The following is a 45,481-nucleotide window of genomic DNA, read 5'->3' as shown; positions in this document are numbered from 1 at the left end:
GGTGGCCCGCCCCCTGGCGCGCGGGTTTTTTGGGGGGGGGGGGGGGGGGTGGGGGGGGGGGGGGGGGGGGGGGGGTGGGGGGGGGGGGGGGGGGGCCCCCCCCCGGGGCCCCTCGCCCCCCCCCCGGCAGGGCGGCGGCCGGTGCGCGGGGGCGCCGCTCTCCGCGCACCGGCCACCGCGTTCCGCGCGGGGACGCCGCTTTTCCGGGCACCACAACAGCACCTCTTCAAGCGTCCGAACCATGCGCCCGACGGGACAACTCCCGTCGGGCGCTATGTCGTTGAACAGGTGAACCGGGCAGCCCCCGAGGGGATGGAAACCACTCCAAGTTGGGTAAAAACGCTGTGAGTCCAGCGCACTTCATGATTCCCTCGCTGTCGGACAACAGCCCTCGTACCTCATGTGGACCCGAGCAGGCGGTCCCCGAATCTCCTCCGGCCCCACCCCCCGGGTGACCCCGGTCCACCATTCCAAACGCCTGTCTGCGGAGCCCACTCATGCTCACGACTATCAAGACTGCCTACACCGACACGCGCGCCGCCGATCTCGCCTGGGCGCTGGGGCGCGAGCCGCTGCCGGCCCTGGCCGTGCTCGATCTCCAACTCGACGGCGCGGCTCTCCAGTTGAGGCTTCTCGGGGCCTCCCATCAAGTGCTCCTGGAGGAGGGGGAGGGCTTCTGTTCCGAGACGGTCGCCTGCATGCCGGGCAGCAGTACGCCGCTCCCCCTCGGGGTGGCGAAGAGGCTCGGCGAATGGGAGTACGAATTCGCCGCGCGCGTCGAGACGCTCACCCGGGGCCAGTTCGCGGGACGGGCCCAGGAACTGCTCGCCCTGGTCGCCGACCACCCCAACAGCCTGGCGGGAACGTTTCCGGGCAGCCCGCACGCCTTCACCGCGATGCTGGCCCAGAGATACGAGGGGCAGGTGAGATGGCGCACCTGGCACGCGTACCCCCAGGAGGGGCAGTTGGTGGTGACGCGATCACGGGTCGGCGTACGTATGCCTGCCGCGCTCTAGTTGCACCCGTGTGGGTGACGGGTAGTGCGTCCTCTGTGACGTAGCGTTCGCATGGTGATCGATTCGCCTGTGTCGCTGTCGGCCCCGGAGGCTCCCGCGGCCCTGCCCGTGCGGCCGCGGACGGGCCGGTTCCTGGTGCTCGGCGTGGTGTTCGTCTGCGCCGCGTGCGGACTCGTGTACGAGCTGGAACTGGTCGCCCTCGCCTCGTACTTGATCGGGGACTCGGTCACCCAGGCGTCCGTCGTGCTCTCCGTGATGGTCTTCGCGATGGGCCTCGGTTCGCTGCTCGCCAAGCGGCTGCGGTGCCGCGCGGCCGTGGGCTTCGGCCTGCTGGAGGCCGCGCTGGCGCTGGTCGGCGGCGGCTCGGCGCTGGTGCTCTACGCGACGTTCGCCTGGGTCGGCGGGGCGCGGTACGCGCTGGTCGGCTTCTCGCTGACCATCGGCGTGCTCATCGGTGCCGAGATCCCGCTGCTCATGACGCTGATCCAGCGGGTGTCCCGGCGGGGTGAACGCCGGGACACCAGCGGCGACGTGGCGGACCTCTTCGCCGCGGACTACGTCGGGGCGCTGGTCGGCGGGCTCGCCTTCCCGTTCCTCCTGCTGCCGCTGCTCGGCCAGTTGACGGGCGCGCTGCTCACCGGCGCGGTCAACGCGGTGGCGGGCGGCGCGCTGGTGCTGTGGCTCTTCCGGCGTGAACTGACCCGGCGCGAGCGCTGGCTGCTGGTGGTGGCGAACGCGGTGGTGCTGGCGCTGCTCGCCACCGCCACCGCCCTCGTCGGCGACTTCGAGCGCGCGGCGCGGCGGGCGGTGTACGGCGAGCGGGTGCGGGTCGCCGTACAGACGCAGCTTCAGGAGATCGTCGTCACCGGCGCTCCCGGCGGGCCGCTCGACCTCTTCCTCGACGGCCGGCTGCGGGTGAGCGGCCGCGACGAGCACCGGTACCACGAGGCGCTGGTGCACCCCGCGATGCGCGGCCCCCACGCCCGCGTGGCGATCCTCGGCGGCGGCGACGGCCTGGCGGCCCGCGAGGTGCTGCGCTACCCGGGGGTGGAGTCGGTCACGGTGGTCGAACTGGACCCGGCCGTCGTCGAGCTGGCCCGTACGGACCCCGCCCTGGCGGCGCTCAACGGCGGGGCGCACCGCGACCCCCGGGTGCGCGTCGACACCGCCGACGCGTTCACCTGGCTGCGCGAGCAGGGGCGGGCCGGGCGGCCGTACGACGTGGTGATCTCGGACCTGCCCGATCCCGGCATCACCCCGAGCACCAAGCTGTACTCGCAGGAGTTCTACGGGCTGGCCTCGCGCGTCCTCGCGGGCGGCGGGCGCATGGTCGTCCACGCCGGGCCGCTGGCCACGCGGCCGATGACCTACTGGACGGTCGAGGCGACGCTGCGTGCGGCGGGCCTGCGGACGCGTCCGTACCGTGCCACCGGCCGCCTCTCCGGGTTCACGGCGGGACCCGACCGGGCTTCGGGCGCGTCCCGGGCGCCGCACGACTGGGGCTTCGTACTGGCCGCCCGGGGCACGCTCCCCGGGCTCGGGCTTGCGGCCGACGCCCCCCGGCTGCGGTCGCTCTCGCCGGCGGTCCTGCGGGCGGCGCAGCGGTCGGCGGAGGGGACGCGGCTGGCGGGGGTGCGCCCGTCGACGCTGGTGCATCCGCGCTACACGCACTGAGCCGGGGGCTGCCGGCGCTCCGGGGCCGGGACGGCCGCCCCGCGCCTCCGCACGGCCGCCCGGCACGTCGCTCCGGCGGACGTCACCGGGGGCCCCGGCCGGATCACCTGTGCCGATTCCTCGCAGACACGGGTGCATGACGGTCGCGCGTGAGTAGGCTCGGTTCCCATGGAGCATGAGGTGTTCGTTCCGGTTCCGGCAGAGGCCCTCCGACAGGTGCTCGGGGACCCCGCCCGGGTCGCGCGCTGCGTCCCCGGGCTCCAGCAGGACGCCGACGAGGCGTCCGGGCCCCTCGCCGGGCGGCTGAAGGTCCGCATCGACGGTCACACCATCACCTACCGGGGCTCCCTCCGCGTCACCGGACGGCCCGACGGCACCTTCGCCGTGGCGGGCGAGGGCACGGAGGCGCGCGGCTCGGGCGGCGTGGAGCTGGCCCTGACGGTGCGCCTGACGGAGACGGACGACGGTACGACGGTGACGTACACGGGAAAGGCGACCGGCGACGGCCGCATCGCGGACCTCGACGCCGGGGCGACGCTGTCCGCGGCCCACCGGCTGCTGGACCGCTTCACCGGCCGCTGCGCGGACGCGGCGGCCGAGGGCGGCGGGGCAGCGGCCGAAGAGGCCGCGACGGCGGACGACTCCCGGCAGTCGGTCTTCGACACGGAGGTGCCGCCGCCGTCGCTCGACCCCCTGGCCGAGGTGCCGGAGATCCCGGACGACCTGGCCGACGTACCCGAGATGCCGTCGCCGGCGGAGCCGCCGGCCGAGGCGGCCCACGCACGACGCACGATGATCGGGCGCAGCGCCGAGGAGGTCGACCACGCGCCGCCGCGCGGGCGTTACGCCCCCGTGCCGGCGCCGCAGTCGTCGTCGACGACCGACACGCTCCGCTGGATCGCCCCGGCGGCTGCGCTCGCGCTGGCGTCGGCGGTGGTGGTGGGCCGGGTGCTGCGCCGCAGGCGCTGAGTCCCGGCGCCGCTCGGCCCGTTACGGGCGCCCCGCCGGGCGGCGGACCCGTAGGGTCGGCATGTGAGCACCCAAGAGACACGTCTGGCGGCGGGCGACGCCGAGCTGACCATCGCCCAGGACAACGGCTGCCGCATCACCGGCCTGCGCATCGCCGGGACCGAACTGCTGCGCCAGGGGGAGCGGTACGGCTGCTTCCCGATGGTGCCGTGGTGCGGCCGGCTGAACCACGGCAGGTTCCTCAACGGCGCGACGGCGCATCAGCTGCCGCTCAACTCGCCGCCCCACGCCATCCACGGCACGGGCCGCGACGCCGCCTGGCACACCGCGCGGCTGGAGAAGAGCGAGGCCGCGTTCACGTACGACCTCGCCGACCCGTGGCCGTACCCGGGCCGGGTCACGCAGGCGTTCGGGCTGGCCGAGAACTCCCTCACTCTGACGATGGGGATCGAGACGTACGGCGACTCCTTCCCCGCGCAGGCCGGCTGGCACCCCTGGTTCCTCCGCAACCTCGGTGGCGCGGACGCCGGGGACGTCGTGATCGACTTCGCCCCGGCCTGGCAGGAGGAGCGCGGCGACGACCACCTCCCCACCGGCCGGCGCGTCCCTCTCCGCCCCGGGCCGTGGGACGACTGCTTCGGCATGCCGGACGGCGTGGACGTCACGCTCACCTGGCCCGGGCAGCTCGAACTGAAGGTGACCAGCCGCGCCGAGTGGGTCGTGGTGTACGACGAGCAGGCCGAAGCGGTGTGCGTGGAGCCGCAGTCGGGGCCGCCGAACGGTCTCAACACGATGCCCCGGTTCGTGACACCCATCGAGCCGCTGGAGATCGAGACCATCTGGACCTGGCGGCGGCTTTAAGCTCATGGCATGACTGACGTACGTGGTGAGCTGCTCCAGCAGATCAAGGACAAGGCCGTGGTGCACGGCAAGGTGACCCTGTCTTCGGGGATCGAGGCCGACTGGTACATCGACCTGCGCCGGATCACGCTGGACGGCGAGGCCGCGCCGATGGTCGGCCAGGTGATGCTCGACGCCACCACCGACCTGGACTACGACTGCGTGGGCGGCCTCACGCTGGGCGCCGACCCGGTGGCCACCTCGATGCTGCACGCCTCCGCCGCGCGCGGCCGGCGGCTCGACGCCTTCGTCGTACGCAAGGCCGGCAAGGCGCACGGCATGCAGCGCCGCATCGAGGGCACGGACGTCAAGGGCCGCCGCTGCCTGGTCGTCGAGGACGTCTCGACCACCGGCGGCTCGCCGCTGACCGCCGTCGAGGCGGTCCGTGAGGCCGGCGGTGAGGTCGTCGGCGTCGCCGTGATCGTGGAGCGGGGTGCCGCGCCCAAGATCGCTGAAGCGGGCCTCCCGTACATCAACGCGTACTCGCTGGAGGAGCTCGGCCTCGCCTAGTCCGAGCGGCCACCTGGCCTGACCTGTGCTTTTCGTCGAGGGCGGACTGTTTCACGTGAAACAGTCCGCCCTTCGCGCAGGTACGGGCCGTGCGCCCTGTGGAGTCGCGGCGAGGATCTGGAAAGATGGGGGCGACGATGACGTCGCCCCCAGGTCAGGGCCCAGCACCACTCACCCGCACGTCATAAGGAGCGGACAGATGCCCATCGCAACCCCCGAGGTCTACAACGAGATGCTCGACCGGGCGAAGGCAGGCAAGTTCGCCTACCCGGCCATCAACGTGACCTCGACCCAGACCTTGCACGCGGCGCTGCGCGGTTTCGCGGAGGCCGAGAGCGACGGCATCATCCAGATCTCCACCGGAGGCGCCGAGTTCCTCGGTGGCCAGTACGCGAAGGACATGGTGACCGGCGCGGTCGCGCTGGCCGAGTTCGCGCACATCGTCGCCGAGAAGTACCCGGTGACCGTCGCGCTGCACACGGACCACTGCCCCAAGGACAAGCTGGACACGTACGTACGTCCGCTGATCGACGTGTCCGCCGAGCGCGTCGCCAAGGGCCAGAACCCGCTGTTCCAGTCCCACATGTGGGACGGCTCGGCCGAGACCCTCGCCGACAACCTGGCCATCGGCCAGGAGCTGCTCGCGAAGGCCGCCGCCGCGAAGATCATCCTTGAGGTCGAGATCACCCCGACCGGCGGCGAGGAGGACGGCGTCTCGCACGAGATCAACGACGAGCTCTACACGACCGTCGACGACGCGCTGCGCACCGCCGAGGCCCTCGGCCTGGGCGAGAAGGGCCGCTACCTGCTGGCCGCCTCGTTCGGCAACGTGCACGGCGTCTACAAGCCGGGCAACGTCGTGCTCCGCCCCGAGCTGCTCAAGGACCTCCAGGCGGGCGTCGCCGAGAAGTACGGCAAGGCGTCGCCGTTCGACTTCGTCTTCCACGGCGGTTCCGGCTCCACGGCCGAGGAGATCGCCACCGCGCTGGAGAACGGCGTCGTGAAGATGAACCTCGACACCGACACCCAGTACGCCTTCACCCGTCCGATCGCGGACCACATGTTCCGCAACTACGACGGCGTCCTGAAGGTCGACGGCGAGGTCGGCTCGAAGAAGACGTACGACCCGCGCACCTGGGGCAAGCTGGCCGAGGCGTCGATGGCCAAGCGCGTCACCGAGGCGTGCGGGAACCTGCGCTCCACCGGCACCAAGATCAAGTAACACCTGAGCACGGGAGGGGCCCGGCACCGAGTCCGCAGGGACCCGGTGCCGGGCCCTTCGCGTGGTGCCTCGGGCCCGGCGCCCGGCCACGAAGGGGCAGGCCCGGCAGTTCGACTGGCCCGCCGGGACGTGAGCCGGGAGGATGCCCCCATGGACCTTCGGCTGTCCTCGGCCCGCGGCCGGTGGGTCGTGCTCACCACCGTGCTCGGGTCCGCCATGGCGATGCTGGACTCCACCGTCGTCAACGTCGCCCTGCCGCGCATCGGGGAGGACCTGGACGCCGACCTCGCGGCCCTCCAGTGGACCGTCAACGCCTACATGCTCACGCTCGCCGGATTCATCCTGCTCGGCGGCGCGCTCGGCGACCGGTACGGGCGGCGGAAGGTCTTCGTGATCGGCGTGGTGTGGTTCGCGGTGGCCTCGCTGCTGTGCGGCCTCGCCCCGAACACCGGGATCCTGATCGCCGCGCGGGCCCTCCAGGGCGTCGGCGGGGCCCTCCTCACCCCCGGCTCCCTCGCGCTGATCCAAGCGTCCTTCCACCCCGACGACCGGGCGCGGGCCGTGGGGGTGTGGTCCGGGCTCGGCGGGGCCGGCGCGGCCGTCGGGCCCTTCCTGGGCGGCTGGCTGGTGGACGGGCCGGGCTGGCGGTGGGTGTTCCTGCTGAACGTGCCGCTGGCCGCGCTCTGCGTCCCGGTCGCGCTCCGGCACGTACCGGAGTCGCGGGATCCGCGGGCGCACGGCCGCTTCGACGTACTCGGCGCGGGGCTCGCCGCGCTGTCCCTCGGGCTCGTGACGTACGCGCTGATCGCGGCGCCGGACCAGGGGCCGTCGGCGGTGGTGCTCGGCTCCGCGGTCGCCGGGGTCGTTCTCGCGGCGGTGTTCCTGTACGTCGAGAAGCGGCGGCCCGAACCGATGATGCCGCTGACGCTGTTCAAGTCCCGGCAGTTCGCCGCGGTCAACGCCGTGACGCTGTGCGTCTACGCGGCCTTCAGCGGCTTCTTCTTCCTCACCGCCCTCCAGTTGCAGGTCGTGGTGGGTTACTCCGCGCTCCAGGCCGGTACGGCGCTGCTGCCCACCACGGTGCTCATGCTCTTCCTGTCCGCGAAGTCGGGCGAAGTGGGCCGGCGCATCGGCCCGCGCGTCCCGCTCACGGTCGGGCCCCTGCTGTGCGCGGGCGGGACGCTGCTCATGCTGCGGGTGGGGGAGGGGGCGTCGTACGCGGCGGACGTGCTGCCCGCGATGCTGGTGATGGGCGCGGGCATGGTGACCCTGGTCGCGCCGCTCACGGCGACGGTCCTGGCGTCCGTGGACACCGGGCGGGCGGGGATGGCCAGCGGCATCAACAACGCCGCCGCGCGCGCGGCCGGCCTGGTCGCGGTGGCGGCGCTGCCGCTGCTGGCGGGGATGGGCCCGGAGGCGTACCGGTCGGCGGCGGAGTTCGGTGCGACGTTCCGCCGGGCGCTGCCGATGTGCGCGGGCGTGCTGGTGCTCGGCGCGGCGATCGCCTGGACGACGGTGCGCTCGCCCCGCCCCGGCGCCTGCGCCCCGCAGTCGCGCCTCAACTGTCCGCTGTCCGCGCCACCGCTGGAGGAGCCGGCGGAGGGCCGCGAAGAGCGGTACGGAAAGGCCCGCGGGGAGGCGTGACGCGCCGGCCCGGGCCCCGCCCGGCCCGGGGAGAGGGCAGACTTGGGGCATGGCCATCCACAAAGACCTGCTCGGGGGACCGCCCCCGACCCACCTGCCCGACGACCCGGAGCCGCGCGAGCTGCTCGGACACGGCACCGCGCCGACCGACGTCGCCGCGAAGTACCCCTCCTCCTCCCTCGCCTGGGCCCAGCTCGCCGACGAGGCGTTCGAGAACGGCCGGGTGATCGAGTCGTACGCGTACGCCCGCACCGGCTACCACCGCGGCCTGGACGCCCTGCGCCGCGCCGGCTGGAAGGGCCACGGCCCCGTGCCGTGGGAGCACGAGCCGAACCGCGGCTTCCTGCGCGCGCTGCACGCGCTCGCCCGCGCCGCGCAGTCGATCGGCGAGCAGGAGGAGTACGAGCGCTGCTCGTCCTTCCTGCGGGACTCCTCCCCCGCGGCGGCCGACACCCTCGGCTGAGTCGGCGCAGGTCACAGTGTCAGGAGGCCCGTGCCGGCGGCACGGGCCTCCCGCGTTCCGCGACGACCTCTTATGATGCCGGGAAGGGACCGGGGCTCCGTAGCCACAAGGAAGGGGCGGACCGCTACCTGCAAGCACGTGTCGAGGAGACAGCGATGTCGCAACACCCCGATGCCCCCGGTGCAGGTTCGGACACCCCGAACCTCGACTTCGCGGGCACCACTCCCTACGAGGACTACGTCCAGGCGGACGTCCTCACCCACCTCCAGCACACCCTCTCGGACGATCCGGGAGAGATGGTCTTCCTGGTGACGACCCAGGTCATGGAGCTGTGGTTCACCGTCGTCGTCCATGAGTGGGAGACCGCCGCGAAGGCGCTCCGCGAGGACGACCTGACGGTCGCGACGGACGCCCTCAAGCGCTCCCTGCGCGAACTGGAGGCGCTCAACGCCTCCTGGCGGCCGCTCGCCCACCTCACCCCCGCCCAGTTCAACTCGTACCGCAGCGCGCTCGGCGAGGGCTCCGGCTTCCAGTCCGCGATGTACCGGCGGATGGAGTTCCTGCTCGGCGACAAGTCCGCCTCGATGCTCGTCCCGCACCGCGGCGCCCCGCGCGTGTACGCCGAGCTGGAGAAGGCGCTGCACGAGCCCAGCCTGTACGACGAGACGCTCCGGCTGCTGGCCCGGCGCGGCCTGCCGGTGCCCGCCTCCGTGCTGGACCGCGACCTGTCGCAGAAGTACGAGCCCTCCGCCGAGGTCGAGGCGGTCTGGACCGAGCTCTACCAGGGCGACCAGAACGGTGAACTGGTGCGCCTCGGCGAGCTGCTGACCGACGTGGGCGAGCTGGTGTGGCGCTGGCGCAACGACCACCTCGTCGCCACCCGGCGCGCCATGGGCTCCAAGGTCGGCACCGGCGGCTCCGCCGGCGTGGCCTGGCTGGAGAAGCGCGCCACCAAGAACGTCTTCCCCGAGCTGTGGACGGCGCGCAGCCATGTCTGAGGTCCTGAACGATCTTCAGCGCCGCGCCGCCGCGCTCGACGCCGCCGACGCGCTCGCCAAGCACCGCGACCTGTTCGCGCTCGACGACGACGGCACCGTGTACCTGGACGGCAACTCGCTCGGCGCCCTGCCCCGCCACGTGCCGGAGCGGGTGGCCGACGTCGTCACCCGCCAGTGGGGCGAGCTGCGCATCCGCTCCTGGGACGAGAGCGGCTGGTGGACCGCGCCGGAGCGGATCGGCGACCGGATCGCGCCGCTCGTGGGCGCGGCCCCCGGCCAGGTCGTGGTGGGCGACTCGACCAGTGTCAACGTGTTCAAGGCGGTCGTGGGGGCGGCCCGGCTGTCGCCGGAGTCCAGGGACGAGATACTCGTCGACGCCTCGACCTTCCCGACGGACGGTTACATCGCCGAGTCCGCCGCGCGCATGACGGGCCGCCGGATCGTCCCCGTGGCCCCCGGCGACCTGCGCGCCGCCCTCGGCCCGCGCACCGCCGTGGCGCTCGTCAACCACGTCGACTACCGCACCGGCCGCCGGCACGACCTGCCCGGCCTCACCGCGGCCGCCCACGAGGCGGGGGCGCTGACGGTCTGGGACCTGTGCCACAGCGCGGGCGCGCTGCCGGTCGGGCTCGACGCGCACGGCGTCGACTTCGCCGTCGGCTGCACGTACAAGTACCTGAACGGCGGACCCGGCGCGCCCGCCTACCTGTACGTCGCCGAGCGCCACCAGGAGGCCTTCGACTCCCCGCTGCCCGGCTGGAACTCGCACAGCGACCCCTTCGGCATGACCCCCGGCTACGCACCGGCCGGGGGCGCGGCGCGGGGCAGGGTCGGCACCCCCGACATCCTGTCGATGCTGGCCCTCGAAGCCGCCCTCGACGTGTGGGACGGGGTCCGCGTCGAAGACGTACGCGAGAAGTCGCTCGCCCTGACGGACTTCTTCCTGGAGTGCGTGGAGACGTACGTCGCCCCCGGACGGGTCACCTCGGTGACCCCGGCCGCGCACGACGAACGCGGCAGCCAGGTCTCGCTGCGCTGCGAGGCGGGCGCGGACGCCGACGCGGTCATGCGGGAGCTGATCGCACGCGGTGTGGTGGGCGATTTCCGCCGCCCCGACGTGCTGCGTTTCGGCTTCACCCCGCTCTACGTCGGCTTCGCGGACGCGGAGCGGGCGGCACGCGTGCTGGGCGACGTCCTGGCCGGGAGCTGAGCACGGCCCGAGCGGGAACCGGGCGGGTCCGGGCCCCGGGGCACGGACCCGTGCCGCCGGGCCGGACCCGGCGGTCCGGCCGGCTCCCGGGCTGGTAGCGTCCCGGCATCTAGATCAATTGGCGGTACGTACCGAAGGGTTGGTCCCCGCATGCCGGACCCCTCAGCCGAACGGGACGCTGTCGAGGCGGAGTCGGTCTTCTCTCACCCGGCCGTCGCCCCGGACGCCACCGCGGCGTACGGCGAACACCCCGACCAGGTGGTCGACTTCTTCGCGCCGCGCGACGGCCGGGACCGGGCCCCGCTGGTCGTCGTGCTGCACGGCGGCGCCTGGCGGGCCCCGTACGACCGCCGGCACGTCTCGCCCTTCGCGGACTTCCTGGCCCGCCGCGGCTTCGCCGTCGCCAGCGTCGAATACCGGCGCGGCGGGGAACTTCCCCAGCAGCGCGGCACGGATCCGGTGGCGGGGCGCTGGCCGGAGACGTTCGACGACGTCGCCGCGGCGATGGACCTGCTCCCCGGCCTCGCCAGGGAGGCGCTGCCCGCCGCGGACACGCGGCGCGTCGTCCTCACGGGCCACTCGGCCGGCGGCCACCTCGCGCTGTGGGCCGCCGCCCGGCACGTACTGACGCCGGACACGCCGTGGCACCTGCCGGCGGCGCCGGCGCTGCGCGGCGTCGTCGCGCTGGCGCCGATCGCGGACTTCACGGCCGCCGACGAGCTGGGCGTGTGCGGGGGCGCGACCGCCCAGCTGCTCGGCGGCAAGGAGCACTTCGACGAGCGCAGGCCGTACGCCGACCCGGCCGCGCTGCTGCCGACCGGTATCGCCACCGTGCTGGTGCAGGGCCGCACCGACATCGTCGTGCCGCAGGCGGTCGCCGAGTCCTACACCGACGCGGCGGCGAAGGCCGGGGAACCGGTCTGGCTGACGCTCCTGGAGGACGTCGGCCACTTCCCCCTGATCGACCCGGCGGCGGACGCGTGCGCGGTGGTCGCGCAGGAGATCGAACAGCTCGCGTACTGAGCGGGTCCGGGTACGGCGGCGGGAGCACGGGCGCCGACGCGCGTCCGAGCCCGCGCGGCGCGGCCTTCGGGGCGGCGGCCCGTAGTACCTGGGACGGACGCGGCAGGATCCCCATCGCGGCTGACGACCGCGACCGCCGCCTCGCCTACCGTTTCGTACGTGACCGAGAAGACCCGCAGTCCCGAGTTCCGTCTTGCCGTGGGCGCGCTGAGCGGCCTGCGCCAGGATCTGTTCCACGACGCCTTCGCCTACCGGCCGCTGCCGCCGATGCGCACGGACGGGGCGCTGACCCGGCGGCTGCCGGGACGGCTGCGCAGGTACGCCGCGTGGACCCCGCACGCCGTGGTGGTGGGGACGGCGATGTTCGTGCTGCTGCTCTCCGCCGTCGTCGCCGACAGCGGAGGGGGCAGCCTCAGCGCGCTCCTCGCGGGCTTCATACCCGCAGCCGCCCTGGTGATGACGCTGGTCAGGCCGGCCGGGGCCTGGTGGGTGTCGCTGTTGTCGACGCCGGTCGTCGGCGTCCTGGGCCACTACTGGGACGGCTGGCCGTGGACGCCTTCCTCCTTCGTGGCGCACCTCGCCGTAATGGTCGTCGTCGCCGCCAGGACCCGGCCGCGCACCGCTGCCTGGATGTGGGCCTGCACGGCCGTGTACGCGCTCTTCGCCGAGGGCTTCCTGGGCGTGGGTTACAGCTCCGACAGCCCGCAGATGCTGGTGTTCTCCGCGTTCGCGCTGCTCACGACCGCGCTGGTGAGCGTCCGGCGCGAGGCGCAGCGCGAGGTCACCGTCCAGAAGACCGTCACCGCCGTGGAGCGGGACCGGCGGACCCTGCTGGAGGAGCGGACGACCATCGCCCGCGAGCTGCACGACGTCGTCGCACACCACATGTCGGTGGTCGCCATCCAGGCGGAGGCCGCCCCGTACCGGGTCGAGAACCCGCCGCCCGAGCTGGAGCAGGCGTTCGTCACCATCCGCGAGAACGCGGTGGCCGCGCTCACCGAGCTGCGCCGCGTGCTGGGCGTCGTACGGGCCGAGGACTACGCGGCGCCGGACGCCCCGCAGCCGACGCTGGCCGACCTCGACGGGCTGTTCACCAACGTTCGGGACGCGGGCCTGACGGTGGACCCGACGGTGACGGGATCGGTGCGCGAACTGCCGCAGGGCGTGGAGCTCTCGGCCTACCGGATCATCCAGGAGGCGCTGAGCAACACGCTGCGCCACGCGCCGGGCTCCACTGCCAAGGTGGAGGTCGCGTACGTGCTGGGCGGCCTGGGCCTGCGGATCGTGAACACCGCGCCGCAGGGCCTGGTCAAGCCGTCGCCCGGGGCCGGGCACGGGATCACGGGGATGCGGGAGCGGGTCTCGATGCTGAACGGCGAGATGACGGCGGAGGCGACCGAGGACGGCGGCTACGAGGTGGCGGCGTTCATCCCGGTCCCTGCGGCCGCGCCCGCCGTCGCGCCGGAGACGGCGTCATGACCATTCGGGTACTGATCGTCGACGACCAGATCATGGTCCGCGAGGGCTTCACGGTCCTCCTCAACGCGATGCCCGAGATCGAGGTCGTGGGCGAGGCGGTGAACGGCCGCGAGGCGATCGCGCAGGTCGCCGCCCTGCGCCCGGACGTGGTCCTGATGGACATCCGCATGCCCGAGCTGAACGGCATCGACGCCACCCGCGAGATCGTGGCCGCCGACGCGGACGCGAAGGTCCTGGTCCTGACGACGTTCGATCTGGACGAGTACGTCTACCAGGCGCTGCGGGCCGGCGCGTCGGGCTTCCTGCTCAAGGACGCGTCGGCGCGGCAGCTCGCCGACGGCGTCCGGGTGGTGGCGTCCGGCGAGGCGCTGCTCGCCCCGACCGTCACCAAGCGCCTGATCTCGGAGTTCTCGAAGCTGTCCGAGGCCCCGCGCCCGCCCGCGCTCGCCCAGATCGGCGACCTGACGGAGCGCGAGACGGAGGTGCTGGTCCTCATCGCCCAGGGCCTGTCGAACGCGGAGATCGCCTCACACCTGGTGGTGGCCGAGTCCACGATCAAGACGCACGTCAGCCGGGTCCTGGTGAAACTGGGCCTGCGCGACCGCACGCAGGCGGCGGTGTTCGCGTACGAGGCGCGGCTGGTGACGCCGGGGTAGGTGATCACCCACATGGGTGATCGGGTGTGGTTACCGACCGAACCGGCTTTGGCCTGGCCACACTGGTGTCCGCACAGAAGGGGGTGCACCATGACGGTTATGGCTGAGCGCACGGTTCAGATGTCGGTCGAGGAGTTCGAAAAGATCGCCGCACTCGTAGAGAGAGAGTCCGATTCCGTCAGGTTCGAGTTCATCGACGGACGGATCGGGGTCAAGGGGATGACGGACGGCGACCACAGCGAGATCATCCGGTGGCTGCAGAAGCGCTGCATGCAGGTCCGTGCGGATCTGTGGCTTTACGCCGGTGGTGAGCTCGGCTTGCGGGTGGATACCTACCGCAAAGGCCGGGCCAAGCCGGACGGCGTCCTCGCCCCGGACGAGGCTTTCGCCGGGCAGGGCGACTGGGCCGACCCGGAGGGAGTCCTGATGACGGTCGAAGTCACCTCCTACGACTCGGACACCGACCGGCGCGACCGCAAAGAGAAGCCGGCCGCCTACGCCGCCACTGGTATTCCCTGCTATCTGTTGATCGACCGCGATGACGGCACCGTCACTGTGCACAGCGATCCCGCAGCGGACGGCTACCGCACTGCCACCACGGTGAGGTTCGGTGCGTCCCTCGCCCTCCCCGATCCCGTCGGTATCGTGCTCGATACGGAGGAGCTCAAGAAGTACGTCCGCTAGCGTCTCCTCATGGCAGAGACGTTCGATCCCTGGTCGCCCTCCTTCGTCGCCGACCCGTACCCGGCCTGTGCCGAGCTGCGCGCCGGGGGCCGTGCGCACTGGTACGAGCCCACCCGGCAGTGGCTGATCCCGCACCACGCCGACGTCTCCGCGCTGCTGCGCGACCGCCGGCTCGGCCGTACGTACCTGCACCGCTTCACGCACGAGGAGTTCGGCCGTACGCCGCCGCCCCCCGGCCACGAGCCGTTCCACGTCCTGAACGACCACGGCATGCTGGACCTGGAGGCCTCGGACCACACCCGCATCCGCCGCCTCGTCTCGAAGGCGTTCACGCCGCGTACCGTCGAGCGGCTGGCGCCGACCGTGCGGCGGCTGGCGGCGGAGCTGGTCGGGGCGTTCGTGGCGGAGGGCGGCGGCGACCTGCTGACCGCCGTCGCCGAGCCGCTGCCGGTCGCGGTCATCGCGGAGATGCTCGGCATCCCGGAGTCGGACCGGGCACTGCTGCGGCCCTGGTCGGCGGACATCTGCGGGATGTACGAACTGAACCCGCCGGAGGAGACCGCCCGGCGCGCGGTCCGGGCGTCCGTCGAGTTCTCCGCGTACCTGCGGGAGTTGATCGCCGTACGCCGCGCGGACCCGGGCCAGGACCTGGTCTCGGCGCTGATCGCCGCCCACGACGAGGGCGGCGACCGGCTCAGCGAGCAGGAGATGATTTCGACGTGCGTGCTGCTGCTGAACGCGGGCCACGAGGCGACGGTGAACACCACGGCCAACGGCTGGTGGACGCTGCTGCGCCACCCGGAGCAGCTCGCTGCGCTGCGCGCCGACCACGGCCTGCTGCCCACCGCCGTCGAGGAGTTGCTGCGGTACGACACCCCGCTCCAGCTCTTCGAGCGCTGGGTGCTCGACGACATCGAGGTCGGCGGGACGGTGATTCCGCGCGGCGCGGAGGTGGCACTGCTTTTCGGTTCGGCGAACCGGGATCCGGCGGCCTTCGACCGGCCCGAGGTGTTCGACCCGGCCCGGACCGACAACCCGCATGTGTCGCTGGGGGCCGGCATCCACTACTGCCTGGGCGCCCCGCTCGCCCGGCTCGAACTGGCGGCGTCCTTCGGTGAGTTGCTGTGCCGGGCGCCGGACATGCGGCTGGCCGGGGAGCCGCGGTGGAAGCCCGGGTTCGTCATCCGGGGGCTGCGGGAGCTGCACGTCGAGGTGTGACGGGCGGGCGTACCGGGGCTAGAGGAGCTCGACGGCGCCGACCAGGGGCACGGGCGCGACGGCCAGTGCGAGGGCCGCCATGCCGAGCCCCGGCCGGATGTCCCGCTTCGCGCGGAACCCCAGGAACGCCGTCAGCGGCGGCAGCACGCAGAAGACGAGGAAGCTCCAGTGCCATCCCTCCTCACTGGTGAGGAAGAACAGCAGCGCCAGGTACGCGGGCACGGTCACGAGGGCGCCGAGGCGGACCTTCGACAGGAACGTGTCGAGGTGGTCGATGTTGTCGTACGGGAACACGCGGGCCGTCCTTCCTAGACCGCTTGGTGGTCGTACCCACTGGTGCTGACCTCGGGGAAGCCGTCCGCCGCCGAGAAGCCGTTCACCGCCGTGGACAGGGTCAGGGCGATGGCGCTCAGGGCGGAGGCCATGGCGTCGAACGCCTTCGACGCCTCGGCCCACATGGCCATGATCCGCAGCGCCTGCGCCGCCGCGAGGGCGAACATCGCGGCGGAGGCCACCTGCCCGCCGACCGGGATGAGGTTGGCGGCCTGTGCGGCGGCCAGGTTCACCAGCCAGATGACCAGGGCGTCACAGAACATGACCATGAAGGACTTCAGGAACTCGCCGAACTGGAAGGCCATCTGCGCGGCCTGCTTGTAGCAGGTCCGCAGGGAGTCGAAGGTCTCCTTGATCTCGGCGAGCTTCCCGGCGAACTCGTCGAAGTAGACCCGGGCGGCGTCCGAGGCGTTGCCGGACCAGCTGAGGCCGACGTTCCCGTTGCCCTTCTTCAGGTTGGCCGTCACCGCGTCGCAGAACCCGGCGAGCCCTTCCCAGACGTCCGCGCAGTCGTTGTACTTGTTCCAGTCCCCGAAGATCCAGTTGTTCACCTCGCCGAAGGGGTCGAAGCCGAAGAGCAGCTTCGACGCCTCCACGGCCATGGCCGACGGGCTGCCCAGGTCGAGGGTGGAGCCCAGCACCTTCTGGACCGGGCTCATCATGTACTCGTCGGCATGCCCCTGGCCGTACTTCACCAGCGGGTTGTCGCTGTCACCCGGCTTCTTCAACTGGCCGGCGGCGTTGGCCGCGTCGGAGAAGTCCTGGGCGTCGCCGCTCTGCGGCAGCCCCGCCCCCTTGGACCCCGGCATGGTGGCGTCCAGCTTGGCGGCCTGGTCGTGGTCCGTCTCGCGGTAGTACGCGGCCGACTTGGCCAGCTCCTGCCGCGAGGATTCGAGAACCCTCTGCACCTTCTGCAACGCGCCCTTGGCACTCGCCACGTACGCGTTGTGATCACCGGCGACCAGGTCCCAGAGCTGGCCGCCCGCCATGGTGTCGATCTGCGCGTTGGCCGTGAACGCGACGGCCTGATTGCCGCCGTCGGCCGCCCGCCCCACGAGCTTCGAAAAGCCGTCGATCGCGCCCGGCTCCACCCGAAAGCCCACGTCTGCTCCTGCTCTGGAAGTCGATTGCCCCGAAAGGTGCCCGTGGGGCCCGGAAGGCGAGGGGGGAGGCCGGAGCGCTCTCGCACATCCGGCGGCCCGCTCAGTACAGCGACCAGCCCCGGCCGTCGTGGCGGGACTTGGCGCCCGTGTCGCTCTGCGGCGTACGGCGCTCCTCGTCGATCCGCCGCTGCTCCTCGGCCATGCTCCGCTCGCCCTCGGCGGCGAGGGCCTCGCGTTCGGCGGACGAGAGCGCCGCCCACTTCTCGGCCATGGGAGCCGCCTGCGCGACGAGCTGGTCGGAGTACGCGGACACGTTCAGCGCGTCCCGCAGACCCGCGCGTCCCGAAAGGACCTCCTGGGCCATCTCCTTGAGGGCGTCACCGCCCCGGCCCGACGCGAGCTCCTCCAGGGACTTGCGCAGCACTCTCGCCTGCGCGGGGTCCTGCCCGCTCATTGCGAGGAATTCGGACTCGTCGACTCGCCTGGTCGACTCCGGGCCCTCGGCCACGTGCCCTCCCGGTGCGTGGATCGCGGTCTGCCATGTGCCGGTACGACGCTACCGACTTTCCGGCGGCGCTCCCGGTGCCGGGCCGTCACAGAAGTGTCACAGGGCCCCGGGCGGCACCGGCGTGAGCACCGTAGCGAACCGGCGGGCGAGCCGGTGCGCCGCCCCCGGGGCGGGACCTGGCGTCAGGCCGGCACGGTCAGCGACCAGGCGCCCGGCCGCACCGTCCACGTCCGGGTGCGCACGGGTCCGGCCACCAGCGCGTCCGCCCGGTAGCGGAAGTCCGGCCCGGACACCGTCACCGCCAGGGCGTCCACCCGCACGTGCTCACCGCCCCGGTGCCGGATCACCACCTCGGCGCGCCCGGCGCGCGAGCACACCGAGACGTCCTCCACCGGCCGGTCGAGGTCGTTCAGCAGCACCCCGTCCGCCTCGACGCGCAGCCGGTACGTACGGACGGGCTGCGGGGGCGCCGCCTGCGGCGCGGGCCGCACCAGCGTGCGCACCAGCGAGCGGCAGGTGCCCCAGACGGACGCGGCGGCGGCCGCCTTCGACGGCGCCGCCGGGATCCGCAGGTCGCCGAGGACCACGCCGTCGCTGTCGTCGACCAGCAGGTCCAGCCGCCGCACCGCGCCCTCCAGGACCGCGCGGGCCGCCGCCACCGCCCCCGTCGGCACCCCGAGCGCCTGCGCGATGTCCACGGACGCGCCCACCGGGATCAGCGCGAGGGCCCCGGCGCCGAGCTCCCTCTCCCGGTGCAGCAGGGCCACCGCGCGCAGCAGCGCCCGGTCGTCGCCGACCACCACGGGGCGGCGGCTGCCCCGGCGGGACAGGGCCCGCGCGAACTCCTCCGGCCCCTCGGGCAGGCAGATTCTGACGTTGGCGCCGGCGCACAGGACGTCCTTGGCGATACGCACGGACTCGCCGTCCGTACGCCGGGCGACCGGGTCGATGACCACCAGCAGCGGGTGCGCGGTGTTCGCGGCGGGCTCTGGAGCCGACACCTCGGTCCTTCCTCGGGTAGCATCTTTGTGCAAGAGCCCCTTGCGCTATTGCGCCAGGGGCTTCGTCTATTCCGGGGCAACCGGTCCGACGGCTCAGTATCAGGTGTACGCCGTACGTACGCCCCCTGACCTTGGACATGCCCCGCCCGGAAGGGGTGTACGCCTGTGCCCGCACTTGTGCTGCTCGGTGCTCAGTGGGGTGACGAAGGCAAGGGAAAGGCCACCGACCTGCTCGGTGGATCCGTGGACTATGTAGTGCGCTATCAGGGCGGCAACAACGCCGGCCACACGGTTGTCGTCGGCGACCAGAAGTATGCGCTGCATCTCCTCCCTTCCGGAATCCTCTCGCCTGAGTGCACGCCGGTCATCGGAAACGGCGTCGTCATCGACCCGTCGGTCCTGCTCTCCGAGCTGAGCGGTCTGAACGAGCGAGGCGTCGACACGTCCAAGCTCCTGATCAGCGGCAACGCGCACGTCATCACGACGTACAACGTCACGGTCGACAAGGTGACGGAACGCTTCCTCGGCAAGCGCAAGATCGGCACCACGGGCCGCGGTATCGGCCCGACGTACGCGGACAAGATCAACCGCACCGGCATCCGCGTGCAGGACCTCTACGACGAGTCGATCCTGACCCAAAAGGTCGAGGCGGCTCTGGAGATCAAGAACCAGCTCCTCACGAAGCTGTACAACCGCCGCGCGATCGAGGCCGGGCAGATCGTCGAAGAGCTGCTGACGCACGGCGAGAACATCAAGCAGTACGTCGCCGACACGACGCTGATCCTGAACAACGCGCTCGACGAGGACAAGGTCGTCCTCTTCGAGGGCGGCCAGGGCACGCTGCTCGACGTCGACCACGGCACGTACCCCTTCGTCACGTCGTCGAACCCGACCGCGGGCGGCGCCTGCACGGGTACCGGCGTCGGTCCCACGAAGATCAGCCGGGTCATCGGCATCCTCAAGGCGTACACGACGCGCGTCGGCGCGGGTCCGTTCCCGACGGAGCTGTTCGACGAGGACGGCGAGGCGCTGCGCCGCATCGGCGGCGAGCGCGGTGTCACCACCGGCCGCGACCGGCGCTGCGGCTGGTTCGACGCGCCGATCGCGCGGTACGCGACGCGGGTCAACGGTCTCACGGACTTCTTCCTCACGAAGCTGGACGTGCTGACCGGCTGGGAGCAGATCCCGGTGTGCGTGGCGTACGAGATCGACGGCAGGCGCGTCGAGGAGCTCCCGTACAACCAGACCGACTTCCACCACGCGAAGCCGATCTACGAGAACCTCCCCGGCTGGTCCGAGGACATCACCAAGGCGAAGACCTTCGACGATCTCCCGAAGAACGCGAAGGCCTACGTGAAGGCGCTCGAGGAGATGTCGGGCGCGCCGATCTCCGCGATCGGCGTCGGTCCGGGCCGCACCGAGACGATCGAGATCAACTCGTTCATCTAGCGGTATCCGCTCGACGACGGAGGGCCGTGGCACCGCGCCACGGCCCTTCGTGCGCTCCCGGCGCCGTCAGGGCGCCCGGTCGTAGGTCAGGGACTCGCCGTTGGCGGGGTTCGTCCGGCGCAGGCGGCCGTCGGACAGCAGCGTGATCTCGGTGGCCGCGCCGGGCGAGCAGGAGCTCAGCGGCTCGCCGGTGGTGACCGTGGACGGGCCGATGCGCAGGGGTCCGCCGGAGCCCGACGGGGCGGCGGCCAGCTCCGCCCGGAAGACGCAGTGGTACGTGCCGCCGCCCGCCAGGGGGCCGTCCGCGGTGAGGGACAGTACGGTGTCGCCGGCCTTTCCCTGCCGGATGGTCAGGCGGCGGGTGCTGTGGCCGGCCCCGCTGTCCAGGCCGCCGGTCCAGGTCCCCAGGTAGGCGGCGGGAATCCGGCCGCCTTCAGGGGTGGCGGGGGGCTTGGGGTCGTCCTGGCCCGGTGTCCGGGAGTCGCCCTGGACGGTCGGTGTGCTGTCCGTCGTGCGGGACGTCCGGTGGTCCTTCCCGTCGCCCGCGTTCAGGTACGCGTACACCGAGCCTCCGGCCGCCAGCGCCACGACCAGCGCGACCGCGACCAGCGCGGCGGTCGAACCGCCGCTGCGGGGCGGCGGGTCCGCCGGTGCCCGGTAGGCGTACTGCGGCGCCGGGTAGCCGTAGCCGCCGGGCGGGGTGTGGCCGCCGGGCGGGGTGTGAGGGGCGGGCTGGGCGTACGGGGTGTGGTGGGCCGGCCGGGTGTGCTGGGCGTACGGGGCGGGGTGGGCACCCGGAGCGGGCGGCGGGGCCGGCGGCTGGACCGGCTGGTGCGTGACGACCGTCGGTGTGGCGTGCGGGGCGGGGCCCGGCGTCCCGGCGCCGGGAGCGGGCCCGGGGGCCGGTCCCGGCCGGGCGTCCGCCGGTGCGCCGCCCCCGCCGCGGTCCGGCTCCGCCGGGTCCTCGGTGTCCAGCAGCTCGATCGCGTGGCGGCCGAGCCGGGCCACCAGGGCGGCGGGCAGCCAGGGGTCTCCGCCGTCTCCGCCGCGGGTCCGCTCCAGCACGTCGTCGAGTGAGGGGCGCGCGGCCGGGTCCTTGCGCAGGCACGCGCCGATCAGGTCCTGGAGGCCCTCAGGGATGCCCTCCAGGGTCGGCGGCTCGGTCGCTATGCGGTACATCAGGGCGTGCACCCCGCTGTCGGCCGTGCCGAAGGGGAGGCGGCCCGTCGCCGCGTACGCCAGGACGGAACCCAGGCAGAAGACGTCGCAGGCGGGCGTGATCCGCTCGCCGCGCACCTGCTCGGGGGCCATGAAGCCGGGGGAGCCGACCAGGGCGCCGGTGCGGGTCAGCGCCGCCGCGTCCGTGAGGGTTTCCAGGGCGCGCGCGATGCCGAAGTCGATGACGCGGGGGCCGTCGATGGTGACCAGCACGTTGGACGGCTTCAGGTCGCGGTGGATCAGCCCGGCCGCGTGGATGTCGCGCAGCGCCTGGGCCAGACCGGTCCCCAGGATGTGGACGGAGCGCTCCGGGAGCGGGCCGTCCCCGGAGACGACGGTGTGCAGGTCCGGGCCGGCCACGTACCCGGTGGCCACCCAGGGGACGGCCGCTTCCGTGTCGGCGTCCAGCACCGGCGCGGTCCACCGGCCGCCGACCCGTCTCGCGGCCGCCACCTCCTGGCGGAACCGGGCGCGGAACTCCTCCTGCTCGGCCAGCTCCTGGCGCACCAGCTTGACCGCGACCGTGCGGCCGCGGTCCGAGCGCGCCAGGTACACCTGCCCCATGCCACCCGCGCCGAGGCGCCCCAACAGCCGGTACGCGCCGATCCGTTGCGGGTCGGCCGGTCCAAGTCTCTCCATGGCAGCGCCACCCCTCCCCCGGAACGTCACCCCGAGAATAGTGCGCCGGTACGACAAGGACGGGCCCGAAGCGGCCTACGGTTCCGTCAACGTCTCCAGCGCGTCGGAGAGCCGCTCCAGTACGCGGACCGTCTCGGCGAACCCGTCCTCGCCCAGCGCCGCCGCGAGCCGCGCCGCGAGCGCGGCGTGCCCCGGCTCGATCTTCCGTACGGCCTCCCTCCCCGCCTCGGTGGGGCGCAGCAGCTTGGCCCTGCGGTGGGCCGGGTTGGCGGCGTACTCCGCGAGCCCCTTGGTCACCAGCAGGTCGGCGATGCGCTGCACGCTCTGGCGGGTGATCCCCATGGTGCGGGCGATGCCGGCCACGGGCAGCGGTTCGCGCAGCACCGCGCCGATGACCTGCCACCAGGCGGCGGTCAGCCCGGCCGGGCGGGCCAGTTCCTCGGAGATCGCGAGGAACTGGCCGTTGAGGCGGAAGGTGCCGAGGGCGGTACGGCTCAGCAGCTCCTGCTCGCCGCTCACGACTCCAGCACCTCGAAGGCGGACGCGTCCGAGTCGTGGAACAGCCGGTACCAGGCGTCGAGCTTCTCGCCCTCGTACACACCGAGCCGCGCGAAGACCTCCCGGGCGAACGCGACCGGCTCGGTCGGCCCCGCGGTGATCAGCAGGCCGTCCTCGTCGGTGACCGCGTCCGCCTCGCGGTAGTGGTCGGCGCCCTTGTAACCGGTCGCCGCCAGGTAGAAGGAGACGGCGCTGGTGTGCGCGCGGTCGTCGAGCAGCCCCTCGCGGGCCAGACCCGCCGTCGCGCCGCAGATGGCGGCGACCGGCACGCCCGCGCCGAGGAACTCCCGGGCCTTGCGGGCGAAGGGGGCCAGGTCGTCGGAGGTGTCCCAGAGGCTCGCGCCGGTGAGGATCAGCAGCGCGCTGTCCCCGGGGCGTACGTCGTCGAGGGCGAGGTCGGGCTGGACGCGCATGCCGCCCATGGTCGTCACGGGGCTGCGCGAGGCGGCGACGGTCCGCACGGCGCAGCCGCTGCGGGCCAGGTGCGCCGTGGTGTGGCCCGTCTCCCAGTCGGCGAAGGTGTCGTAGACGGCGAGGTGCACGGTCGTGCGTGTCATGACGGTCTCCTCGGATTCGATGACAAGATGCTGTCATGATGACAGCTTGTTGTCAATGACCCGGCGGCTCGACACCCTGCCCACCAAAGTGGCGCAGGACATACAAGGTGGCCATGTCGGGCCCCACCGGGGCGTATCTACGCTGTGGCCATGACCCCTCATGTCGACCCCCGGGCCGGCGCCGCCGTGAAGGCCGCCGACCGCGCGCACGTGTTCCACTCCTGGTCCGCCCAGGGACTGATCGATCCGCTCGCCGTCGCCGGCGCCGAGGGTTCGTACTTCTGGGACTACGAGGGCAACCGCTACCTCGACTTCACCAGCGGCCTCGTCTTCACCAACATCGGCTACCAGCACCCGAAGGTCGTCGCGGCGATCCAGGAGCAGGCCGCGAAGCTCTCCACCTTCGCGCCCGCCTTCGCCGTCGAGCCGCGCTCCGAGGCCGCACGCCTCATCGCCGAGCGCACCCCCGGCGACCTCGACAAGATCTTCTTCACCAACGGCGGCGCCGAGGCCATCGAGAACGCCGTCCGCATGGCCCGTCTGCACACGGGCCGGCACAAGGTCCTCGCCGCGTACCGCTCGTACCACGGCGGCACCACCACCGCGATCAATCTGACGGGCGACCCGCGCCGCTGGGCCAGCGACAACGGCACCTCGGGCACCGTCCACTTCTGGGCGCCGTTCCTCTACCGGTCCGCGTTCTACTCGACGACCGAGGCCGAGGAGTGCGCCCGCGCGCTCCAGCACCTTGAGGACACCATCGCCTTCGAGGGGCCGGCCGCCGTCGCCGCGATCGTCCTGGAGACGATCCCGGGCACGGCCGGCATCATGACCCCGCCGCCCGGCTACCTCGCGGGCGTACGCGAGATCTGCGACCGGTACGGCATCGTCTTCGTCCTCGACGAGGTCATGGCGGGCTTCGGCCGTACGGGCAAGTGGTTCGCCGCCGAGCACTTCGGCGTCGTACCGGACCTGATGACCTTCGCGAAGGGCGTCAACTCCGGCTACGTGCCGCTGGGCGGCGTCGCGATCTCCGGCGCGATCGCCGAGACCTTCGACAAGCGCCCCTACCCGGGCGGTCTCACGTACTCCGGCCACCCGCTGGCGTGCGCGGCGGCCGTCGCCACCATCCGGGTGATGGACGAGGAGCGCGTCGTCGAGAACGCGGCGCACATCGGCGAGACGGTGATCGCCCCGGGCCTGCGCGAGCTGGCCGAGCGCCACCCGAGCATCGGCGAGATCCGCGGCACCGGCATGTTCTGGGCCCTGGACCTGGTGAAGGACCGCGGGACCCGCGAGCCGCTCGTCCCGTACAACGCCTCGGGGGAGGCCAACGCCCCGATGGCCGCGTTCGGCGCGGCCTGCAAGAAGAACGGCCTGTGGCCCTTCATCAACATGAACCGCACGCACGTCGTGCCGCCGTGCAACGTCACCGAGGCCGAGGCGAAGGAGGGCCTGGCGGCCCTGGACATCGCCCTGTCGGCCGCCGACGAGCACACCACGGCCGCCTGAGCGCACCCGCCGGGCGGGGAGAGCGTCCCCGCCCGGCGCACGGCACTCCCCGGCGGGCTCCGGCCGGCACCGCCTATGGTGTCCGGAGCCATCCGAAGGGGAAAGACGCCATGCCCGCGAGCGGACCTGTGACCCGCAACACCCTGCGGCAGCAGATCGCCGACGCGCTGCGTGACGAAGTGCTCGCGGGGCGTCTGCGCCCGGGCCAGGAGTTCACCGTCAAGCAGATCGCAGACCAGTACGGCGTCTCCGCGACACCGGTCAGGGAGGCGCTCGTCGACCTGACGGCGCAGAGCCTGCTCGACTCCGACCAGCACCGCGGCTTCCGCGTCTGCGAGATCTCCGTGGCGGACTTCCGTTCCATGGTCGAGGCGCGCTCGCTCGTCTGCGACGCCGTCTTCCACGAGCTGGCGCGCAGCGGCTGGAGCGGCGCGCGCGCCGATGTGCTGCTGGCCGTCAGGCGCCGGGCCGAAGAGGCGGCGCGCGCCGCCCGCGCGGGCGACCTCGACATCTTCATCGGCTACGACCTGCGTTTCTGGCGCGAACTCGGCGCCCTCGTCGACAACCCGCACATCGCCGGCTTCCTGCACCGGCTGCGGCTGCGCTGCTGGGTCTTCTCCGTCCCGTACCTGCGGGGCGACCCCGCGCTGCGGGACCGGATGTGGCAGGACCACGCCGAAGTCGTGGACGCGGTGACGCGCGGCGACGCCGAGGCGGTCCGTGCGGTGGTCGCGGCGTACCACGCGCGGATGCTGGCGTGGGCCGGGGAGCTGGCCGGCGGCGAGCGGCTGGAGCGTCCGCAGCAGTGAGAGCCGATCTGACGGTCGTCGTCCCCGCCTACAACGAGGAACGGCGGCTGGGCCCCACCCTGGACGCGATCCGCGCGCACCTGAACGCCAACCCCGGCCGCTGGAACCGCTGGGAGCTGATCGTCGTCGACGACGGCTCCACCGACGGCACGGCCGACGCGGTACGGGCCGCCGCCGCGAAGGAGCCGCGCATCCTGCTGGTGGAGGCCGACGAGACCGGCAACCGGGGCAAGGGCCACGCCCTGCGGCGCGGCGTCCTCGCCTCGCGCGGCGCCCGGGTGCTGGTCACGGACGCGGACCTGGCCACCCCCATCGAGGAACTCGACCGCCTCGACAAGGAACTCGCCCAGGACGAGGAGGGGCTCGCCGCCGCCATCGGCTCGCGCGCGCATCCCGAGTCGTCCATCGACGTGCACCAGCGGCGGGTGCGCGAGTGGCTCGGACGGCTCGGCAACCGGCTCATACGGGCCGTCGCCGTGCCCGGCATACGGGACACCCAGTGCGGCTTCAAGCTCTTCGACGGCGACAAGGCGCGGGCCGCCTTCGCGGACGCCCGGCTCGACGGGTGGGGGACGGACGTGGAGATACTCCAGTTCTTCCGGCGGGCGGGATGGCAGGTGGCCGAGGTCCCGGTCCGCTGGGCCCACCAGGCCGGCTCCAAGGTCAGACCGGTCGACTACCTCAACGTGCTCGTCGAACTCGCGCGGCTCAGGTTCCGGCGCGTACGACGCGTCGACCTGGCCGTGGCGGCCCTCTTCGTCCTCGCCTCCGTACTGCTCTACAAGGGCCTGTGGGCGGACCTGGACCGCCGCTACCTCGCCGACTCGGGCCAGGACCAGAACCAGTGGGAGTGGTTCTTCGCGGTCACCGCCGACAACGTGACCCATCTGCGCAACCCGCTCTTCACGACCGCCCAGAACCATCCCGACGGCGTGAACCTGATGGCGAACACCGTCATGCTCGGGCTGTCCGTGCCGTTCGTCCCCGTGACGCTGGCCTTCGGGCCGACCACGACCTGGGCGCTCGTGCTGACCGGCGGCCTGGCCGCCACCGCCGTCGCCTGGTACTGGCTGATCGCCAAGCGCCTGGTCACCAGCCGCCGGGCGGCGGCCACCGGGGCCGCGCTGTGCGCCTTCGCGCCGCCGATGATCTCGCACGCCAACGCCCACCCCAACTTCGCCGTGCTCTTCATGATCCCGGTGATCATCGACCGGGCCCTGCGGCTCTGCGAGGGGGACGGGGAGCGGACCGTACGGGACGGGGTGCTGCTCGGGCTGTTCGCGACGTACCAGATCTTCCTCGGCGAGGAGCCGCTGCTCCTCGCCGCCATGGGCATGCTGCTCTTCGCCGGCTTCTACGCCCTCGCGCACCGCGAGGCCGCCCGCGCCGCCCGCCGTCCGCTGCTCAAGGGGCTCGGTGTGGCCGCCGCCGTGAGCGTGCCGCTGGTGGCCTTCCCGCTGTACTGGCAGTTCTTCGGCCCGCAGAGCTACCACAGCGTGCTGCACGGCGACAACGCCGGCAACAGCCCGCTCGCCTTCCTGGAGTTCTCCGGGCGCGCGCTGCTCGGAGACGAGGCGCGGGCCGATCCGCTCGCCATGAACCGCACCGAGCAGAACGCCTTCTTCGGCTACCCGCTGGCCGGACTCGCCTTCGCCGTCGCGCTGGCCCTGTGGCGGCTGCCCCTGGTCAAGGCGCTCACCTTCACCGGGCTCGGTGCCGCGCTGCTGTCGCTCGGGCCGAGGGTGCGCGTCCCGTACACCGAGGTGGTCCTGCCGGGGCCCTGGCGGGTCCTCGCCCACCAGCCGCTGTTCGAGTCGGTCATCGAGTCGCGGGTGGCGATGATCTGCGCCCCGGTCCTCGGCATCCTGGTGGCGCTGGCGGTGGACCGCGTGCGCACCGCCCCCGACCGTTTCTCGCGCACGCTCGGGCTCACCGCGATCGCCCTCGCGCTGCTGCCGATCGTCCCGACGCCGCTGCCGGTGCGGGAGCGGCCCGACGTCCCGGCCTTCATCGCCGACGGGACGTGGAAGCGTTACGTCGCCGAGGGCGAATCGGTCGTTCCCGTGCCGCTCCCGGACCCCGGCAACGCGGAGGCCCTGCACTGGCAGTCCGCCACGGCCCCCGACTTCGCGGTCCCCGGCGGCTACTTCAACGGCCCCTGGGGCCCGGACCGCATCGGCATCTACGGCGCCGCCCCCCGCCACACGTCGAACCTCCTGCGGGACGTCCGCTACGGCGCCGCGGCCCCCGCCATCGGCCCCGACTGGCGGGCCCAGGCCCGCGCCGACCTGAGGTTCTGGCGGGCCGGAGTGCTCGTGCTCGCGCCGCAGGACAACGACGAGGCGCTGCGCGAGACGGTGTCGCGCCTGCTCGGGCAGCCGGCGAAGCGGGCGGGCGGGGCCTGGATCTGGGACGTGGGCGCGGGCCGGTGACGGGATCGGGTCGCGTACGCCAACTGTGCGCGGCGACGCGGTAGCACTACGCTTCCTGGACTGTCGCACGAATCCAGTGGAGAGCGAGCCGTACGTGGCCTGTGACCTGTGGCTGGTCCCCCTCGTCGATGTGCTGTGCCACAGCCCCGACAATCCCTTCGCCGAAGAGATCGCGTCGTACGACAAGGCCCTCACCGACGCGGGCCTGCCGACCGTCCCCGTGTTCGCCTACATGCCGGGCCTCTCGGGCGACGTCGCCCCGGTGGCCGGCTTCGACTACGACGCGCTGCACTTCCTGCGGCGCGCGTACCTCCTCCAGCTCTGCGGCCTGGAGGTGACGCCGGTGGACGCCCTCGGCGGCGACTACGAGCAGCTCCTGGAGATGTTCGAGCCGACGGCCCGGCAGTCGCACCTGGTCTGGCACTACGACCACGCCGGCGCGTACGTCCCGGTGGATTACGCGGAGCCCCTGTCCAACGAGGAACTGCTCGCGGGCGGCGGCCCTCTGGGCTCCACGCAGGGCCTCCTGCGGGAGCTGGAGTTCGTCGCCCCCTCGATCGGCATCGACCCGGCGAACCCGCCGTCGGCGCCCCGCCCGCCCGAGCGCCCGACCACCCTGGAGGAGCCGGCCGACGCTCTTCCGTACGACGAGAACCCCTTCGCCCGCGAACGCCACGTCTGGCTGGGCCTGCACGCGGCGGCGACCCGGAGCCTCGGCCAAGGCTCCATGATCATCTTCAGCTGACCGGCCGACCCGCCGAAGCGGCGGCCCCCGGGACCCGGGCCCGCGTCAGCGGGGCGACTCCGGAGGCCGCTGCCGGGGCATGTTCGGCCGCGTCCCCGGAGGCAGCGGGTACCGCCCGCCCGGCGCGCCCCCGTCGCGGTGGCGGGGACCGCCCGGTCCGCCCGCCGACTGCATCACCAGCGGCGCGGGTCCCGCCCGGAACTCGATCATCCAGTCCGCCGTCTCGGACCGGACCAGCTCCGAGATGTCCTCCGAGAACCGCCGCAGGATGCCCAGGCAGCGCTCGGCCGCCTCACCGGCCGTCCCCTCCGTGGGGCCGAGCATCTCCCGTACGCTCTCCGTCGCCCAGTCGAACTGGAGCGCCTGCAGCCGGCGCTGCACGGCCTGCGCCGCCGCCACGTCGCGCATCCACCCCGAGGTGAGCCCGAAGTACCGGTCGCAGGCCATGCACGCGGCCCCCAGGAGCAGCGGCAGGTACCCCCACGCGGCGGCTCCGTCGACCGCCCCCGCGAGGTCGACGAGCGGCAGCGCGGCCCCTGCGATCACGCCGGCCGCCGTGCCGGTGCGCAGTACGCGGGCCGCTCGGCGCTTGCGGGCCCGGTCGGCGAGGTACCAGTCGGTGGCCCGGAGCGCGCCCGCCTCGACCCAGCGGTAGAGCTCGTCGAGACGCTCCGCGGGCTCGCCCCAGTCGCCGAGCGGGAACGGCCTCCCCAGCAGATCGTCCTCGTCGTGCGACTGATCGGTCGCACCCCCGCCCTCCGTCCAGGCGGGCCCCTCGGGCTGCATCTCCGGCTGGCTCACCGGGCACTCCTCTGCGCTTGCGCTCTGTCCGTGACATTGCGGGTAGTGGTGTGACGTGGTGCGACGTGCTGTGACGCAGTGCATACGCATGCTCTTCCTACCGCCGAATGGTGGGCCGTGGGGCCGATACACCGGCATTACCGGCCGGAAGCGTGCCGTGGTCAGGTAGAGGAGCCGCCGGGTCTCACCCGAAAGAGTCGCGGCGTACGGCATGGGCGCGGCGCCCGGCGAACACGTAGGCTCGCTGTACCGAAACAATCGTCGTCGAAGTGCCAGGAGTGACCGTGATTCCCGGTGGTGGCCAGCCCAACATGCAGCAGCTGCTCCAGCAGGCCCAGAAGATGCAGCAGGACCTCGCCAGGGCGCAGGAGGAACTCGCCAGGACCGATGTCGACGGCCAGGCCGGCGGCGGGCTGGTCAGGGCGACCGTCAACGGCTCCGGTGAGCTGCGCGCACTGGTGATCGACCCCAAGGCGGTCGACCCGGAGGACACCGAGACCCTCGCGGACCTCGTCGTCGCCGCCGTGCAGGCCGCGAACGAGAACGCGCAGCAGCTCCAGCAGGAGAAGCTGGGCCCGCTGGCCCAGGGGCTCGGCGGGATGCCGGGACTCCCCTTCTAAGCCGGGCCCGCAGCAACTACCGTACGTACCAGGCAGGACCGGCAGGGCAAGGAAGGCAATCCGTTGTACGAAGGCGTGGTCCAGGACCTCATCGACGAGTTGGGCAGGCTGCCCGGCGTCGGTCCCAAGAGCGCGCAGCGGATCGCCTTCCACATCCTCCAGGCCGAGCCGACCGATGTGCGCCGCCTCGCCCATGCCCTCCTGGAGGTCAAGGACAAGGTCCGCTTCTGTGCGGTCTGCGGCAACGTCGCGCAGGAGGAGCGGTGCGGCATCTGCCGTGATCCGCGCCGCGACCCGGCGGTCATCTGCGTCGTCGAAGAGCCCAAGGACGTCGTCGCGGTCGAGCGGACGCGGGAGTTCCGCGGCCGCTACCACGTGCTCGGCGGGGCGATCAGCCCCATCGAGGGCGTCGGCCCCGACGACCTGCGGATCCGCGAGCTGCTGGCCCGCCTCGCGGACGGCGCCGTCACGGAGCTGATCCTGGCCACCGATCCCAACCTGGAGGGCGAGGCGACGGCCACCTACCTCGCCCGGATGATCAAGCCGATGGGTCTTCGGGTGACACGCCTGGCCAGTGGACTCCCCGTCGGGGGAGATCTTGAGTACGCCGACGAGGTCACGCTGGGCCGTGCCTTCGAGGGGAGACGATTGCTCGATGTCTGACGTCAACGCAAAGCTGCTGCACGCGGTCGCGCAGGACCCGGACGACTTCGCCGTCCAGATCGCCGACCAGATCGAGAGCTTCATCGTCGCGGTCACGGAAGTGGCCAAGGGCGACGAGCCGGACAGCGCCGTCCCGTTCCTGCTGCTGGAGGTCTCCCAGCTGCTCCTCGCGGGCGGCCGGCTCGGCGCGCACGAGGACATCCTCCCCGACGAGCGGTACGAGCCGGACCTCGGCCCCGAGCCGGACCCGGACGACCTGCGGCAGCGGTTCGCCGTGATGCTCGATCCGATCGACGTCTACTCCGAGGTCTTCGACCCGTACGAGCCGCGCAAGGCGCCCGTCCCCTGCCGCATCTCGGACGACCTGGCCGACGTCATCACGGACCTGCGCCACGGCCTGGCCCACTACCGGGCGGGTCGCACCACCGAAGCGCTGTGGTGGTGGCAGTTCTCGTACTTCTCCAACTGGGGATCCACCGCGTCCGCCTGCCTGCGCGCCCTCCAGTCCCTGGTGGCGCACGTCCGCCTCGACCAGCCGCTCCAGGAGCTCGACGGCCTGGACACGGACGAGGACCTGGGCGAGGAGGACCTGGAGGCGGAGGCCGGCCGGGTCATGGCGCAGGAGATCGCCGGGCCGCTCGGCCTGAACACCGTCTAGTTCTTCGACAGGGCCCGCGTCACCCCGGCCAGCACGGCGGTGGTCAGCACCCAGCCGATCGCGACGAAGGCGTACGCCAGCCACTGGGCGTCCCCGCCCGCCCAGTGCCATGCGCCGCGCTGCCCCAGGCCGCCGACGGGGATCAGCAGGTCGAGCGAGTACACGAAGGCGTCGAACGGCGGCCCCTCGCCGGGCTTCACGGGCGTCGGCGTCAGCCGTCCGAACACCACCGTCCCCGCGGTGGTCAGGGCGGCGAGCCACACCCCGGCCAGCCACGGCCGGTAGCCGTAGCCCACGGTGACGTCCAGCAGGGCGCCCCACACGCGCCCCGCGGCGCGCGCCGTCCGGCGCCGCCGGCGCTGCTTGTGCAGGAGCACGCGGCGGGCGTGGTCGTCGTGGCCGATGCGCCGGTAGTACGACGCCAGCTGCTCGTACGGCTGGGGCGCGTAGTCGTGGTCCCGCAGGAACCAGAGCAGGCGCCGCGCCGGCGCGTCCCCGCCGGGCATCGCGTCCTCGTCGCCGAACCGTATGGAGTCGTACACGAACCCGTCGAGCCGCAGGACCGGCGGCCAGGTGCGCCGGTCGTCGACGACGCCCGCGGCGTGGACGTTCCGCAGGTCCACCCGGCCGCCCGGCGGGGCGGCGAACCGCAGGTCGAGGTCGGCGGTCCGCATGCCGATGCAGACCAGCGACGTGCCCGTCCCCGACAGGTCCGCCCCCTCGAACGACAGCAGGTCGCCGACCTGGGCGCCGCGCAGCCGCACCTTTCCGTCGGCGGTGAACCCGCGCGAGAGCCGCACCGTGCTGACCGTCATGTTGTCCCCGTTGAGCGCCACGCCCCCGGGCGCCTCCAGCCGCGCGCCCCGCATGAACAGGCCGCCGTTCAGCTGGGCCCCCGGCAACTGGACCGTCCCCTCGGCGCGGAACCCGTCCTCGCAGTACAGCGCCCCGTCCAGCACCATGCCGCCGCCGGACAGCGCGATGCCGCCGGGCGCCGAGAGCGTGGCCCCGGTCAGCAGCAGCTCGCCGCTGACGTGCGCGTGGATGAGCTGGACGGCGAACCGGTCGTCGCTGCCCTCCACGACGGATCCGCGCAGGGTCAGCCGGCCCCCGATGCGGGCGCTGGGGGCCCGGAAGCCGGGCAGCCGGCTGTCCACGATGCCCACGGCCAGGGTGGAGGCCGCCTCCAGACTCACGCCCTCCTCCAGCACGCACTCCCGGAGCCGCAGGAGGTGCCGGATCTCCGCCCCGTCGAGCGCGATCCGCCCGGTGATCCGCGCGCCGGTGAGCCGGAGGGCGGGTACGGCCCCGGCGGGCTCGGCGTTCTGTCCGAGCAGCAGCGCCACGACGACGGCCGCCCTGACCGTACGGTCCTCACCGCCCCGCAGGTCCACCTCGCGCCCCGCGGGGAAGGCGTCCCACAACTGGCGCTCCGGCGGGGTCAGTTCCTCGTATGACAGCACGGGTGCAGCGTACGGGCGGCGGCACGCCGGCGAGGCCCGTACGGCCGCCGCCGGTCCGCGCCGGGGGACGGGCACCCCCGGCGCGGACCGTGTGAGCCGGGACACCTTTCGCGTACCCTGCCCGTCGCCGGGCAGGGGTCCCCGTCGAGCGGGCAGGACCTGCCGACGTGACCGAGTCGTGAGCGGGACATCTCACGATGCGGTACCACGTGGGCAGGCCCCGTCCGCTCGGTAAACTGAGCCGACCGCAGTAATGACTAACGAGGAGCGCACGTGGGCCTTGTCGTGCAGAAGTACGGAGGCTCCTCCGTTGCCGATGCCGAGGGCATCAAGCGGGTCGCCAAGCGAATCGTCGATGCCAAGAAGAACGGCCACCAGGTCGTTGTCGTGGTTTCGGCGATGGGCGACACGACGGACGAGTTGATCGACCTCGCCGAGCAGGTATCCCCGATCCCTGCCGGACGTGAATTCGACATGCTGCTGACCGCGGGTGAGCGGATCTCCATGGCGCTGCTGGCCATGGCGATCAAAAACCTGGGCCACGAGGCCCAGTCGTTCACGGGCAGCCAGGCAGGTGTCATCACCGACTCGGTCCACAACAAAGCGCGCATCATCGATGTCACGCCGGGCCGTATCCGCACCGCCCTCGACGAGGGCAACATCGCCATCGTCGCCGGGTTCCAGGGTGTGTCCCAGGACAAGAAGGACATCACCACCCTCGGCCGGGGCGGGTCGGACACGACCGCGGTCGCCCTCGCGGCAGCGCTGGACGCCGAGGTCTGTGAGATCTACACCGATGTGGACGGCGTCTTCACCGCCGACCCCCGGGTCGTGAAGAAGGCCCGGAAGATCGACTGGATCTCCTTCGAGGACATGCTGGAGCTCGCAGCCTCCGGCTCCAAGGTGCTGCTGCACCGGTGCGTCGAGTACGCACGCCGATACAACATCCCGATCCACGTCCGCTCGTCCTTCTCCGGACTGCGCGGCACCTGGGTCAGCAACGAGCCGCAAGGGGACCAGCAGGTGGAGCACGCCATCATCTCCGGAGTCGCCCACGACGTCTCCGAAGCCAAGGTCACGGTCGTCGGTGTGCCGGACAAGCCGGGCGAGGCCGCGGCGATCTTCCGGGCCGTCGCGGACGCCGAGATCAACATCGACATGGTCGTGCAGAACGTCTCGGCCGCGTCGACGGGTCTCACCGACATCTCCTTCACCCTTCCCAAGACGGAGGGCCGCAAGGCCATCGACGCCCTGGAGAAGACGAAGAGCGCCGTCGGTTTCGACTCGCTGCGCTACGACGACCAGATCGGCAAGATCTCCCTCGTCGGCGCCGGCATGAAGACGAACCCGGGCGTCACTGCGGGCTTCTTCGAGGCGCTCGCCGACGCGGGCGTGAACATCGAGCTGATCTCGACCTCCGAGATCCGCATCTCGGTCGTCACCCGCGCCGACGACGTCAACGAGGCCGTGCGCGCCGTGCACTCGGCCTTCGGCCTCGACAGCGACTCCGACGAGGCGGTCGTCTACGGCGGCACCGGAAGGTGACGCACCAGTGACGGGCAAGCCGACGCTCGCGGTCGTCGGAGCGACCGGAGCCGTCGGCGCCGTCATGCTCCAGATCCTGTCCCAGCACGCCGATGTCTGGGGCGAGATCAGGCTGCTCGCGTCCCCGCGCTCGGCCGGCCGCAAGCTGGTCGTGCGCGGGGCGGAGACCGAGGTCCTGGCGCTGTCGGAGGAGACCCTCGCGGGCGTCGACGTCGCCATGTTCGACGTACCCGACGAGGTGGCCGCACGATGGGCGCCGGTCGCCGCCGCGCAGGGCGCGGTGGTGGTGGACAACTCGGCGGCCTTCCGGATGGACCCGGACGTCCCGCTGGTCGTGCCCGAGGTCAACCCGCACGCCGTACGGGCCCGCCCGCGCTCCATCGTGGCCAGCCCGAACTGCACCACCCTGTCGATGATCGTCGCGGTGGGCGCGCTGCACGCCGAGTTCGGCCTCGCCGGGCTCGTCGTCTCCTCGTACCAGGCGGTGAGCGGCGCGGGCCGGGCCGGCGTCGACACCCTGCGCACCCAGCTCTCGATGGTCGCCGGCACGGAGCTGGGCACGCACCCCGGCGACGTACGGCGGGCGGTGGGTGACGACACCGGGCCCTTCGCCGCGCCGATCGCGCTGAACGTTGTGCCGTGGGCCGGTTCGCTCGCCGACGACGGGTGGTCGTCCGAGGAGCTGAAGGTGCGCGCCGAGTCGCGCAAGATCCTGGACCGGCCCGGGCTTCCCGTGTCGGTCACCTGCGTGCGGGTTCCGGTGCTCACGACGCACTCGCTGGCCGTGCACGCGCGCTTCGAGAACGAGGTGTCGGTCGAGCGGGCGCACGAGATCCTGGCGACCGCGCCGGGTGTGGTGCTGTTCGACAACCCGGCGGCGGGGGAGTTCCCCACGCCGGCCGACGTGGTGGGCACGGACCCGACGTGGGTGGGGCGGGTGCGGCGGTCGCTGGACGACCCGACGGCCCTCGAACTCTTCGTGTGCGGCGACAACCTCCGCAAGGGCGCCGCGCTGAACACCACGCAGATCGCGGAGCTGGTGGCCGCCGAAATCGGGGCGGCGTAAACCCGAACACTGCGTAGAATCTGTGAACGCTCTGTGAGTACGTCGAAGTCTGTACTACTTGTACCGGGGCATTGCTTCGTTCGATTATTCGCTCCCCGCCTTGCTGCAACCGGCAGTCAGGAGGGGAGCGTCTTTGCGGTAGCCCCCGGCAAAGTGTCGCGACAAATGGGGCATTCAGGAGGGGGTACGCATGGGGGCGATTGTCGCACCGTCAAAACCGGTGCCTCGCGCGTACAACCCTGTCGGGGGGACGAGTGTCCAACAGGCGTGGCAGAGGTTCTCGACATCACAGCGGTCCCGGTTCGCGGCGCGACATTGCGTCCGATCCGGCGTCCCCGCACGCCCGGCGGCATGCCGGTGATCGCCCCCATGCCGACGGCGCGTTCCGCTTCGCGCATACCGTCCCCGCGCGAGGGCGCTGACGACGCCATGACCGCGGGCACCACAGTCGACCACCTGACCGAGACCTACCGGGCCCATTACCGTTCCCTGCTCGGTCTGGCGGCGCTGCTGCTGGACGACACGGCCTCGTGTGAGGACGTCGTGCAGGAAGCGTTCATACGTGTGCATTCCGCGCGCAACCGGGTCCGCGACCCGCAGAAGACCCTGGCCTACCTGCGCCAGACCGTGGTGAACCTCTCCCGCTCGGCGCTCCGGCGCCGCATCCTCGGGCTGAAGCTGCTCTCGAAGCCGATGCCCGACATGGCGAGCGCGGAGGAGGGGGCGTACGACCAGCTGGAGCGCGACGCGCTGATCAAGGCGATGCGCGGCCTCCAGCGGCGTCAGCGCGAGGTGCTGGTCCTGCGGTACTTCGCGGACATGACCGAGGCCCAGTGCGCCGAGACGCTGGGCATATCCCTGGGCTCGGTGAAGGCGTACGGCTCACGCGGCATCGCGGCGCTCCGCGTCGCCATGGAGGCCTCGGCATGAGCAGCGAGCAAGAGCGGCACGGGCCGGACGGGCCGTTGAACGACCTGACTGGAAAAGCGATTGTGAACGACGGGCCGAACGAGCGCGAAGACGGCATCGAGCCGGAAGCGGAGCCGACCTCCGAGGCGGATCACGAGCAGAGCGCGGAGTCGGACATCGAGCAGAGCAGCGGGCACAGCACCGAGCGGGACACGGAGCCGGCGGACGCGGAGCAGGCGGACACCGAACCGGCGTCCGCCGAAGCGGCCTGCGCCGAAGTGGTCTGCGCCGAGCCGGAGTCCGCGGAAGCGGCCACGGCGAAGCCGGAGGCCGTCGAGCCGGGCACCGCGGAGCCGGAGTCGGCGGAGCTGGAGTCCGCCGCGGCGGAGACCGCCGAGCCGGTGGTGGCCGAGACTGCCGACGCCGACGCCGAGCCGGCTGACGTGCAGCCTGCTGACCCCGGGCCCGCCCCCGCCGAGTTTCACGACTTCGGCACCGACGAGCTGGCCCTGCGCCGGATGCTGCGCGGCGCGGTCGAGGAGCTTGAGCCCTCGCAGCACGCCCTCGACCACCTGCGCAAGGCGGTCCCGGCCCGGCGCGCCAGGCGGCGCCAGGCCGTCGTCGGCATGGCGGCCGCCGCGCTCTTCGTGGGCATGGCCGTGCCCGCCTTCGTCCACGTGGCCAACACCGGCAGCGCGTCCGACGCCCGGCCCTCGATAGCCGGTCACGGCCAGGACACGCACGGCGGCACCGGCTGGCAGAAGGGCAACGAGGGCGGAAAGAGGGAGGCGGACAGGCCGTCCGACAAGTCGACCTCGAAGACGGACAAGGAAAAGAAGAAGGACAGGGCGAAGAACCCCGGAAAGGGTTCGTCGGACACCGGCTCGGGAACGGGCGCCGGTACGGGAACGGGCGGCCAGGCCCCGGGCAGCGCGGCCGCGTCCCTGCCGACGTGCGGCGCCGCCCAGCTCGGCACCGAGGTCGCCGCGGCCAACCCCGCGGACGCCGAGGGCAAGGTGTACGGCGTGTTCCGTATCGCCAACATCTCCGGTACGGCGTGCACGATGGCCGGCGGCGGCATGGTGAGCGTTCAGGCGTCGGGAGCGGCCGACCCGGCCCGCATCAACGTCGTCGACCACACCTCGGGAGACGCGGCGTCCGGTCTGCCGGACCCGTCCCTGGAGACGACCGGCCTGCTGCTGGAGCCGGGCAGGGCGTACGAGGTGAGGTTCGCCTGGGTGCCGACGGAGACCTGCCCGACGACAGGTACGCCGCCCGACCCGTCGCCCTCCCCCGAGGACCCGGGCACCGGCCCGGTCACGACCAGCGGCGGCACGGGAAGCGGTGAATCCAGCGGGAGCACCGGGACCGGTGGCGAGGGCGGCACCGAGCAGACCGGTACGCAGCCCCAGCTCGGCACCGAGGACGGCGGCACGGCGGACGGCAGCGTCACGGTGAGCCACACGACCGCGGCGGGTGCGCCGACCGCGGTGGCCGTGGTCCCCAACGCCTGCGCGGGAACGGTCTACCGCACGGGCGTGCTCGCGGGGTAACGACGCCGGACACGCCGACGGGGCGGGAGCGGCCGGAAACCGGCACTCCCGCCCCGTCGTCGTAACCCGTCAGTCCCGCACACCACCGACAGCGGAACCGGCACCGGCACCGGCACCGGCACCCGCACCCGCACCCGCATCGGTACCGGCGACAGCTTCGGCACCGGCGTCGGCTTCGCTTTCGGTGTCACCTTCGGTCGCCGCGCCCACCGGGCCGCCCGGCCCCTCCACCGCGCCGGGAGCGATGCCCAGGGCGAGGTCCCGCGCGGCCTCCGCCTCCCGGCGCATCAGCCGGAACCACATGAAGAGCACGAAGCCGGCGAAGACGAACCACTCACCGGTGTAGCCCAGGTTCTGGAACGCCTTGAGGTCCAGGCCGCTGCCCTGCGGGGCGACCGCGGGCACCGGCCGCATGCCGGAATCGCCCTCGGTGAGCGTGATCCAGGCGTCGTACACGTCGTACGGGACCAGATTGACGAGCGAAGCCGCGCTGATCATGCCGAGCTGCCCCTCCGGGAGCCCGCCACCCGTGTGCACCCCGTCGGTGCCCGGGTTCTCGGACGCCTGGAGCGCGCCGGTGACCGTGACCTCGCCCGGGGGTGCGGGGGGCGCGTCGCCGCCGGCGGGCAGCCAGCCGCGCACGACGGGCAGCGCCTTGCCGCCGTCCGTACGCAGCAGGGTCAGCACGTACGCACCGGACTCGCCGTCGATCTTCCGCCCGGGCACGACGAACTGCTCGGCGTAGCGCCCGGTCGCGGTGGCCGGGCGCCCGGACGTCTCCTTGTCGACGGGCAGCAGCGTGTCGAGGGGCACGGCGGCCTGTCGGCCGGGGTCCGGCTTCTCCTCGGCGGCCTGGTGCGTCTCGACACGGTCTTCGAACCGACCGAGCTGCCAGGACCCCATGAACACGCAGAAGGGGATGGCCAGCACGACGAAGAGGTGGATCCCCCACCAGCGGGGCGTCAGCAGGAACCGGTACACCCCACCAAGGTACGGGCCCGCCGGCCCGTACCCCCAGCCCGGGGTCCGCCCGGCGCGCTACCCCAGGTGCCGCGCCGCGAAGTCGATCTCCAGGCGTACCTGCTTGATCCGCTCCTCCACCACCAGCGACCCGTGCCCCGCGTCGTACCGGTACACCTCGTACGCCGCACCCCGCGCCGCCAGCCGGTCCACGTAGTTCTCGACCTGCCGGATGGGACAGCGCGGGTCGTTGACGCCCGCCGAGATGTAGACCGGGGCCCGCACCGCGTCGACGTACGTCAGGGGCGACGACGCCGCGAAGCGGTCCGGCACCTCCTCCGGCGTACCGCCCAGCAGGGTGCGGTCCAGCGCCTTCAGCGCCTCCATCTCGTCGTGGTACGCCGTCACGTAGTCGGCCACCGGCACCGCCGCCAGCCCCACCGCCCACGCGTCCGGCTGCGTACCGAGCCCGAGCAGCGTCAGGTAACCGCCCCACGACCCGCCCGCCAGCACGAGCTTCGCCGGGTCCGCGAGCCCCGAGGACACGGCCCACTCCCGCACGGCGGCGATGTCCTCCAGCTCGATCAGCCCGACCCGGTGCTTGAGCGCGTCCGTCCACTCGCGCCCGTACCCCGTCGAGCCGCGGTAGTTGACGCGCACGACCGCGTAGCCGTGGTCGACCCACGCCGCCGGGCCGGCCGCGAACGCGTCGCTGTCGTGCCAGGCCGGCCCGCCGTGGATCTCGAAGACCGTCGGGAACGGGCCCTCGCCCGTGGCCGGCCGCTGCACGAGCGCGTGCACGCGCCCACCCGGGCCCTCCACCCACACGTCCTCGACCGGCACCGAGGCCGGCGCCCGCATCCCCGGCGGATCGAGCACCACGCGCCCGGACGTCGACCGCACCACCGGCGGCTCGGCGGCCGAGGACCAGAGGTACTCCACCGATCCGTCGGGCCGGGCCGTCGCCCCCGACACCGTCCCGGCCGGCGTGGGTACGGCCGCGAGCTGCCGCGTGGCGAAGTCGTACCGCCACAGCTCGCTGCGCGCCTCGAAGCTGTGCGCCACGAGCAGCGCCGAACCGTCCGGGTACCACTCGGCCGCCACATCGCCCGGCAGCTCGATCCCGAGCTCGGTCTCCTCGCCCGAGGCCACGTCCCACACCATCGGCTCCCAGCGCCCGCGCCGCTGGTGGCGCACAAGCAGCCGGGCGTCCCCCGCCACGGGCGCGAATCCGAGCACTTCGAGCCCCAGCTCCACCGCGCCGCCCCGGGTGTCGTCCAGATCGGCCACCGTCGTGCCGTCCAGCCGCAGCACGCGCAGCGCCGAGTGCATGGCGTCGCCGTGCTCGGTGTGCTCGATCGCGACGAGCGTGCCGTCGTACGACAGGTCCCCGACGTGGGCGGACTCCCGGTGCCGGTAGATCTCCACGGGCCCCGAACCGGGCCGTACGACGTGCACCGTGGAGCCGTCCTCATCGGTCGAGCGCCCCACGACCGCCGTGCCGTCCCGCCCGAGCGCCAGCCCGCCCGGGTACGACGGCTCAAGGCCCGGCGCGGCCGGCTCGTCCTCCCCGCCCCCGAACGGCTGCCGCATCCAGACGCCGAACTCGTCGCCGTCCGTGTCGCTGAACCACCAGATCGACTCGCCGTCGGGCGTCAGCACCCCGTCGGTGGTGCCGTTGGGCCGGTCGGTCGCCTGCCGCTGCGCCCCGCTCGCGCGGTCCCAGGCGTACAGCTCGTACGTCCCGGTGGCGTTGGAGACGAACAGCGCCCGGTCCGGCGCGTCCTCGGCCCAGTCGGGCAACGAGACGCGCGGAGCCCGGAAGCGCTTCTCCCAGTCGGGCATGGACATGTCCGTCGCGGCACCACTGCTGTCAGTCATCCCCCCATTCTGCTCCGCCCCTGTGACAACGCTCCGCCCCCTCCCGCCCCTTGCCCGGATCCGCGCGTGGCTCCGAACGAGTGGACTCGCCGGAACCCGTACCGGACGGGGGACCGCACAGCCCTGTCCGATGGTGATGTTGCCGTCTGATCCCATGACCGGAAGAGGCACCCCGACATGCGATGCACCCTCCACCGCCGGCTGTTCGTCGCAGCGCTGCTGGTGGCGGGCGTGCTGGCCCCGATGGCAGCCGCGCCCGGCACGGCCGTCCACGCCGCCACGCCCACCGCCGCGACCGCCGGCCCGTACCCCCAGGACGACTGCCCGCCCGACGGATTCGGTCCCCGGCTCACCGCCCGGCTCGACAAGACCGTCAAGGACGTCCGCAAGAAGGCGGACATCCCCAGTGTCGTCGTCGGACTGTGGATGCCCGGCAAGGGGTGCTACGTCCGCGCGACCGGCGTGGCCGACCGCGTCACCCGGGAGCCCATGTCCGCCGACTCCTTCGTCCGCATCGGCAGCGAGACCAAGACCTTCACGGTCACCGCGCTGCTCAAGCTGGTGGAGGAGGGCCGGATCGGGCTCGACGACCCGATCTCCGCCTACGTCGGCGGCGTGCCCGACGGCGACCGGATCACGCTGCGCCACCTCGCCGGCATGCGCAGCGGACTGTTCCCCTACACCGCCGACGAGGACTTCGACCACGCCCTGGAGAGCGACCCGCACCGCTTCTTCACCCCGGAGGAGTTGCTCGCGTACGGGTTCAAGCACCGGAACACCTTCACCCCGGGCGCCAAGTTCCAGTACTCCAACACCAACCTCGTCCTGCTCGGGCTGGTGATCGAGAAGGTGAGCGGCCGGCGGCTCGCCGACTTCATCCACCAGCGGGTGCTCCGCCCGGCCCACCTGCGCCACACGCTGTTCCCGGAGGGACCGGAGTTCCCCGAGCCGCACCCGCGCGGCTACACCGACCAGACGCTGAGCGGCGGCGTCGAGGACGCGACGGACTGGAACCCCAGTTGGGCCTGGGCGGCCGGGGCGATGATCTCGGACCTGCACGACCTGCGTCGCTGGGCCGGCATCCTCGCCACCGGGAAACTGCTGAGCCCCGAAATCCAGGCGCAGCGGCTCAAGACGCTGCCGACCGGTTTCCCCGGCACCAGCTACGGCCTCGGAATCTTCAAGGCCAACGGATGGATCGGGCACAACGGCTCGATCCCGGGCTACGAGACGGTGACCGTCTACCTGCCCGCGAAGAAGGCCACCCTGGTCATCATGATCAACACCGACATCGACAGCCAGGGCCAGGAACCGTCCACCCTGCTGGCCCGGGCGATCACGGCGGTCGTCACCCCGGACAACGTCTACGACGGAGCGGTCCACCCGCGCCGGGCAGCGAGCCGGTAGTCGGACGGTCAACCCGTATCGGCGCACCGGGACATCCACAAGAAGGCGTCCGCCGTTCGAGTGGCCAGTGTCCCGGTCCGCCAAGTCGCGGTGATGTCGCTCCAGTTGTGCAGACGGGCGCTGCGCGCTCCGTGCTCGGCCGCCTGGTCGTAGAAGAGACTGAACCCGTAGACCCTCCCGTCCGCGGAGACGACCCGCCCGTCCTCGTGATCGGGCCCCTCCTGCACCAGCTCGACGACGACCGTCCGGCCCGGATCGAGCCCCCGCTCCTCCAGCAGCTCCCGCAACCTCGTCCACAGGTCGTAGTCGCTGGTCCGCAGGAGGGCGGTGTACTGAACGACGATGCTTGAGACCACGAGCGCCATGATCGGCCCTACGACCGGCCCGGAGAAGCAGCGGACACCGTAATCCGCGCAAGCACCCGGCAACCGCCGCTTCCCCGGACCGGCGCACTTCCAAAGCCGGGATGTCAGCCGTGCCTGTCGAAAGAGCAGCACCCCACCCACCGGCCAGCCCACGCCCCCGCCGTCGCGATAGTCGCGTACGCCGATCACAAGGAGAAGGACGGCCAGGGGCAGCCCGGCCCAGTCGAGGGCTCTGCTGAACCGCGTCGCGGCAATCGAAGACTCGTTCACCCCCCGATCCTGGCAGCCACGAACGACCTCCACCAGACACAAGCGCGGATCGCCCCGCAGCAACGCCAGAGGGCCCTTACCTACCCGGTAAGGGCCCTCTGACCTGCTACTCAGCTGTCGGGGTGGCGGGATTTGAACCCACGACCTCTTCGTCCCGAACGAAGCGCGCTGCCAAGCTGCGCTACACCCCGATTGTCGCGCGCGTCGCGGCGACATCGATTACTTTAGCGGACTCCCGGCCGGAGGCGAAATCCGGTTTGCGCGGCGGCCCAGGTCGGGGCGCAGGCTGGGGCGGATGCGGTCCAGACCGACGAGCGCCAGGCCCAGGGCGTAGAAGGCCAGGCCGAAGAAGACCGCGTTGCCGACCACCCCCGCGTAGCCGTGCGCCTCGACGTCCAGGAAGGGGTACGGGTAGCGGGCCTCCGAGCCCGGGGGGAGCACGGCTCCCCGGGCCAGGGCGAACAGGAGATAGGCGAGCGGGTAGAGCATCCACTGGTTCGCGTGGCGCAGCAGGAGGCCGCCGGGGGCGGTGAGGACGAGCCAGTCCAGGGCGGCGGCGATCGGGGTGACCGTGTGCAGGAGCTGGTTCGAGGCGGAGCGCCAGCCGGTCATGGCGTGGGCGGGGTCGTCCGTCATAGAGAAGCCGCTGGAGCTGTTCGCCAGCACCAGGTGGTAGACGAGCCCGGTGATCGAGACGAAGAGCAGTACGCCGCCCGTGGTCCGCGGCGACAGCGGCGGGCGGCCCGTCCAGGCGCGGGCTGCCGAGACGGCGAAGGCGACGGCGACCAGGATGTTGGACTGGATCGTGAAATAACTCAGGACGCGGAGCGGACTGCCGAGGACCAGGTCGATCACCAGGCCGGTGACCGCCGCCGCGCAGACGAGCGTACGGAAGGCGGCGGTGTACGGACGGCGGCGAGGCGGGACGACGGCGGACGCGGGGACACCCGTGGGTACTGACGCGATCATCACCCCACCGTAGGGGCGGCGCCCGTGTTCCGCGCCAGGAGGGAGCCGCGCCGCGTCAGTGGCCCCGGCCGACGGGGGACGGCGGACCTTCGTACGGTGCCCGGCGTACGCGCCTCAACGGCCACGCACGGCAACCAGCGCCCCAGCGTCGCGGCCCCGCCTCACCGCTTCCCCGCCGGGCCCCCGCCCCGCCTCAGCGGCGTTCCACCAGGGTCAGCAGCGTCGCCTCCGGCGGGCAGGCGAAGCGGACCGGGGTGTAGCGGTTGGTGCCGCAGCCCGCCGAGACGTGCAGGAACGCGCGACGGCCGTCGGCCGTGTGGGTCGACAGGCCCTTCGCCCGGTCCTTGTCGATGTCGCAGTTCGTGACGAGCGCCCCGTAGAACGGGACGCACAGCTGCCCGCCGTGCGTGTGGCCCGCCAGGATCAGCGGGTAGCCGTCGCTCGTGAAGGCGTCCAGCGAGCGCAGGTACGGGGCGTGCACCACGCCGATCGAGAAGTCGGCCGAGGGCTCCGGGCCGCCCGCGACCTCGGCGTACCGGTCCCGCTTGATGTGGGGGTCGTCGACGCCGGTGAACGCGATCTCCATGCCGGCCATGCCGCCGAGCTTGAGCCGGCCCCGGGTGTTGGTGAGATTGACCCACCCCGCCGCGTCGAAGCCGTCGCGCAGCCGCTCCCACGGGTTGTGCACGGCGCCGACGGCCGGCGGGTTGCCGTTCAGCCCGTACCTGCCCTGCGCCTTTTCCAGCAGGTAGCGGGCGGGGTTACGGAGCTTGGGGCCGTAGTAGTCGTTCGAGCCGAAGACGTAGACGCCGGGGAACTCCATCAGCGGACCGAGTGCGTCCAGCACCTCCGGCACCCCGTCCGTGTCGGAGAGGTTGTCACCGGTGTTCACGACGAAGTCGGGGCGCAGGCCGGCCAGCGACTGCAGCCAGCGCTGCTTCTTGCGCTGCCCGGACACCATGTGGATGTCCGAGACCTGGAGTACGCGCAGCGGGCGCGCCCCCGGTGGCAGTACGGGTACGGTCACCCGCCGGAGCCGGAACGAGCGGGCTTCGAAGCCGGCGGCGTAGGCCACGCCGGCCGCGCCGACGGCCGCGATTCCCGCGGTGACTTTCAGGGGTACCCCGTAACGTGCGCGCATGCGCCCATCGTCGCAGACAGCGACCGCGCATGTAATCGGCAGGCGACCGCCCGGGCAATCGCCGGGCGACGCGCAGGTACCGCCGGGCGACCGCGCAGGTAATCGGCAGGCGTCAGTGGGTGCGTACCTGCCACACTTGCCCCATGACCACGCTCAAGTCCAGGCTCCAGGAAGACCTCACCACCGCCATCAGGGCGCGTGACGAGCTCACCTCGTCCACGCTCCGGCTGACCCTCACCGCGATCACCAAGGAGGAGGTCGGCGGCACGACGGCGCGCGAACTCTCCGACGACGAGGTGCAGAAGGTGATCGCCAAGGAGGCCAAGAAGCGCCGCGAGGCGGCCGAGGCATTCGCTCAGGGCGGCCGGACCGAGTCGGCCGAGCGCGAGAAGGCGGAGGGCGCGATCCTCGACGCGTACCTGCCCCAGCAGCTGAGCGACGACGAGCTGAACGCCGTCGTCGGGCAGGCCGTCGAAGAGGCGAAGGCCGCCGGCGCCGAGGGGCCGCGCGCGATGGGCGCCGTCATGAAGATCGTGAACCCGAAGGTCGCGGGCCGCGCCGAGGGCGGCCGTGTCGCCGCCGCGGTGAAGCGGCTCCTGGCGGGCTGAGCCGCACGGTACGGCGGACGAGTACGACGAAGGGGCGCCCGGTGGAATCCACCCGGCGCCCCATACGGTGTT

General features: G+C 72.5%; 43 protein-coding genes and 1 tRNA gene. 29 read left to right on the top strand and 15 right to left on the bottom strand.

Translation table 11 applies throughout. The features are described 5' to 3' along the window. Positions 1-497 precede the first annotated feature (497 nt). From ACWGH0_RS16925 to ACWGH0_RS16855, 15 genes are all read left to right on the top strand, one after another. Positions 498-1,016 carry a DUF2617 family protein gene (locus ACWGH0_RS16925; RefSeq protein WP_453404915.1) on the top strand — a complete coding sequence of 173 codons (519 nt, stop codon included), beginning with the start codon at positions 498-500 and terminating at the stop codon, positions 1,014-1,016. 54 nt (positions 1,017-1,070) lie between these two features. Then, a complete protein-coding gene (locus tag ACWGH0_RS16920; RefSeq protein WP_453404914.1) occupies positions 1,071-2,690 on the top strand; it encodes a polyamine aminopropyltransferase in 1,620 nt (539 codons plus the stop codon). A gap of 168 nt (positions 2,691-2,858) precedes the next feature. Then, entirely contained in the window at positions 2,859-3,659 is an 801-nt protein-coding gene (locus tag ACWGH0_RS16915) for an SRPBCC domain-containing protein (protein ID WP_453404913.1), read from the top strand. Positions 3,660-3,722: 63 nt separating this feature from the next. After that, positions 3,723-4,520, top strand: coding sequence for an aldose epimerase family protein (locus tag ACWGH0_RS16910; protein ID WP_453404912.1), 798 nt, complete (start codon positions 3,723-3,725; stop codon positions 4,518-4,520). A gap of 9 nt (positions 4,521-4,529) precedes the next feature. After that, on the top strand, positions 4,530-5,069 hold the full coding sequence (pyrE, locus tag ACWGH0_RS16905) for an orotate phosphoribosyltransferase (RefSeq protein ID WP_453404911.1): 540 nt from the start codon (positions 4,530-4,532) through the stop codon (positions 5,067-5,069). Positions 5,070-5,268: 199 nt separating this feature from the next. Beyond that, positions 5,269-6,291 carry a class II fructose-bisphosphate aldolase gene (fbaA, locus tag ACWGH0_RS16900; RefSeq protein WP_453404910.1) on the top strand — a complete coding sequence of 341 codons (1,023 nt, stop codon included), beginning with the start codon at positions 5,269-5,271 and terminating at the stop codon, positions 6,289-6,291. 150 nt (positions 6,292-6,441) lie between these two features. Continuing rightward, positions 6,442-7,935: an MFS transporter gene (locus ACWGH0_RS16895; RefSeq protein WP_453404909.1), complete on the top strand. Its 1,494-nt coding sequence runs from the start codon at positions 6,442-6,444 to the stop codon at positions 7,933-7,935. A gap of 49 nt (positions 7,936-7,984) precedes the next feature. Beyond that, positions 7,985-8,398, top strand: a complete 414-nt coding sequence (locus ACWGH0_RS16890; RefSeq protein WP_453404908.1) for a DUF3151 domain-containing protein — start codon at positions 7,985-7,987, stop codon at positions 8,396-8,398. Between the two features lie 155 nt (positions 8,399-8,553). Then, positions 8,554-9,396 (top strand): tryptophan 2,3-dioxygenase family protein, encoded by an 843-nt coding sequence (locus ACWGH0_RS16885; RefSeq protein ID WP_453404907.1) that lies wholly within the window; start codon positions 8,554-8,556, stop codon positions 9,394-9,396. Next, complete coding sequence (kynU, locus tag ACWGH0_RS16880) at positions 9,389-10,606, top strand: kynureninase (RefSeq protein ID WP_453404906.1); 1,218 nt, start codon at positions 9,389-9,391, stop codon at positions 10,604-10,606. The genes ACWGH0_RS16885 and kynU overlap by 8 nt, the downstream gene beginning before the upstream one ends. A 150-nt stretch (positions 10,607-10,756) precedes the next feature. After that, entirely contained in the window at positions 10,757-11,629 is an 873-nt protein-coding gene (locus ACWGH0_RS16875) for an alpha/beta hydrolase (protein WP_453404905.1), read from the top strand. Positions 11,630-11,749: 120 nt separating this feature from the next. Beyond that, on the top strand, positions 11,750-13,108 hold the full coding sequence (locus ACWGH0_RS16870; protein WP_453404965.1) for a sensor histidine kinase: 1,359 nt from the start codon (positions 11,750-11,752) through the stop codon (positions 13,106-13,108). Next, complete coding sequence (locus tag ACWGH0_RS16865; RefSeq protein ID WP_453404904.1) at positions 13,105-13,764, top strand: response regulator; 660 nt, start codon at positions 13,105-13,107, stop codon at positions 13,762-13,764. The genes ACWGH0_RS16870 and ACWGH0_RS16865 overlap by 4 nt, the downstream gene beginning before the upstream one ends. 90 nt (positions 13,765-13,854) lie before the next feature. After that, a complete protein-coding gene (locus ACWGH0_RS16860; RefSeq protein WP_453404903.1) occupies positions 13,855-14,448 on the top strand; it encodes a Uma2 family endonuclease in 594 nt (197 codons plus the stop codon). A gap of 9 nt (positions 14,449-14,457) precedes the next feature. Next, complete coding sequence (locus ACWGH0_RS16855) at positions 14,458-15,666, top strand: cytochrome P450 (protein ID WP_453404902.1); 1,209 nt, start codon at positions 14,458-14,460, stop codon at positions 15,664-15,666. Positions 15,667-15,684: 18 nt separating this feature from the next. Here ACWGH0_RS16855 and ACWGH0_RS16850 read toward each other — a convergent pair whose 3' ends face one another. The 4 genes from ACWGH0_RS16850 to ACWGH0_RS16835 form a co-directional block, all read right to left on the bottom strand. Beyond that, entirely contained in the window at positions 15,685-15,960 is a 276-nt protein-coding gene (locus ACWGH0_RS16850) for a hypothetical protein (RefSeq protein ID WP_453404901.1), read from the bottom strand. 14 nt (positions 15,961-15,974) lie between these two features. Then, positions 15,975-17,102: a WXG100 family type VII secretion target gene (locus ACWGH0_RS16845; protein WP_453404900.1), complete on the bottom strand. Its 1,128-nt coding sequence runs from the start codon at positions 17,100-17,102 to the stop codon at positions 15,975-15,977. Between the two features lie 100 nt (positions 17,103-17,202). Next, entirely contained in the window at positions 17,203-17,610 is a 408-nt protein-coding gene (locus tag ACWGH0_RS16840) for a hypothetical protein (protein WP_453404899.1), read from the bottom strand. Between the two features lie 182 nt (positions 17,611-17,792). Continuing rightward, entirely contained in the window at positions 17,793-18,611 is an 819-nt protein-coding gene (locus ACWGH0_RS16835) for a diacylglycerol kinase (RefSeq protein ID WP_453404898.1), read from the bottom strand. A gap of 165 nt (positions 18,612-18,776) precedes the next feature. Between ACWGH0_RS16835 and ACWGH0_RS16830 the strand changes: the two genes are divergently transcribed. Continuing rightward, positions 18,777-20,060: an adenylosuccinate synthase gene (locus ACWGH0_RS16830; RefSeq protein WP_453404897.1), complete on the top strand. Its 1,284-nt coding sequence runs from the start codon at positions 18,777-18,779 to the stop codon at positions 20,058-20,060. Positions 20,061-20,126: 66 nt separating this feature from the next. On the opposite strand, the gene ACWGH0_RS16825 is transcribed toward ACWGH0_RS16830, so the two are convergent. The 3 genes from ACWGH0_RS16825 to ACWGH0_RS16815 all read right to left on the bottom strand — a co-directional run bounded on the left by ACWGH0_RS16825 (position 20,127) and on the right by ACWGH0_RS16815 (position 23,032). Further along, positions 20,127-21,917 (bottom strand): serine/threonine-protein kinase, encoded by a 1,791-nt coding sequence (locus tag ACWGH0_RS16825; protein WP_453404896.1) that lies wholly within the window; start codon positions 21,915-21,917, stop codon positions 20,127-20,129. A gap of 75 nt (positions 21,918-21,992) precedes the next feature. Further along, complete coding sequence (locus ACWGH0_RS16820) at positions 21,993-22,436, bottom strand: MarR family winged helix-turn-helix transcriptional regulator (protein WP_453404895.1); 444 nt, start codon at positions 22,434-22,436, stop codon at positions 21,993-21,995. Further along, positions 22,433-23,032, bottom strand: coding sequence for a DJ-1/PfpI family protein (locus tag ACWGH0_RS16815; RefSeq protein ID WP_453404894.1), 600 nt, complete (start codon positions 23,030-23,032; stop codon positions 22,433-22,435). Before ACWGH0_RS16815 ends, ACWGH0_RS16820 begins: the two co-directional genes overlap by 4 nt. 150 nt (positions 23,033-23,182) lie before the next feature. Here ACWGH0_RS16815 and ACWGH0_RS16810 point away from each other — a divergent pair, with 150 nt between their 5' ends. From ACWGH0_RS16810 to ACWGH0_RS16795, 4 genes are all read left to right on the top strand, one after another. Beyond that, positions 23,183-24,544: an aminotransferase class III-fold pyridoxal phosphate-dependent enzyme gene (locus ACWGH0_RS16810; RefSeq protein ID WP_453404893.1), complete on the top strand. Its 1,362-nt coding sequence runs from the start codon at positions 23,183-23,185 to the stop codon at positions 24,542-24,544. Between the two features lie 110 nt (positions 24,545-24,654). Next, positions 24,655-25,353 (top strand): GntR family transcriptional regulator, encoded by a 699-nt coding sequence (locus ACWGH0_RS16805; RefSeq protein WP_453404892.1) that lies wholly within the window; start codon positions 24,655-24,657, stop codon positions 25,351-25,353. After that, positions 25,350-27,785, top strand: a complete 2,436-nt coding sequence (locus tag ACWGH0_RS16800; RefSeq protein ID WP_453404891.1) for a glycosyltransferase — start codon at positions 25,350-25,352, stop codon at positions 27,783-27,785. The genes ACWGH0_RS16805 and ACWGH0_RS16800 overlap by 4 nt, the downstream gene beginning before the upstream one ends. A gap of 94 nt (positions 27,786-27,879) precedes the next feature. Beyond that, entirely contained in the window at positions 27,880-28,530 is a 651-nt protein-coding gene (locus ACWGH0_RS16795) for a hypothetical protein (protein ID WP_453404964.1), read from the top strand. Positions 28,531-28,575: 45 nt separating this feature from the next. Here ACWGH0_RS16795 and ACWGH0_RS16790 read toward each other — a convergent pair whose 3' ends face one another. Then, on the bottom strand, positions 28,576-29,331 hold the full coding sequence (locus tag ACWGH0_RS16790; protein WP_453404890.1) for an SLATT domain-containing protein: 756 nt from the start codon (positions 29,329-29,331) through the stop codon (positions 28,576-28,578). Positions 29,332-29,615: 284 nt separating this feature from the next. On the opposite strand from ACWGH0_RS16790, the gene ACWGH0_RS16785 reads away from it, so the two are divergent. The 3 genes from ACWGH0_RS16785 to ACWGH0_RS16775 all read left to right on the top strand — a co-directional run bounded on the left by ACWGH0_RS16785 (position 29,616) and on the right by ACWGH0_RS16775 (position 31,272). Next, positions 29,616-29,951: a YbaB/EbfC family nucleoid-associated protein gene (locus ACWGH0_RS16785; RefSeq protein ID WP_453404963.1), complete on the top strand. Its 336-nt coding sequence runs from the start codon at positions 29,616-29,618 to the stop codon at positions 29,949-29,951. A gap of 63 nt (positions 29,952-30,014) precedes the next feature. Then, positions 30,015-30,614, top strand: coding sequence for a recombination mediator RecR (recR, locus tag ACWGH0_RS16780; protein ID WP_069927754.1), 600 nt, complete (start codon positions 30,015-30,017; stop codon positions 30,612-30,614). Then, entirely contained in the window at positions 30,607-31,272 is a 666-nt protein-coding gene (locus ACWGH0_RS16775; protein ID WP_453404889.1) for a DUF5063 domain-containing protein, read from the top strand. The genes recR and ACWGH0_RS16775 overlap by 8 nt, the downstream gene beginning before the upstream one ends. Here ACWGH0_RS16775 and ACWGH0_RS16770 read toward each other — a convergent pair. After that, positions 31,269-32,735 (bottom strand): oxidoreductase, encoded by a 1,467-nt coding sequence (locus ACWGH0_RS16770; RefSeq protein ID WP_453404888.1) that lies wholly within the window; start codon positions 32,733-32,735, stop codon positions 31,269-31,271. The two genes, ACWGH0_RS16775 and ACWGH0_RS16770, sit on opposite strands and share 4 nt — an antisense overlap. A gap of 273 nt (positions 32,736-33,008) precedes the next feature. On the opposite strand from ACWGH0_RS16770, the gene ACWGH0_RS16765 reads away from it, so the two are divergent. From ACWGH0_RS16765 to ACWGH0_RS16750, 4 genes are all read left to right on the top strand, one after another. Beyond that, positions 33,009-34,280, top strand: coding sequence for an aspartate kinase (locus ACWGH0_RS16765; RefSeq protein ID WP_453404887.1), 1,272 nt, complete (start codon positions 33,009-33,011; stop codon positions 34,278-34,280). Between the two features lie 7 nt (positions 34,281-34,287). After that, the gene (locus ACWGH0_RS16760; RefSeq protein ID WP_453404886.1) at positions 34,288-35,346 is read left to right on the top strand and encodes an aspartate-semialdehyde dehydrogenase; all 1,059 of its coding nucleotides are present in this window, start codon (positions 34,288-34,290) and stop codon (positions 35,344-35,346) included. A 267-nt stretch (positions 35,347-35,613) separates the two neighbouring features. Beyond that, positions 35,614-36,276 carry a SigE family RNA polymerase sigma factor gene (locus ACWGH0_RS16755; RefSeq protein WP_453404885.1) on the top strand — a complete coding sequence of 221 codons (663 nt, stop codon included), beginning with the start codon at positions 35,614-35,616 and terminating at the stop codon, positions 36,274-36,276. Further along, the gene (locus ACWGH0_RS16750) at positions 36,273-37,808 is read left to right on the top strand and encodes a hypothetical protein (RefSeq protein WP_453404884.1); all 1,536 of its coding nucleotides are present in this window, start codon (positions 36,273-36,275) and stop codon (positions 37,806-37,808) included. Before ACWGH0_RS16755 ends, ACWGH0_RS16750 begins: the two co-directional genes overlap by 4 nt. A gap of 69 nt (positions 37,809-37,877) precedes the next feature. Here ACWGH0_RS16750 and ACWGH0_RS16745 read toward each other — a convergent pair whose 3' ends face one another. Both ACWGH0_RS16745 and ACWGH0_RS16740 read right to left on the bottom strand, forming a co-directional pair. Continuing rightward, positions 37,878-38,789: an SURF1 family protein gene (locus ACWGH0_RS16745; RefSeq protein ID WP_453404883.1), complete on the bottom strand. Its 912-nt coding sequence runs from the start codon at positions 38,787-38,789 to the stop codon at positions 37,878-37,880. A gap of 57 nt (positions 38,790-38,846) precedes the next feature. Next, positions 38,847-40,649: a prolyl oligopeptidase family serine peptidase gene (locus tag ACWGH0_RS16740; RefSeq protein WP_453404882.1), complete on the bottom strand. Its 1,803-nt coding sequence runs from the start codon at positions 40,647-40,649 to the stop codon at positions 38,847-38,849. Positions 40,650-40,826: 177 nt separating this feature from the next. Here ACWGH0_RS16740 and ACWGH0_RS16735 point away from each other — a divergent pair, with 177 nt between their 5' ends. Next, positions 40,827-42,056 carry a serine hydrolase domain-containing protein gene (locus ACWGH0_RS16735; protein ID WP_453404881.1) on the top strand — a complete coding sequence of 410 codons (1,230 nt, stop codon included), beginning with the start codon at positions 40,827-40,829 and terminating at the stop codon, positions 42,054-42,056. Between the two features lie 8 nt (positions 42,057-42,064). Here ACWGH0_RS16735 and ACWGH0_RS16730 read toward each other — a convergent pair whose 3' ends face one another. The 4 genes from ACWGH0_RS16730 to ACWGH0_RS16715 all read right to left on the bottom strand — a co-directional run bounded on the left by ACWGH0_RS16730 (position 42,065) and on the right by ACWGH0_RS16715 (position 44,801). Next, positions 42,065-42,412, bottom strand: a complete 348-nt coding sequence (locus ACWGH0_RS16730) for a hypothetical protein (protein ID WP_453404880.1) — start codon at positions 42,410-42,412, stop codon at positions 42,065-42,067. 396 nt (positions 42,413-42,808) lie between these two features. Beyond that, positions 42,809-42,882: transfer RNA gene (locus tag ACWGH0_RS16725), tRNA-Pro, on the bottom strand. A gap of 28 nt (positions 42,883-42,910) precedes the next feature. Then, positions 42,911-43,660 (bottom strand): Pr6Pr family membrane protein, encoded by a 750-nt coding sequence (locus ACWGH0_RS16720; protein ID WP_453404879.1) that lies wholly within the window; start codon positions 43,658-43,660, stop codon positions 42,911-42,913. A gap of 193 nt (positions 43,661-43,853) precedes the next feature. Beyond that, a complete protein-coding gene (locus tag ACWGH0_RS16715; protein WP_453404878.1) occupies positions 43,854-44,801 on the bottom strand; it encodes a metallophosphoesterase in 948 nt (315 codons plus the stop codon). A gap of 143 nt (positions 44,802-44,944) precedes the next feature. Between ACWGH0_RS16715 and ACWGH0_RS16710 the strand changes: the two genes are divergently transcribed. Continuing rightward, a complete protein-coding gene (locus ACWGH0_RS16710; RefSeq protein ID WP_453404877.1) occupies positions 44,945-45,409 on the top strand; it encodes a GatB/YqeY domain-containing protein in 465 nt (154 codons plus the stop codon). Positions 45,410-45,481 lie beyond the last annotated feature (72 nt).

This window comes from Streptomyces sp. NPDC054887 (genome assembly GCF_053610585.1).
Note: the sequence above shows the minus strand (reverse complement) of the source record. Positions and strands in the feature narration are given on the sequence as shown.

Coding starts and splice junctions, on each gene's coding strand:
- ACWGH0_RS16925 (WP_453404915.1), top strand. CDS start 498: ATGCTCACGACTATCAAGACTGCCTACACCGACACGCGCGCCGCCGAT.
- ACWGH0_RS16915 (WP_453404913.1), top strand. CDS start 2,859: ATGGAGCATGAGGTGTTCGTTCCGGTTCCGGCAGAGGCCCTCCGACAG.
- pyrE (WP_453404911.1), top strand. CDS start 4,530: ATGACTGACGTACGTGGTGAGCTGCTCCAGCAGATCAAGGACAAGGCC.
- fbaA (WP_453404910.1), top strand. CDS start 5,269: ATGCCCATCGCAACCCCCGAGGTCTACAACGAGATGCTCGACCGGGCG.
- ACWGH0_RS16895 (WP_453404909.1), top strand. CDS start 6,442: ATGGACCTTCGGCTGTCCTCGGCCCGCGGCCGGTGGGTCGTGCTCACC.
- ACWGH0_RS16890 (WP_453404908.1), top strand. CDS start 7,985: ATGGCCATCCACAAAGACCTGCTCGGGGGACCGCCCCCGACCCACCTG.
- ACWGH0_RS16885 (WP_453404907.1), top strand. CDS start 8,554: ATGTCGCAACACCCCGATGCCCCCGGTGCAGGTTCGGACACCCCGAAC.
- kynU (WP_453404906.1), top strand. CDS start 9,389: ATGTCTGAGGTCCTGAACGATCTTCAGCGCCGCGCCGCCGCGCTCGAC.
- ACWGH0_RS16875 (WP_453404905.1), top strand. CDS start 10,757: ATGCCGGACCCCTCAGCCGAACGGGACGCTGTCGAGGCGGAGTCGGTC.
- ACWGH0_RS16865 (WP_453404904.1), top strand. CDS start 13,105: ATGACCATTCGGGTACTGATCGTCGACGACCAGATCATGGTCCGCGAG.
- ACWGH0_RS16860 (WP_453404903.1), top strand. CDS start 13,855: ATGACGGTTATGGCTGAGCGCACGGTTCAGATGTCGGTCGAGGAGTTC.
- ACWGH0_RS16855 (WP_453404902.1), top strand. CDS start 14,458: ATGGCAGAGACGTTCGATCCCTGGTCGCCCTCCTTCGTCGCCGACCCG.
- ACWGH0_RS16825 (WP_453404896.1), bottom strand. CDS start 21,917: ATGGAGAGACTTGGACCGGCCGACCCGCAACGGATCGGCGCGTACCGG.
- ACWGH0_RS16815 (WP_453404894.1), bottom strand. CDS start 23,032: ATGACACGCACGACCGTGCACCTCGCCGTCTACGACACCTTCGCCGAC.
- ACWGH0_RS16810 (WP_453404893.1), top strand. CDS start 23,183: ATGACCCCTCATGTCGACCCCCGGGCCGGCGCCGCCGTGAAGGCCGCC.
- ACWGH0_RS16805 (WP_453404892.1), top strand. CDS start 24,655: ATGCCCGCGAGCGGACCTGTGACCCGCAACACCCTGCGGCAGCAGATC.
- ACWGH0_RS16775 (WP_453404889.1), top strand. CDS start 30,607: ATGTCTGACGTCAACGCAAAGCTGCTGCACGCGGTCGCGCAGGACCCG.
- ACWGH0_RS16750 (WP_453404884.1), top strand. CDS start 36,273: ATGAGCAGCGAGCAAGAGCGGCACGGGCCGGACGGGCCGTTGAACGAC.
- ACWGH0_RS16740 (WP_453404882.1), bottom strand. CDS start 40,649: ATGACTGACAGCAGTGGTGCCGCGACGGACATGTCCATGCCCGACTGG.
- ACWGH0_RS16735 (WP_453404881.1), top strand. CDS start 40,827: ATGCGATGCACCCTCCACCGCCGGCTGTTCGTCGCAGCGCTGCTGGTG.
- ACWGH0_RS16720 (WP_453404879.1), bottom strand. CDS start 43,660: ATGATCGCGTCAGTACCCACGGGTGTCCCCGCGTCCGCCGTCGTCCCG.
- ACWGH0_RS16715 (WP_453404878.1), bottom strand. CDS start 44,801: ATGCGCGCACGTTACGGGGTACCCCTGAAAGTCACCGCGGGAATCGCG.
- ACWGH0_RS16710 (WP_453404877.1), top strand. CDS start 44,945: ATGACCACGCTCAAGTCCAGGCTCCAGGAAGACCTCACCACCGCCATC.